The 57,671-nt window shown below is 50.6% G+C and carries 52 protein-coding genes and 1 riboswitch (1 of these 53 cut by a window edge); of the genes, 7 read left to right on the top strand and 45 right to left on the bottom strand.

The features are described from left to right. Nucleotides 1-323, top strand: partial view of a YitT family protein gene (locus DXA36_RS21245; RefSeq protein WP_118681446.1) — the end only. 340 nt of this gene lie to the left of the window's left edge; 323 of the gene's 663 nt are visible here — the last part of the coding sequence; its start codon lies off the left edge, out of view; its stop codon occupies nt 321-323. Here DXA36_RS21245 and DXA36_RS21240 read toward each other — a convergent pair. The 7 genes from DXA36_RS21240 to DXA36_RS21210 all read right to left on the bottom strand — a co-directional run bounded on the left by DXA36_RS21240 (nt 312) and on the right by DXA36_RS21210 (nt 6,625). Beyond that, nucleotides 312-1,127, bottom strand: coding sequence for a hypothetical protein (locus tag DXA36_RS21240; protein ID WP_118681445.1), 816 nt, complete (start codon nt 1,125-1,127; stop codon nt 312-314). The two genes, DXA36_RS21245 and DXA36_RS21240, sit on opposite strands and share 12 nt — an antisense overlap. Further along, nucleotides 1,124-2,221 (bottom strand): hypothetical protein, encoded by a 1,098-nt coding sequence (locus DXA36_RS21235; protein ID WP_118681444.1) that lies wholly within the window; start codon nt 2,219-2,221, stop codon nt 1,124-1,126. Before DXA36_RS21235 ends, DXA36_RS21240 begins: the two co-directional genes overlap by 4 nt. Continuing rightward, on the bottom strand, nt 2,218-3,090 hold the full coding sequence (locus tag DXA36_RS21230) for an ABC transporter ATP-binding protein (RefSeq protein ID WP_118681443.1): 873 nt from the start codon (nt 3,088-3,090) through the stop codon (nt 2,218-2,220). The genes DXA36_RS21235 and DXA36_RS21230 overlap by 4 nt, the downstream gene beginning before the upstream one ends. Further along, nucleotides 3,078-3,896 (bottom strand): hypothetical protein, encoded by an 819-nt coding sequence (locus tag DXA36_RS21225; protein ID WP_118681442.1) that lies wholly within the window; start codon nt 3,894-3,896, stop codon nt 3,078-3,080. The genes DXA36_RS21230 and DXA36_RS21225 overlap by 13 nt, the downstream gene beginning before the upstream one ends. 3 nt (nt 3,897-3,899) lie before the next feature. After that, a complete protein-coding gene (locus DXA36_RS21220) occupies nt 3,900-4,424 on the bottom strand; it encodes an RNA polymerase sigma factor (protein ID WP_118681441.1) in 525 nt (174 codons plus the stop codon). A 164-nt stretch (nt 4,425-4,588) separates the two neighbouring features. Beyond that, nucleotides 4,589-5,236: a thiamine diphosphokinase gene (locus tag DXA36_RS21215; RefSeq protein WP_118681440.1), complete on the bottom strand. Its 648-nt coding sequence runs from the start codon at nt 5,234-5,236 to the stop codon at nt 4,589-4,591. A 30-nt stretch (nt 5,237-5,266) separates the two neighbouring features. Next, nucleotides 5,267-6,625, bottom strand: coding sequence for an MATE family efflux transporter (locus tag DXA36_RS21210; RefSeq protein WP_118681466.1), 1,359 nt, complete (start codon nt 6,623-6,625; stop codon nt 5,267-5,269). A 324-nt stretch (nt 6,626-6,949) separates the two neighbouring features. On the opposite strand from DXA36_RS21210, the gene DXA36_RS21205 reads away from it, so the two are divergent. Then, nucleotides 6,950-7,336: a M48 family metallopeptidase gene (locus tag DXA36_RS21205; protein ID WP_118681439.1), complete on the top strand. Its 387-nt coding sequence runs from the start codon at nt 6,950-6,952 to the stop codon at nt 7,334-7,336. Here DXA36_RS21205 and thiD read toward each other — a convergent pair. The 6 genes from thiD to rhaB all read right to left on the bottom strand — a co-directional run bounded on the left by thiD (nt 7,316) and on the right by rhaB (nt 14,806). Next, entirely contained in the window at nt 7,316-8,119 is an 804-nt protein-coding gene (thiD, locus tag DXA36_RS21200; protein ID WP_118681438.1) for a bifunctional hydroxymethylpyrimidine kinase/phosphomethylpyrimidine kinase, read from the bottom strand. The two genes, DXA36_RS21205 and thiD, sit on opposite strands and share 21 nt — an antisense overlap. Beyond that, nucleotides 8,088-9,392, bottom strand: coding sequence for a thiamine phosphate synthase (gene thiE, locus DXA36_RS34070; RefSeq protein WP_118681437.1), 1,305 nt, complete (start codon nt 9,390-9,392; stop codon nt 8,088-8,090). The genes thiD and thiE overlap by 32 nt, the downstream gene beginning before the upstream one ends. Continuing rightward, nucleotides 9,389-10,255 carry a hydroxyethylthiazole kinase gene (gene thiM / locus DXA36_RS21190; protein WP_118681465.1) on the bottom strand — a complete coding sequence of 289 codons (867 nt, stop codon included), beginning with the start codon at nt 10,253-10,255 and terminating at the stop codon, nt 9,389-9,391. Before thiM ends, thiE begins: the two co-directional genes overlap by 4 nt. A gap of 126 nt (nt 10,256-10,381) precedes the next feature. Next, nucleotides 10,382-11,689, bottom strand: coding sequence for a phosphomethylpyrimidine synthase ThiC (gene thiC / locus DXA36_RS21185; RefSeq protein ID WP_118681464.1), 1,308 nt, complete (start codon nt 11,687-11,689; stop codon nt 10,382-10,384). A 111-nt stretch (nt 11,690-11,800) separates the two neighbouring features. Beyond that, nucleotides 11,801-11,907: riboswitch (TPP riboswitch) on the bottom strand. Nucleotides 11,908-12,028: 121 nt separating this feature from the next. After that, complete coding sequence (locus DXA36_RS21180) at nt 12,029-13,285, bottom strand: L-rhamnose isomerase (RefSeq protein ID WP_118681436.1); 1,257 nt, start codon at nt 13,283-13,285, stop codon at nt 12,029-12,031. A 114-nt stretch (nt 13,286-13,399) separates the two neighbouring features. Next, complete coding sequence (gene rhaB / locus DXA36_RS21175; protein WP_118681435.1) at nt 13,400-14,806, bottom strand: rhamnulokinase; 1,407 nt, start codon at nt 14,804-14,806, stop codon at nt 13,400-13,402. Nucleotides 14,807-15,081: 275 nt separating this feature from the next. On the opposite strand from rhaB, the gene DXA36_RS21170 reads away from it, so the two are divergent. Continuing rightward, the gene (locus tag DXA36_RS21170) at nt 15,082-16,074 is read left to right on the top strand and encodes an AraC family transcriptional regulator (protein ID WP_118681434.1); all 993 of its coding nucleotides are present in this window, start codon (nt 15,082-15,084) and stop codon (nt 16,072-16,074) included. Here the strand turns inward: DXA36_RS21170 and DXA36_RS21165 are convergent. The 17 genes from DXA36_RS21165 to DXA36_RS21085 form a co-directional block, all read right to left on the bottom strand. Next, entirely contained in the window at nt 16,049-16,816 is a 768-nt protein-coding gene (locus DXA36_RS21165; RefSeq protein WP_118681433.1) for a DeoR/GlpR family DNA-binding transcription regulator, read from the bottom strand. The genes DXA36_RS21170 and DXA36_RS21165 overlap by 26 nt on opposite strands. Nucleotides 16,817-16,852: 36 nt before the next feature. Then, nucleotides 16,853-17,401, bottom strand: a complete 549-nt coding sequence (locus tag DXA36_RS21160) for a BMC domain-containing protein (protein ID WP_118681432.1) — start codon at nt 17,399-17,401, stop codon at nt 16,853-16,855. 15 nt (nt 17,402-17,416) lie between these two features. After that, nucleotides 17,417-18,745 (bottom strand): 4Fe-4S dicluster domain-containing protein, encoded by a 1,329-nt coding sequence (locus tag DXA36_RS21155; RefSeq protein ID WP_118681463.1) that lies wholly within the window; start codon nt 18,743-18,745, stop codon nt 17,417-17,419. A 22-nt stretch (nt 18,746-18,767) separates the two neighbouring features. Further along, nucleotides 18,768-19,034 carry a EutN/CcmL family microcompartment protein gene (locus DXA36_RS21150; protein ID WP_118681431.1) on the bottom strand — a complete coding sequence of 89 codons (267 nt, stop codon included), beginning with the start codon at nt 19,032-19,034 and terminating at the stop codon, nt 18,768-18,770. Nucleotides 19,035-19,200: 166 nt separating this feature from the next. Then, nucleotides 19,201-19,821 (bottom strand): phosphate propanoyltransferase, encoded by a 621-nt coding sequence (locus tag DXA36_RS21145; protein WP_412249702.1) that lies wholly within the window; start codon nt 19,819-19,821, stop codon nt 19,201-19,203. 53 nt (nt 19,822-19,874) lie between these two features. Beyond that, a complete protein-coding gene (locus DXA36_RS21140) occupies nt 19,875-20,153 on the bottom strand; it encodes a BMC domain-containing protein (RefSeq protein ID WP_025483876.1) in 279 nt (92 codons plus the stop codon). A 236-nt stretch (nt 20,154-20,389) separates the two neighbouring features. Continuing rightward, nucleotides 20,390-20,749, bottom strand: a complete 360-nt coding sequence (locus DXA36_RS21135; protein WP_118681430.1) for a BMC domain-containing protein — start codon at nt 20,747-20,749, stop codon at nt 20,390-20,392. A 58-nt stretch (nt 20,750-20,807) separates the two neighbouring features. Continuing rightward, complete coding sequence (locus tag DXA36_RS21130) at nt 20,808-21,083, bottom strand: BMC domain-containing protein (protein ID WP_118681429.1); 276 nt, start codon at nt 21,081-21,083, stop codon at nt 20,808-20,810. Nucleotides 21,084-21,133: 50 nt separating this feature from the next. Continuing rightward, nucleotides 21,134-21,448 (bottom strand): BMC domain-containing protein, encoded by a 315-nt coding sequence (locus DXA36_RS21125; RefSeq protein ID WP_118681428.1) that lies wholly within the window; start codon nt 21,446-21,448, stop codon nt 21,134-21,136. Nucleotides 21,449-21,470: 22 nt separating this feature from the next. Further along, complete coding sequence (locus tag DXA36_RS21120) at nt 21,471-22,682, bottom strand: zinc-dependent alcohol dehydrogenase (RefSeq protein WP_118681461.1); 1,212 nt, start codon at nt 22,680-22,682, stop codon at nt 21,471-21,473. A 66-nt stretch (nt 22,683-22,748) separates the two neighbouring features. Further along, a complete protein-coding gene (locus DXA36_RS21115; protein WP_118681427.1) occupies nt 22,749-24,140 on the bottom strand; it encodes an aldehyde dehydrogenase family protein in 1,392 nt (463 codons plus the stop codon). Next, complete coding sequence (locus tag DXA36_RS21110; RefSeq protein WP_118681426.1) at nt 24,131-24,598, bottom strand: GlcG/HbpS family heme-binding protein; 468 nt, start codon at nt 24,596-24,598, stop codon at nt 24,131-24,133. Before DXA36_RS21110 ends, DXA36_RS21115 begins: the two co-directional genes overlap by 10 nt. After that, complete coding sequence (locus tag DXA36_RS21105) at nt 24,598-25,401, bottom strand: class II aldolase/adducin family protein (protein ID WP_118681460.1); 804 nt, start codon at nt 25,399-25,401, stop codon at nt 24,598-24,600. The genes DXA36_RS21110 and DXA36_RS21105 overlap by 1 nt, the downstream gene beginning before the upstream one ends. A 169-nt stretch (nt 25,402-25,570) precedes the next feature. Further along, nucleotides 25,571-26,041: a EutP/PduV family microcompartment system protein gene (locus DXA36_RS21100; protein ID WP_118681425.1), complete on the bottom strand. Its 471-nt coding sequence runs from the start codon at nt 26,039-26,041 to the stop codon at nt 25,571-25,573. Continuing rightward, entirely contained in the window at nt 26,038-26,412 is a 375-nt protein-coding gene (locus DXA36_RS21095; protein ID WP_118681424.1) for a BMC domain-containing protein, read from the bottom strand. Before DXA36_RS21095 ends, DXA36_RS21100 begins: the two co-directional genes overlap by 4 nt. Nucleotides 26,413-26,424: 12 nt before the next feature. Further along, complete coding sequence (locus DXA36_RS21090) at nt 26,425-27,216, bottom strand: glycyl-radical enzyme activating protein (protein WP_118681459.1); 792 nt, start codon at nt 27,214-27,216, stop codon at nt 26,425-26,427. 165 nt (nt 27,217-27,381) lie between these two features. Further along, on the bottom strand, nt 27,382-29,910 hold the full coding sequence (locus tag DXA36_RS21085; RefSeq protein WP_118681423.1) for a glycyl radical protein: 2,529 nt from the start codon (nt 29,908-29,910) through the stop codon (nt 27,382-27,384). Between the two features lie 344 nt (nt 29,911-30,254). On the opposite strand from DXA36_RS21085, the gene DXA36_RS21080 reads away from it, so the two are divergent. After that, on the top strand, nt 30,255-30,839 hold the full coding sequence (locus tag DXA36_RS21080; protein ID WP_118681422.1) for a helix-turn-helix domain-containing protein: 585 nt from the start codon (nt 30,255-30,257) through the stop codon (nt 30,837-30,839). Nucleotides 30,840-30,958: 119 nt separating this feature from the next. Here the strand turns inward: DXA36_RS21080 and DXA36_RS21075 are convergent, their stop codons facing one another. Both DXA36_RS21075 and DXA36_RS21070 read right to left on the bottom strand, forming a co-directional pair. Next, entirely contained in the window at nt 30,959-33,403 is a 2,445-nt protein-coding gene (locus tag DXA36_RS21075; protein WP_118681421.1) for a hypothetical protein, read from the bottom strand. A 12-nt stretch (nt 33,404-33,415) separates the two neighbouring features. After that, entirely contained in the window at nt 33,416-35,512 is a 2,097-nt protein-coding gene (locus DXA36_RS21070; RefSeq protein ID WP_118681420.1) for an efflux RND transporter permease subunit, read from the bottom strand. A 186-nt stretch (nt 35,513-35,698) separates the two neighbouring features. On the opposite strand from DXA36_RS21070, the gene DXA36_RS21065 reads away from it, so the two are divergent. After that, a complete protein-coding gene (locus DXA36_RS21065; protein WP_118681419.1) occupies nt 35,699-36,271 on the top strand; it encodes a TetR/AcrR family transcriptional regulator in 573 nt (190 codons plus the stop codon). A gap of 111 nt (nt 36,272-36,382) precedes the next feature. On the opposite strand, the gene DXA36_RS21060 is transcribed toward DXA36_RS21065, so the two are convergent. The 5 genes from DXA36_RS21060 to DXA36_RS21040 form a co-directional block, all read right to left on the bottom strand. Further along, nucleotides 36,383-36,640 carry an HPr family phosphocarrier protein gene (locus DXA36_RS21060; RefSeq protein WP_118681418.1) on the bottom strand — a complete coding sequence of 86 codons (258 nt, stop codon included), beginning with the start codon at nt 36,638-36,640 and terminating at the stop codon, nt 36,383-36,385. Nucleotides 36,641-36,803: 163 nt separating this feature from the next. Next, nucleotides 36,804-37,988: a serine hydrolase domain-containing protein gene (locus DXA36_RS21055; RefSeq protein WP_118681417.1), complete on the bottom strand. Its 1,185-nt coding sequence runs from the start codon at nt 37,986-37,988 to the stop codon at nt 36,804-36,806. Nucleotides 37,989-38,086: 98 nt separating this feature from the next. Continuing rightward, the gene (locus tag DXA36_RS21050) at nt 38,087-39,130 is read right to left on the bottom strand and encodes an alcohol dehydrogenase (RefSeq protein WP_118681416.1); all 1,044 of its coding nucleotides are present in this window, start codon (nt 39,128-39,130) and stop codon (nt 38,087-38,089) included. Nucleotides 39,131-39,309: 179 nt separating this feature from the next. Next, nucleotides 39,310-39,771, bottom strand: a complete 462-nt coding sequence (locus DXA36_RS21045) for a transcriptional repressor (RefSeq protein ID WP_118681415.1) — start codon at nt 39,769-39,771, stop codon at nt 39,310-39,312. A gap of 20 nt (nt 39,772-39,791) precedes the next feature. Continuing rightward, nucleotides 39,792-39,980, bottom strand: a complete 189-nt coding sequence (locus DXA36_RS21040) for a FeoB-associated Cys-rich membrane protein (protein WP_118681414.1) — start codon at nt 39,978-39,980, stop codon at nt 39,792-39,794. Between the two features lie 152 nt (nt 39,981-40,132). On the opposite strand from DXA36_RS21040, the gene DXA36_RS21035 reads away from it, so the two are divergent. Continuing rightward, nucleotides 40,133-41,428, top strand: a complete 1,296-nt coding sequence (locus tag DXA36_RS21035) for a DNA polymerase Y family protein (RefSeq protein ID WP_118681413.1) — start codon at nt 40,133-40,135, stop codon at nt 41,426-41,428. 38 nt (nt 41,429-41,466) lie between these two features. Next, entirely contained in the window at nt 41,467-41,787 is a 321-nt protein-coding gene (locus DXA36_RS21030) for a hypothetical protein (RefSeq protein ID WP_118681412.1), read from the top strand. 1 nt (nt 41,788) lies between these two features. On the opposite strand, the gene DXA36_RS21025 is transcribed toward DXA36_RS21030, so the two are convergent. The 8 genes from DXA36_RS21025 to DXA36_RS33065 form a co-directional block, all read right to left on the bottom strand. Continuing rightward, complete coding sequence (locus tag DXA36_RS21025) at nt 41,789-42,397, bottom strand: SOS response-associated peptidase (protein WP_118681411.1); 609 nt, start codon at nt 42,395-42,397, stop codon at nt 41,789-41,791. A gap of 3 nt (nt 42,398-42,400) precedes the next feature. After that, nucleotides 42,401-45,790: an EAL domain-containing protein gene (locus DXA36_RS21020; RefSeq protein WP_118681410.1), complete on the bottom strand. Its 3,390-nt coding sequence runs from the start codon at nt 45,788-45,790 to the stop codon at nt 42,401-42,403. 137 nt (nt 45,791-45,927) lie between these two features. Beyond that, the gene (locus DXA36_RS21015; protein ID WP_118681409.1) at nt 45,928-48,018 is read right to left on the bottom strand and encodes an ATP-dependent helicase; all 2,091 of its coding nucleotides are present in this window, start codon (nt 48,016-48,018) and stop codon (nt 45,928-45,930) included. Beyond that, the gene (locus DXA36_RS21010) at nt 48,011-50,704 is read right to left on the bottom strand and encodes a DEAD/DEAH box helicase (RefSeq protein ID WP_118681408.1); all 2,694 of its coding nucleotides are present in this window, start codon (nt 50,702-50,704) and stop codon (nt 48,011-48,013) included. Before DXA36_RS21010 ends, DXA36_RS21015 begins: the two co-directional genes overlap by 8 nt. A 12-nt stretch (nt 50,705-50,716) precedes the next feature. Then, nucleotides 50,717-55,849 (bottom strand): DUF4132 domain-containing protein, encoded by a 5,133-nt coding sequence (locus DXA36_RS21005; protein ID WP_118681407.1) that lies wholly within the window; start codon nt 55,847-55,849, stop codon nt 50,717-50,719. A 60-nt stretch (nt 55,850-55,909) separates the two neighbouring features. Beyond that, a complete protein-coding gene (locus tag DXA36_RS21000) occupies nt 55,910-56,329 on the bottom strand; it encodes a hypothetical protein (protein ID WP_118681406.1) in 420 nt (139 codons plus the stop codon). Nucleotides 56,330-56,641: 312 nt separating this feature from the next. After that, the gene (locus DXA36_RS20995) at nt 56,642-57,019 is read right to left on the bottom strand and encodes a MerR family transcriptional regulator (RefSeq protein WP_118681405.1); all 378 of its coding nucleotides are present in this window, start codon (nt 57,017-57,019) and stop codon (nt 56,642-56,644) included. A 419-nt stretch (nt 57,020-57,438) separates the two neighbouring features. Then, nucleotides 57,439-57,671 (bottom strand): hypothetical protein (locus DXA36_RS33065; RefSeq protein WP_243114702.1); only part of this gene is annotated, 233 nt, incomplete at its 5' end.

Genomic DNA, 57,671 nt, shown 5'->3' with positions numbered 1-57,671 from the left:
CGGCGGCGGTTGCAGGAGCCTTTTTCGTCGGAATCGGCGTTGGTCTTGTGGTCAGGCAGAAAGCTTCCAGCGGAGGGGACGACGCCCTGGCAATGGTTATCTCGAAGCTCACCCGGTGTAAAATCGCCCGTGCCTATCTGGCAACGGATATTACGGTGCTCCTTCTTTCCCTGACCTATATCCCCCTTGGCCGTATTGCCTATTCCTTTGTCACTGTAACCATTTCCTCACTGCTCATCGACTTTATCCAGGATTTCAGCCTGGAAACATGGAAACAGCGCGTGCGCAAGCACATCCGTTTGGCACGTTGTTCACAGGAATAACCCTCTGCAGAACCTCCGGCCGCCGGCGGCAAACAAAAGCAGGCACACCGATGCCGTAACCACAGGTACAAGCAGTATATAACCTCCCCCAAACCATTGCTCCTCCCAGGGTCCTTTGTACATCTGGAAACCGGAGAGAACCGCAGGGCTAAAGGAAAAAATCCTTGCCGCCAGAGGGACTCCCGCCCTGACGCCCCAGTCAAACAGAATACCTCCCGCAAAATAGGAAATCCCCAAGATGCTGACCGCTTTAAACGGAGTCTCCGAACAAGCGGAAATACAGTAAGCGCACCCGGCAATGAGCAATATCGCACAGCTTCCCGTTAAAACAGCCACAGCCGTTGCCGTTCCCAGCGAAACGGTAAGTGTGGTATCCAGCCATGCATATGACGGCTGTCCCAGGCCGCCGCTCCAGTCTGACGCTCCCCAGACGCAGAAAACGAATAGAAAATCAGCCGCCAGGAAACCCATATAAACCATCAGCGACAGGGTAACGGCGGCGGCCGCCTTGCTCCAGGCCGTTTCCTTTCTACCTTTCATTGATGTCCACAGCAGTCCCTGCATATTACGGCTGTATTCTTCTGCAAATAACGGGGCTGTGAACAGCATAGACAGCAGGGACGCAAACAGACCGTGAACTCCCAGAAGCAGCAGGAGCGCTGCCGCGCCTTCCCCCACACTATAGTCCGCCTGTTCGGCATACATCCACCATATAGCAAATGTAAACACGGCACAACCGGAAACCGCAGCTAAATGCAGCGGTTTTTTCCATATTTTCTCCAGTTCAAACAAATATAATCTCATCTTCCGTGCTCCTTTCTGTTACGGCACCAACCGTCATACACCATCCACAGTCCCGCTAGGCAGAACAGGATAGCTGCCACAGCCTGCAAAATACGGTAAGGGCTTCTGCCTGCATTATAAAGGGGTATCATCATATAAAATGGCATCCCATATACCAGAAGAGAAAAAAGCGGAGTGAGAAAGGTAAATACCATCAGCATATTTCTCACAACGGGAAACGCAAACACGAAGGCGGAGATACATACGGAGGACAGGGTCCTTTCACAGCAGGCGGAAATACCGGAAACCAAGAGCACAAGCACCGTAACGCCCAATACCGCCCGGGGCAGATAGATCCCAAACAAAAAGCCTCCTACCGTTACAGACTTGGGCCACATATAGGGAGCAGCGTCCAGACAGAGGATATTTGCCTTCAGCCCTTCAAAACCATACAGAAAGCCGCATGCAAGAAACAAAACCGATGCCAGCAGGAAGAAGCCGCCTGCAGCGACAAGCCAGGAGGAGGCGAGCCGGGCAAGAACCATTTTCCGTCTTCCCTCGGCACTCGCTCTTATCACCGGAGCCGTGCGGAGTATTTTATCCGAGGAATATACAGGCGCCAGCAAAATTACTACGGTGATCCCCCAGACTATGGCCAATCCCATAAAAATTTCCCACAGTTCATCCCATCCTTGTGTACAGGCAAAATAAATACTGTCTCTGTAGCTGCAGGCTCCCAAACGGCTTTCCTGATCTGTTAACGGAATAATCCGTGAGGCTTTCCGTCCTTCTCCGCTGTAATCTGACATTTTTTCTGTAACAAAGCGGTTCAGAAAGTTACCGTACACACATCTCCCGTCCTCATCATAGCGTGCAAAACCAAACCTTGCGATTATCGCTTCGGCTTTCTCGTCTGTCAGATACCCCTCATATTCCGCCGTAAGGCGCCGGTTGTATTCTGCGGCTTTCCGGCCTGTAAGCGTCTCTTCTCCGGTAACTACAGTGGGCAGCATGGACCAGGTAAGATAGCTTCCAACCAGCAGGGAAACGGCAAACCCGATCCACAGGACAGGCCGTTTCCACAATTTCTCCAGTTCTGTCCGCAGCAGCATCATTGCGCCTCCTCCCTGAAATAATACAAATAGACATCCTCCAGCACCGGCGCCGCACACACTGCCTCCGGTGCCGGACATTCCTCCGCAAGGATACGCATGGCTACCTTATCTCCCTGGTTCTTCAGGTTGCTCACCGCATACATACCGCTCATCCGCTGTGCGCCTTCGGGATCCGTCACAATCTCCCACACCCGGCCCTGAACCTGCTTTGTGATATTTTCCACACTTCCCTGCTGCAGGAATTTTCCTTTTTTCATGAGCAGGATTTCATCTGCGATGTATTCCACATCCGAAACAATATGGGTGGAAAGGATCACGATCCTGTCTTTGGAAAAGGAACTGATAATATTCCGGAACCGGATGCGCTCCCTGGGATCCAGTCCGGCTGTAGGTTCATCCAGTATAAGAATTTCCGGGTCATTGAGCATTGCCTGCGCAATCCCCAGGCGGCGTACCATCCCTCCGGAAAAGGTCTTGATTTTTTTCCTTTTACTGTCCTCCAGGCCTACCATAGCCAGCAGTTCTCCGGTTTTCTGTTTTGCTTCCAAAGCGGGAACCGCTTTCAGTGCCGCCATATACAAAAGGAATCTTTCTGCGGTGAAATCCGGATAAAATCCGAAATCCTGGGGCAGATAACCCAGTAAGCGTCTGTAGGAGGCCCCCAGCCTGCCGATTGGATTCTGATCCAGCATAACGGCTCCCTCGTCCGGCCTGAGAATATCGCACATAAGACGGAGCAGCGTGGTCTTGCCGGCGCCGTTTGCGCCCAGCAGACCGTAAACGCCATGGGTAAAGACGGCATCTACATGATCTACCGCACAGGTATCCTTATATTTTTTTGTAACCTGATTCAGTGTCAGTTCCAGCATATTTTTTCTCCTCTTTCCAGTTCTTTGGTCAGGTAAACAATCTCTGCGGCCATAAGCGCGGCAGCTCCGAAAAGGGCGGCTATCCACAAGCCAAGAGCGGATATTTCATAAAGGCCCGGAAGCAGTACCGGCAAAAAGGAAAGACAGCCGGCAGCCAAAAGAATGCTTATCTGCAGCAGCTTCCCTCTCCCCCGTCCAAAGGTAAAAGCGGTAAAATACAACAGCATATTGCATACATACGGTGTCAGCAGATAGAGGCTCACCCGAAGCAGTCCCGCCTGCAGCCTTCCCTGGGACACGCCGATAAAGCATGCCAGAAACAAAAGATTCAGCAATCCGGTTATTGCCATCCTCACTGCCAGCAGCTGGCGCAGATTCAAATAGCAGCTCTGCTCCAGTTCCGCCATACGGCAGGCAAAGCTTTTGGCAAGTTCCCCAAATCCGGTTATCCCTATCAGTGCCAGCAAAGCAGACAGTGTCGGCAGCAGCAACAGTTCCCGGCTGTTTGCTGCGCCTGTCTGCAGGCTTACCGGCAGATACAGGACATCCGCCCTGCCGGCGATCCAGATTCCCAGACACAGCAGCGCTGCCTGTAAATACCAGTAATCAGCGGATATCATTGAAAGCACGGTCCGGAATATTTCCGCGGCGGACGGCGTATAGCTTGTTTTCTTTCTGTCAATTTCCAGACGGACGGCTTCCATTGCCGCTGCCCTTCGGTTTGGATCCACTTCCGGCCCTTTTCCGAAGAGCGCCCTGCCCTCCTTCCTGGACCAGCCGTTCTGTTTCTTTTTACCGAAATCCATTTCTCAGGCCTCCTCCAATAGCTTCTTCAGCTTGATCTTTCCCTGATGCAGCCTGGATTTAACCGTAGCCGCATTCGTTTCCGTAATCCGGGCGATTTCCCGTATTTTCAGTTCATCATAATAATACAGGATCAAAGCTTCCCTCTGCAGCGCAGGAAGAAGTCCAAGGGCCTTTAACAGCGTATCATGGTAATATGGTTCCTCTGTCCATGACACCCCTTTTTCTTCTGCCACCTGATCCATCTGTCCATTTATGAATTCCTGTTCCCTTGCTGCACACTTAAAATAGTCCCGGCAGACATTTCTGGCGATAGTGAGCAGATACCCTTTCAGGTTGTTATCCCGGTAGCTGTCCGCATAGCGGATAAAGCGGATAAACGTTTCCTGGGCGCAGTCATAGGCATCCTCCCGGCTCCCCGTCTGATAACAGCAGAACCGGTAGATATCGTCATAGTATTTTTCCGCCACCTGTTCCAGCAGTGATGTGTTTCCCTTATGTATTTCCCTGATCAATTTTGTATCGTCCACGAAAGAGGCCCCTTTAGTGTATTCAATGGCAACGTGCAGTCTTGTTACGTAACGGTTAAGACAGGTCGGTACTGTAACACCGTTACACCTTATATAACTTCTTTTTAGAAAAAAAGGTTTTAAAAAAGCAGAAGATTTTTTCTCCTGCCTTTTTCCATGCCTGTTCAGTTCCAGTCTATCATTATCAGCAGCATGCCGTTTTCCACGGTAATACTGCTTTCCTTACCGATAAATTCATTGCTTACCCCAACCGGGAAATCATTGGTGACAACCGCTTTATCGAGAAGATATTTCATATTACGGATGGTAACTCCTTCCGCCTTCTCCCCAAGGGAAAACAAGGACAGAAAGCCCTCCAGGTTCTTTTTAAAGCTAACGGTTTCATTTCTGGCTACCAGTATCATACCGTTTCCGTCCATCAGATATCCTTTTGCCCCTTTCTCCTTTAAATAGGCCAGGCATTGGATATTTGCCATGGTATGGGAAAGCCTGCCTCCCTGCCCCCCGTAAATGACGAATTCCGTAAATCCCCTCTGCAGCCCTTCTTTAATGGCCGCCAGCATATCCGTATCATCCTTTTGCGCAGGAAGCACCTTCACCTTTTCGGGATGGAGGGCGCGCATTTCCATAATGGATTCCAGATTGCGCTCATCAATGGAATCAAAATCTCCCATGATCATATCCGGTTCTATTTCCAGATATCTGCAATAGCCAAAACCGCCGTCCGCCGCAATTATAAAATCCCCTTCATGAAGAGGAATTTCCGAAACGGTCAGATCCCCTGCCCCGATAATCACACATCTACCTGCCATAGCTGTTCTCCTTTTCTTTTATAATCCGATTTAACCGACCAGATTTTTTTTACTCCATTTTCCGGTAAGATACCTGCCTAAGGATATAAGGTAATTCACCGTCCATCCCGCCGGCACCGCATACCATACCGCCGCCACTCCGATCACAGGCGCAAGGAGGAATGCCCCGGATACCCGGATTCCCAGATTCACCAGGTTCGCCAGCGTAAATACCACCACGTCCCCGGCTCCCCGGAGGACTCCGTCCGTAACCGCCTTCAGGCCGATACAGATAAAGAAAAACTTAATAAAAGATAAATATCCCGTACCCGTTTCAAATGCCACCGTACCGCTTTGGCTGTCCATAAATGCACCGATAATCTGCTTATCAAAGAAAAACAGAAGCAGGCCGATTAAAAGCGCAAAACCGCCGGTGATGGCATAGGCGGCCCGGTATCCTCTGCGGACGCGTTCCGGCTTTCCAGCTCCCATATTCTGGGCCGTAAAGGTAGACATCGCGTTTCCCGTGGATATCATGGGAACAATACAAATGGACTCTATCCTGGTACCGGCCGCATAACCGGCAAGAACCGAAGAGCCGAATCCATTTACCACAGACTGTACCAGCAGCATGCCGATGGAAACGATGGACTGCTGCAAAATGGACGGAAGCGCTATCCTTACCATGGAACCGAGAATTCCCGCATCATATACCGGCACAGTCCCTTTGGCCTCAAAGCTGCGCAGGCGGTGCATCAGCAGCAGAAAGGATATGACAGCCGCCGTTCCCTGCGCAATTACCGTTGCTATCGCCACACCTGCCACTCCCATCCCGAACTGCGTTACAAACCACAGATCCAGGAAAATATTTAATACGGAGGAAAAAATGAGCAGGCACAAAGGCGTTCTGGAATCTCCCATCGCATTGAACATAGAGGAAAGGATATTATACATAAACAAAAAAGGCATTCCCAGAAAATAAATTCCCAGGTAGATCCCCGCCGCTACCAGAATATCGTCCGGTGTATTCAGCCATACCAATATCTGCCGGTTCATCAAAAAACCAAATACCCCCAGCAGGCCTCCCACAGCAAGGAAGGTCAGGAGCGCCGTGTAAACGGAGGTTTTCATTTTTCCGGTATCGCCGGCTCCCAGATATTGGGAGGTTATGACGGAAGCGCCGATCCCCCCGCCGATCGCAATCATTACAAATACATTTGTAAGCGCATAAGAAGCGCCTACGGCAGCCAGAGCCTTCTCCCCCACAAACTGCCCCACAATCATGGAATCCACCATATTATAAAACTGCTGGAACAGATTGCCCAGGATCATCGGAAGGGCAAACAGGAACAGGGTAATTCCGGGAGAATCCTCCAGCATATTCCATTTTCGTGCTCTCTTCTTCACCATTCTTTCTTTCCCGCCCCTTGTGCTCCATCCGGCCGGTAACAATAGCGGGCAGCACCAGTTCGGGCACATTTCCTTTCTGTTTCCTTTTCTCACAGCATGTCCCGTACTCATTACATAATACATGATACTGTTCACTCCGTAATCTGTAACGAATACATTCTTTTCTATTGTAGCAACTTTTTCCCCTGTTGAAAAGATTTTATGTTAAAATCTATTTTGGCATTGTATGATTATCACTGATTACGGTTCCGTGTCCCGCCCTGCGTTTTTAGCCGGGCAGAAGGAACCGCATAAGATATACTCCGGACAGAAAATGAGGTTGCTATGTTTACTTTCCCTGCAGACATGACCGTTTCCCAGAAACAGGCATTTGAAAAAAGATACCGTCAGGCGGCGGCATCGTATTTTCCTATGAGAGCGGCATATTATCAACAATTTACGGGCGGTACCTATAAACGCATTACCATACGGGGCCAGCGGACACGCTGGGGCAGCTGTTCAGGCCGCGGTACCCTCTCCTTTAACTGGCGGCTTATGATGGCCCCTCCCAAAGTGTTGGATTATGTGGTGGTCCATGAGCTTTGTCATCTGAAGCATATGGATCATTCCCGGAATTTCTGGAATGCGGTGGCGGATGTCATGCCGGATTATAACGATCATAAAAAATGGCTGAAGGAGCACGGATCGGAACTATTTATTCTGGATACCTGAACCTCTTATGGCGTACATATGATTCAGGGGTCCATTCCCTTTCCCCAGATCAAGCATTGCCTCAAGCGCTCCGTTCAGGTATTCTTTTGCTTTTCGTATGCTCTCCTCTATATCGTTCCCTTCCGCCATATGGCAGGCGATGGAGGAAGAAAGGGTGCAGCCGGTACCATGTGTATTGGGATTCTCTATACGCGGAGATACAAAACGGGATACCTTTCCGCCGCAAAACAGAATATCCGCCGCTTCCCCTTCCCGGTGCCCGCCTTTTATCAGTACGGCATTTCCGGTGCGCAGGGCAAGCCTTTCCGCCGCTTCCTCCATATCCGCTTCTGTTTGGACAGACAGGCCGGTCAGAGTCTGTGCTTCGGGGATATTCGGTGTAATGAGCGTTCCCATAGGCAGCAATTCCTCCTCCATAAGCTTCCGCGCCCGGTAAGAAAGCAGCTCACGGCCGCTGGTGGATACCATAACCGGATCAATTATGATATGGGACGGCCGGTACTGCCTCAGCTTATTCAGAATCACTTCCAGGATTCCTTTCCCGGATACCATTCCTATCTTAACCGCATCGGGATAAATATCCGAAAAGACACTATCCAACTGAGCCGCCACAAAATCCGGTTCCACGTCCCGTATCCCATATACGCCTCTGGTATTCTGTGCAGTCAGGGAGGTTATCACGGCGCAGGCGTACAGGCCGTGCACCGTGATGGTTTTTATGTCCGCCTGTATCCCGGCTCCGCCGCTGGGATCAGAGCCTGCAATCGTAAGTATTTTTTTCATCAAATATAGTTATCCTTTCGTCAAAAGATCGGATGTAATAATCCGACAGCTTCCGAAGGTTTTCTTCCTCATCGGCCGCAGAAGGGTCATAAACCGCCGCTACCAAAAAGCCGTCCTTTTTTGCCGTCCGCACCGCATAAAGAGCATCTTCAAATACCACCGTATCTTCTTTTGCCGTTCCGAGAATGCGCAGGGCTTCCCGGAAGATGGCAGGTTCATCCTTTCCGGCACCGACCTCCGCACAGGTGAGAACTTCCTCAAAACAATCCAGAATCCCGTTTCTTCGCAGCGCTTCCTCTATAAGGTTCTTATCCGTTGCGGTAGCCACACACATCTTTATATCTTCCTTCCGCAGCATTTCCAGCATATCCTTCACGCCTTTCTTCAGCTGTACCTTACTGCAATAAAAAGAGGCGATCATGCCATTGATATCCTCTATGATCGTTTCCTGCGAATCCGTTATTCCATAAGCCGATTGAAAATAAGAAGCCGCCTGGTGAAGGCTCCTGTTTTTTAACTGCTCCTCCAGATCCTTCCGGGGAGAAAGCCCCTTTGTGCGCAGATAATCCGCACCCAATGTATCCCAGACGGACATGGAATCCAGCAGGGTTCCGTCCGCATCAAAAACAGCGCCTCTTTGTTTCAGGGTCTTTGCCAGTCCCAGCAGTTCTCTGCAATCCTTCTGTATAGAAGGGCTGGCGAAAACAGCGGAAACCAGAGCCACTCCGTCAATCCCTGTGTTTCTTAGTTCATGCATGTTCCCCTTATGGATCCCGCCGATAGCGCAGACCGGAATGGAAACCGCACGGCAGATTTCCCGGAGTGTATCCAGTGTAACCTCCTGCGCATCCGCTTTGGTGGAGGTGGCAAACACCGCGCCGACTCCCAGATAGTCGGCTCCGTTTTTTTCCGCTTCCACCGCCTGTTCCACTGTCTGGGCCGATACTCCCAGCAGCATAGCATCCCCAATCCTTCTGCGTACCTCTCCGGCCTGCATATCCCGCTGTCCCACATGGATGCCGTCCGCTTTGCAGCGGACAGCCAAAGTCACATTATCATTGATCAGAAAAGGGACACCATAGCTGCGGCAAAGCACTTTTATTTCCTCTGCTTCCTTCAGGAAATCCTCCTCCGGCATATCCTTTTCCCGGAGCTGGACACAGGTAACCCCGCCCTTCAAAGCCTCTTCCACCTGCCAGCGAAGCGTTTTATCCCCAACCCATGACCGGTCGGTTACCGCATACAGAAGCAGGGTTCTTTTCTCACATTTCATGGCTGTTCTCCTTTTGAAAGCGCCATAGTACCGTCTGCCTCCAGCCTATATTTCCGGAATTCTGCCCCTTTTTCCAATGTTTTCCCATCCATATGATATACGGCATCAATGATATAATTTCTGTATGCGGCATTCCCCTCTTCCGGAGTCAGCCTGCTGAAGGCCCGTTCTCCGCAGATTCCCATCGCACATACCGCGGCGGCAACGGCATCCAGGGGGCAGCCGGGATTTGCAGCAAGATAAGCGGTTATCATGGCGGAGAGCATACAGCCCGTTCCTGTCACTTTACGCATCATAGGATGGCCGTTTCTTATGACATACATGTCACTCCCGTCCGTTACCATATCCACAGCCCCGGTCACCGCCACCACAGCCCCGGTTTTCCGGGCAAATGCACCGGTAAACGCCGCTGCCGCATCCAGAGTGTCATCCGTAACCGCATCCATACCGTCCGCGTCCACCCCTCTGGTCGTCCCCATCCCCAGGGCAAGCGCTTTGATCTCGGAAATATTTCCCCGTATCGCCGTAAAACGCACCTCCTTCAACAGCTTCTCCGCCGTTTCCGTACGCAGCCGGCTGGCGCCCGCTCCAACCGGATCCAGAAGCACCGGATGCCCGCAGGCATTTGCTTTTTTTCCCGCAGCCAACATGGCGGGTATCGTACGCTGATTCAACGTCCCTATATTGATATTCAGCCCGGCGCAAAGGGAGGTGATTTCCTCCGCTTCCTGCAAATCATCGGCCATAATAGGAGAACCCCCGCAGGCCAGCAAAATGTTGGCACAATCGTTTACAGTAACATAGTTCGTGATATTATGGATAAGGGGTGCCTGGTTTTTTACCCGTTCCGGAAAAGCCGCCATAGTGTTTTGTTCCATGGAATTTTTTTGTTCCATGGAATGCTTCTGTTCCATGGAATGCTTTGTCTCTGTCTGCATATTTATCCCTCTTTTCTCATCTTGCTCGTAACGGTTTTATCCCTGTTACTCTTATTCTTCAAAAATGGACACAATCTCTCCGTCCAGAATCCGGTTCATGTTTTTCACCGCGCAGAAGTTTCCGCACATGCTGCAGGTATCCTCTTTTTCCGGCCTGGAGGCTTCCCGGTAGTTTACGGCTTTTTCCGGATCCATGGCGAGGCGGAACATTTCGTTCCAATCCAGCCTCTTGCGTGCTTCACTCATGGAATTATCCCAGGACATCGCTTCCGGTACCCCTTTGGCAATATCTGCCGCATGGGCGGCAATCCTGGCAGCAATAATCCCTTCCTTCACGTCCGCCAAATCCGGGAGGCGCAGATGCTCCGCCGGGGTCACATAGCACAGAAAAGCAGCCCCGGCTGCGGCTGCGGCCGCGCCGCCGATAGCGGCGGTAATATGGTCATAACCCGGAGCCACATCGGTCACTATCGGCCCCAGCACATAAAAGGGGGCGCCGTGGCAAAGTGTTTTCTGGATTTCCATATTGGCGGCAATCTGGTTCAGCGGCATATGTCCCGGCCCTTCCACCATAACCTGCACCGCCTTTTCCCAGGCCCTTTTTGTCAGTTCTCCCAGAGTAATCAGTTCCTCAATCTGGGACGCATCTGAAGCATCCGCCAGACAGCCGGGCCGGCAGGCGTCTCCCAGGCTCAGCGTAACATCATATTCCCGGCAGATATCCAGGATTTCATCAAAATAGGCATAAAAAGGATTTTCTTCCCCTGTCATTTCCATCCAGGCGAAAAGAATGGAGCCTCCTCTGGAAACGATATTGGTCAGCCTTTTGTTTTTCTTGAATTTATGGGCGGTTTCCCGGTTAATGCCGCAGTGGATCGTCATAAAATCCACACCGTCCTCCGCATGCATGCGCACGATATCCATCCATTCCCGTGAGGTTATCTTCATCAGCGGTTTGTGATAAGAAACCACCGCATCATAGATAGGCACCGTTCCGATCATCGCCGGGCAATTCTGCGTAAGATACCTTCTGAATTTCCGGGTATCACCGAAGGAGCTCAGATCCATAATGGCCTCCGCACCCATATTCACGGCGCTGCGCACTTTTTCATATTCCATCTCCAAATCCGTCATATCCCTGGAGGTCCCCAGATTCACATTGACTTTCGTTTTCAGCATCGAGCCAAGCCCGTTAGGCACCAGGGACTTATGAAGCTTATTACAGGGAATGATGATTTTTCCCTCTGCCATAAGCCGCATAAGAAGTTCTTCTGAAAGCTTTTCTTTTCCGGCAACAATTCTCATCTCTTCTGTAAGGATTCCCTTACGTGCCGCCTCCATCTGTGTAGCATAATCCATCCTGCTTCCCTCTTTCCTGTTCAGGAGGGCCTGATTCGGAGGAGAAATGTCTGTATCCGGAGGAAAGTCCAAAAAAACGGAGCATACCCCTATAGGTATACTCCGCTGATAAACTGATCTCTCACTTCTTCCTACGTTGGCATTACCCAAATCAGGTTTAAGGGTCGAAGTTGGATTACTTCCTCTCAGCCTGCTCACAAGCTCCCCTGAACATATGTATTTTGCAATACCGGTACCGGTATTGTTCTGTCGGTTATCATATCATGACTGCCGTTTTTTGTCAAATGTGCGTCTGACGGGCCTGTGATTACCGTTCGTACTTGTCTGAACGGTCACCGCTCATGCTCTCTTGGAAAGCACTTCCTCTTCATACTTCTTCACTTCCTTGAACCAGTCACCCTTTACAGGCACATTGTTCTTTTCGCAGAAATAATCCCAGACATCACCGAAAGGATAGGTCTTCATTTCCTCCTGCATTGCCATCAGTTCGGTAAACTGGTTGGTATCCTGCAGCTCCTTGAATTGCTTGTTGGGAGAAACAAGGGCGTATAACAGGGCCTTCTGCATATTTCTCATGCCTACTGTCCACGCGGACACACGGTTAATGCTGGCATCAAAGAAATCCAGGGCGAGAAGAACGCGGTCAATGGCGTCATTTCTAACGATTTCTTTGGCAATTTCTTTGGTTTCATCATCAAACAGCACTACATGGTCACTGTCCCAGCGGACCGGCCGTGTCACATGGAGGGCAATCTTCTCATTAAACAGAAGCATGGAAGATATTTTATCGGATACCAGCTCCGTCGGATGATAATGCCCGTTATCCATCAGGCTGATGATACCGTTCTTAGCCGCATAGTTTATGGTGAATTCACTGGAACCTACGGTATAGGATTCCAGGCCGATGCCGAACACCTTGGATTCCAGGCATACGAGAACCTTTGCTTTGTCATAAGGGATAGAAAGTATCTGATCCAGGGAATCCTTAAATCTGGCTCTGGGGCCTATTCTGTCGGCAGGAATATCCTTGTAGCCGTCCGGGATCCATATATTCATTGCACAGGGAACGCCCAGTTCTTCCGCAAAATACTGGGAAATGCGGACACACGCTTTTCCGTGTTCAATCCAGAAATTACGCACCTCATCAATAGGGCTGGACAGGGTAAGTCCGTCCACTACCTTACTGTGCGAGAAAAAGGTGGGGTTAAAATCCAGGCCGATTCCTCTTTCCTTAGCGAAATCCACCCATTTCTGAAAATGTTTGGGCTCCAGCTTATCTCTGTCCGCAAATTCGCCCTCTTCAAACACAGCATAGCTGGCATGCAGGTTCAGCTTATGCCTGCCGGGTACCAGGCTGAATACCTTATCGATATCCGCCATCAGTTCTTCCGGTGTTCCGGCCTTTCCGGGATAATTTCCGGTAGCCTGGATTCCCCCTGTAAGAGGCCCCTTCTGATCAAAACCGGTTACATCATCCCCCTGCCAGCAGTGCATAGAAATTGCAATTTTTTCAAGGGTTTCCACTGCCTTGTCCGTATCCACACCCATCGCCGCATACATTTCCTTCGCAGAATCGTATCTTTCTTTTACGTTCATAAATCTTCCTTTCCGTCCTCCAGGGACACCGTGTCTCTTAACACTTTTTTTATAATAGGATTACTGCCTTCCGGCATTGGCCCCTCTCCGTTTCCGGAGGAAACCAGCTGTCATTCAGCTGGGATCATACTTTTTCACGCCGAAGGACTCATAGATGCAGGCGCGTACCTGGGCAAGCCCTGCGAATTTACCATCCTTGAGCATCTGTACCGCCAGGTTTCCGATTGCGGTAGCTTCACCGGGACCGGCATAGACACAGCAGCCGGATTTATCTGCGGTAAGCTGGTTCAAATAGGCCGCATGGGAACCGCCGCCCACGATATTGATGGAATCAAAATGTCTTCCCGTCAACGATTCGATTTCCCGCACGGTTTCCGCGTAGCTTTCCGCCAGGCTCTGGTAAATAACCGTCGCGATCTGTCCGGTGGTTTCCGGCTCTTTCCATCCATTTTTTCTGCAGCAGGCTTTGATCGCCTCCGTCATATTTTCAGGCGCCAGAAAAGCGTCGTCATTTACATCCACACGGGATGGGAAATCACTTTCCTGTGCCGCCATCTCACAAAGCCCGGCAAAGGAGTACTTATCTTCCAGCTCATGACGTACGGACTGTATCATCCATAGCCCCATGATATTTTTCAGATAACGGAAACGGTATTCATAGCCGCCCTCATTTGTAAAATTCCGTTTTCTGCTCTCCGGCGTACAAATAGCCCTGTCATTTTCGATTCCCATCAAAGACCATGTCCCGGAGCTTATGTACAGACAATCCTCCGTGAGGGCCGGCACCGAAATAACCGCCGATGCCGTATCATGGGTGGCAGGCATAACCACTTCGCAGGAAAAGCCCACTTCTTCCTCCACCTCTTTGGAAAAAGGTCCCACCACGGTTCCCGGCATATGCAGGGGGTGGAAAACAGCAAGGTTATATCCCAATCTTTCTATCAGTTCATAATCCCACTGCTTGGTTTCGGGGCTGACAAGCTGGGTCGATGTGGCGTTGGTATATTCGGACATTTTATTCCCTGTAAGCAGAAAATGAAAATAATCCGGCAGCATCAGCAGCCAGTCGGCTTTCTCCATATTCTCCGGCTCCTGTTTTGAAACCGCCATAAGCTGGTAAATGGTATTAAAAATCTGTTTCTGGATCCCGGTTCTGGCATACAGCGCATCCTCCGGAATGACCCGGTAAACCTCTTTATCCATTCCTTTTGTCCTGCCGTCCCGGTAACCATAGGTATTGCCCAGAATCCGATCTTGCTTATCAAGCAGCACATAATCCACCGCCCAGGTATCGATTCCCATGGACTTCGGTACCTTTCCCGCCGCCTTACAGGCCTTCAGCCCTTCTTTGATCTCACGAAACAGCGCAGGGATATTCCAGCACAGATGACCGTCCTTTTTCTCCATACCGTTTTCAAACCGGTATACCTCTTCCAGTTCCATTCTGCCGTTTTCCAGATGCCCCAGAATATGACGGCCGCTGGAAGCCCCGATATCTACCGCAAGATAATATTCAGCCATAATCCACTCATTCCTTCCCGTGACTTACCGCCACACTTTTGTAATCCTGACATCACTCTATTTATTATACTACCGGCATCCTCCTTTTTTTAGGACGGGGATTGCAAATTTACCGTCCTTATTTGCACTTTTTTTATCTGCCCCCTCTGGCTCTTTGACTTATAAAAAGCAAAATGGTATGATAACCTTACTCAGTCTTTCCCCGCCAGACGGGGAAAGTCCTCCGGACAGACCGCCGGTCTTCCTCACTATATGGAAAGCAGGAAAGGACACACATGAACCAGGAACTTTTAAACAAACTGAAGGTGATCTCCCCCGAGGAAAAGCAGATCCTTGCCGGGGCGACGAAGGTACAGAAAAGCATTTATACCGCCGAAGACGATTTCATCGTGGACAGCCGCCAGATGCTGGATGCGGGAAAGCTGATTGATATCAGGCCCCATACCCGGTTTGTACGGTTTCCCAGCCACAGACATAATTATATAGAAATCATATACATGTGCAGCGGAACCACTACCCACATCATAAATAAGACGACAAAGGTCACACTGGACACGGGTGATCTCTTGTTCCTGAACCAGAACGCCACGCAGGAAATCCTTCCTGCCAAAGAAGAGGATATTGCGGTTAATTTTATCGTCCTTCCCGAATTTTTTGACAAAACCTTTCTGATGATGGACGAACGGAGTGCGCTGCGGGAATTCCTGGTGGGTTCGCTGAAAAAAAACCGCAGCTTTACCGACTATCTTCATTTTCATGTCAGCCAGGTCCTGCCCATACAGAATTTAGTGGAAAACCTGATATGGTCTCTGGTATACCGCCAGCCGAACCGCAGGAATATCAATCAGACCACCATGGGACTGTTGTTTCTCCAGCTTTTGAACCATACGGATAAAATCAATCAGGACGATCCGGGGCAGCATGAACAGAATATAGTCTTTACGGCAATGAAATATGTGGAAGAAAATTATAAGACAGCCACGCTGGATGAGCTTTCCGCGCAGCTGAAGGAACCGGCCTATTATTTAAGCAGGCTGATCAGCCGGATGACGGGAAAAACCTTTAAGAACTTACTGCAGACAAAAAGGCTGAACCAGTCAGCCTTTCTGCTTACCACAACCACGCTTCCCGTGGAGGAAATCATCGCGTCTGTGGGGTATGACAACACAAGTTATTTTCACCGGATTTTCAGGGAGCAGTTCGGCATGACGCCGCGCACCTACCGTCTTTCCCATGAGCCGGTCAGTTCTCCGGATACAGACAGGTGATACCGGAGCGTTCGAACAGCTCCAGCCAGGTATCGGACGGCTTTTCATCGGTAACCACCACCTGGATATGATTGATGTCACAGATTTTGGAAAATGCCACTTTTCCGAATTTTGTGTGATCTACCGCCAGAATACACTGCTTGGCGGATTTCAGCATCGTCTGCTTAGCCTGGGAAAAAAGTTCGTTCCCGTCCGTAATTCCTTTTTCCATATCAAGCCCTTTACAGGAAAGGACCACCTTTTCCACATTGAAGGCTCCCAGGCCTTCGATAGCCCTTGGCCCCACCAGCGCCAGATATCCTTCTTTCAGGCTTCCGCCTGAAGAAATAATATTCCAGTCCGCCACATCGGAAAGCTCCAGAATCACTTCAATGGAATTGGTGATTACCGTCAGACGTTCCTTTTGCTTCAGTGCCTTGGCGATGAATACGGCTGTCGTGCTGGGATCCAGGATAATATGATCCCCGTCCTCGATGAGTGTTTCCACGATTTTGGCTATCCGCTGTTTGCCTGCAGGATTATTTTTTTTTCGGATATTAAAGGGCATATCCAGGCTGGTATTTTCATTTAATACCGCTCCGCCGTAGCTTTTTACCGCCAGTCCGTCCTTATCCAGCTTATCCAAATCTCTTCGGATGGTTTCCTCGGATACCTGGAATTCCTGGCTCAGTTCGCTGACGATAACCTTTTTATCCTCCTGCAGCTTTTCAAGAATCAGATTTCTTCTCTCTACTGCTAACATAAGCAACCCTTCCCTTATATGCCTTATCGATATGCGTTACAAAATGGAACGGCAGATCTGTTCATCCGGGTGGGCAATCACGGACGAATCCAGATACATTCCGTTACCCGCGACGGACTGTTTTGCTTTTTCTATGGCCGCTTCCACCGCCGCAACCTCCCCGGTCAGTATCAGATAGGATTTTCCGCACATCCCTTTGGCGATACGAAGCTCAATCAGATCTACGATTGCCGTTTTAGCCGCCACATCCGCTGCCACGATAATAGACGCCGCGTCATAGGTTTCCAGAATGCCGAAGGCACTGATTTTATCAATTTGCGTAGCTCCGTAAATAGCCGGAAAAATACTTTCATGGGGATTTCCAAGAACAAAGCTGTCAATCAGCTCTTCTTCCCTCACCTTTCCCGCCGCTTCCACCGCTGCATTCACTGCGCTTAATTGTCCGCTGACTAAAGCAATGTACTTTCCCGGACAGACCGTCTGCGCTTCCAGCAGCTCCACATCCGCCGTCTTTACCATCACATCCGCAGCGGTAATTCCTGCGGAAACCGTTTTAAATTCAATCATGCCTATAGCCTTGCTCATATATTCTTACCTCTCTTACGACACAGTCAGAGTAATCACACCGCCGCCTACGCCTGTTACCCTGCCGCTGACAGAGGCATGGATCGGCACACTCAAGCCTTTGGCTGCGGCAGCTATTACCTGCCCTCTTTCCACCGCATCCCCCACGGATACCACCGGCTCCGCCGGCGCCCCGATATGCTGGCTTAGAGGGATGGCAACCACGTTCACTTTCTTCACTTCATCTTCAATAGGCGCTTCCCTGTCATAAGCGGACAGTCCCAGTCTGGCCTCCAGCCGTTCCTCCGGCGCTTTGCGGTATTCCCTGGATTCCCTTACGGGAGCGGGGAGAATATCCGCCGGAGGTTTCACTCCCGCTTTCCGAAGCCCAGCCTTATATTCCGCCATCAGGCTTCTTGGCGCCAGCCCCTGGGGACAGGAATACAGCTCACACAAACCGCAGGAGCTGCAGAAAAACGTATTAACAAAAGGATTGGCATCCCTGAAATCCCGGTTTGCTGCAGCCCGCATGAATTTATGAGGTTCAATTTGGTGTCCCAGCGCATGTCTGGGGCACAGATCCGTACACGCCTGGCACTGGCAGCACGCGGACGCCGCACGCTTTAATCCGATGGCCGGATTCTGGTTTTTCTTCTGAATCAGGGAATGCTCCTTTGGCAGCACCAGAACCGCATTGGTGGTTTTAGTCACCGGGGCCGACGCACTTTTTATATTCCCCATCATAGGACCGCCAACCAAATAAACCGGATCCTTCACGACAGCTCCCCCCGCAAATGCCACACAGGTTTCCAGCGGGGTTCCCAGAGGCACCCTGACCGTAACCGGCTCCGCCACTTCCCCTACTATGGTTACCAGTTTATCCGTCACAGGCTGGTTTTTATGCAGGGCTCTGTAAATATTATACATGGTTTCTACATTGAAGACAGCAATGCCTTCTTCTATGGGAAGACCTCCGGGCCTGACAACTCTTCCGGTTGCTTCATAAATGAGCACCACCTCGTCCCCCATAGGATACACACTGTCAAGAAGCTGCAGTGAAACCTTGGGAAACCGGTGGATGCATCCCTTTAATGCCGCCACGGTGTCCTTATATTCGCCTTTAATTCCAACAATAGCACGTTCCGCGCCCACAGTGTCTGCCACCAGCTGGAACGTTTCCAGTATTTCTTCCGCATATTTTTCAAGAAGCTGCCTGTGCAGCTTCAAAAGCGGTTCACATTCCGCGCAGTTTAATACGATGATCTGCGCCCGTTCATCAATTTTCATATAGGTGGGAAAGCCTGCTCCGCCGGCACCTACCACACCATTCTCTTTTATGATATTACTTAAGTCTTTACACTCCATAGCCTGCTCCACTTTCCCGGAATCACACCAGCCTGCTGGCATCATCGATGATTCCCACAATTGCGGCATCCACAGGGGCATCCTGCATATCGCAGCCAATTCTGGCCGCACTCCCCTGGGCTACAAGCACGTATTCTCCGATCCCCGCACCGATATTATCGATAGCCACCAGTCTGTCCGCATGACTTTTCATGGATTCCAAAGGCTCCACAATCATCAATTTATTTCCTACCAGCTTCTCACTTTTTCTTGTGGAAACAATGCTTCCTGTTACTTTACCGACTATCATATTTATACCCCCTGCATATCGCGGGTTTACCTGCGATACTGCTTTGATTAGTAGTTTAGCCTGTATTACAAAAATCTCCCGGTATTCAGACCTGAAAGAACAAGAATACCGGGAGAACGGAGTATATAACAATCCGGACAGGTCCGGGCCGTTATATACACTTCCATCAGCGGATAATTTTTACGGTGTCTCCGGTAGCGATTCTGCTTGCGTTGGCCTCATCCGTATCAATATGCATTTCCAGCGTAAAGCTGTCATCCACACGGATTTTCACATGGTCAAAAACAGTTCCCCGCTCGTTCTCTGCTTTCACAGAAACGTAATCGCCGTCTTTTACCCCTGCAGCCTGTGCATCCCGGGGAGACATATGTATATGTCTCATGGCCACGATGCAGCCCTCTTTCAGGTAAACCGCTCCCTGGGGACCTACCACAGCGATAGCCGCGCTTCCTGCCACATCTCCCGATTCCCGAACCGGGGCCTTAATTCCCAGCCTCATGGCATCCGTAGCGGAAATTTCCACCTGGGAGGCTTTCCTTACCGGCCCTAAAACCCTCACATTTTCAATTGCACGCAGCTTTAAGCCGACTATGGTAACCTGTTCGTTGGCAGCGAACTGCCCGCCCATGAGATCCTTCTTTTTCGTAAGCCGGTACCCCGGTCCGAACAGGATTTCCACATGCTCCTGGGTAAGATGTATATGTCTGGCGGATACGCCTACGGGAACCATAAACCCGTTTCCTGCGGGTTCTTTATCCATGGCTTCCATTACCAGTCTGGTAATCATTTCTATTTGATTCGTCTCCACAACCACACCCACTTTTCTTCAGATTCTCAGAATTATTTAACCTTGGGCAAAATCATTTCCACGTCTGTGTGAGGTCTGGGGATTACATGGGTAGCCACTAATTCGCCCAGTCTGCCTGCGCTGCTGGCTCCTGCTTCCACTGCGGATTTAACGGCTCCCACATCGCCGCGTACCATAACGGTTACCAGGCCGGAACCGATCTTCTCTGTTCCTACCAGAGCTACATTTGCAGCTTTGCACATAGCATCCGCTGCTTCAATTGCTGCAACAAGTCCTCTTGTTTCCACCATTCCCAATGCTTCCTGTGACATTCTTTTTTCCTCCTTTTTAACAACTGGCTCTTCTTTTACCTGTGCCTTTTCGGCTTTCTGTGCTGTTGCGGACGTCGTTTTGCGTGCGGTCTTGATAGCACCGCTTTTTGAAGCGGCAGCACTCTGTCCGGCTTCGTTCTGTGCTGTCTTATCTTTATGATTATTGTCTGCCATGATCTCTCCTCATTGTCCAAGCTGCTGCTACGGCAGCCGGGCGGGTGCACAACACCCTGTGCCTATACCTCCTGAAGATAGCTTTCCTCAGAAAGCATTCCCTCTGCCGGATTCTCCTCCCCGGCTTCTTTGGAAGCGGCCATAAAACGGCTTGAACTTTGCTTCACCAATCTGACAATTTCTTCATGGGGGTTGGCTATCACCCCGGAAGCTGCCAGCGGCTTAATCGCCTGTGCTGCCGCGGCTTCCACCGCAGCCGTTACAGCCGCCACATCTCCTTCCACAATAATGGTTACAAGCCTTCCGCCCAGTTTTCTTTCCCAGGTTGACAGAGTGACTTCCGCCGCTTTGCACATAATGTCAAGGGCATCCATTGCCGCTACTACCCCTGTTATTTCTATCAGGCCATATGATTTCCCCATGAACGTTTTCTCCTAAAATAGCAGCGGTTCAGACAGGTCCGAACCGTTACTTAACTTATCAGATAGAAGGCAGAATTTTCTCTACATCCGAATGCGGCCTCGGAATTACGTGTGCTGCCACCAGCTCGCCGAGCTTGCTCGCAGCTGCGGTGCCGCTCTCTACTGCAGCCTTAACGGCTCCCACATCACCGCGGACCATAACCGTTACCAGACCGGAACCGATTTTTTCCGTCCCCACCAGCGTTACTTCTGCTGATTTGGTCATTGCATCCGCCGCTTCAATTGCTGCGGTAAGACCTCTTGTTTCTACCATTCCCAATGCTTCCTGTGCCATTTTAATTTCCTCCACATAATTTCGTTGTATGTTTATTTTACTGAATAAGTTTATGACTTGTCAAATGCGCAGAGCTTCAACATTTTTTCCGTATCCTCTGTGGGCCTGGGAATGATATGTTTCTGCACGACTCCGGTAAGGCTTTTTGCCACCCGCTCTCCCGCTTCCATGGCAGCTTCCACATCGGAAACACTGCCTCTGAATTTGATGGTCACCAGCAGGGGGACCGGAAGGCTGTCTGCATTGGCCGGCTTATTTTTATCAAAAGGCTCCAGCCGCACATTGCCTGCCTTACATCCGGCATCCGCCGCCATAAAAGCACATACCAGACCAAATACTTCCAAAATTCCTACGGCTTCTCCCATGGGCTTCGCCTCCTAATACTGCTTATTGATTGATGATTGCAATCTTCAAACCGCTCATTGCCAGATTGGTTTTGTGCGCCTCATTGATTTCATCCAGCGGGAAAGTGTGGGTAATGAGCTTCTCAATAGGAATCCCTGCCTTCTTCGCGCTCTTTAAGAATTCAAAGGTGGTGGCATAATCCCTCAGGGTATATACCCAGGATCCCACAATGGTGATTTCCTTGGAACAGATATCAAAGTGCGGATTGATGGTGGCGTCACCGCCGTTAATGAAGAATCCCAGTTCACAAAGGCCTCCGCCGTTGCGGATGAATTTGTAAATGTTTGCATGGGCGAAGGGAGAACCGGTGCACTGGAATGCAAAATCTGCCAGATGTCCGTCAAACTTGGCTTCCACAGCGCCTGCAAGGGCTTCAATTCCCTTGTGCTCCTTGAAATTCACCGTATCGGATGCTCCCATCTCTTTGGCAAATTCCAGACGTTTTTCTTCCCCGTCCACGGCTACGATATGATTGATTCCCATCGTGCGCAGAATCGCAATACAGATCAGCCCGATAGGACCGCAGCCCTGTACCACCACCCTGCTGTTAAACCGGAGGATTCCTGTGGTCTTGGCTCTTTCCACCGCATGAATCAATACGGCGCACGGCTCAATCAGGATTCTGGAATACAAATCCAGGTCGCTCACCTTAAATACGGTAGAGCCTCCGCGGATAAAAAGATAATCGGAAAACCAGCCGTTAAGATGGATATCGTCATCCGGAAGCAGACCGTAAACATCCGCGCCCCCCACGTTCTGTTTATTCAGGTCGAACATGGTAATGTCCGGGTTATCTTTAAAGATCATGCAGGTAACTACCTTATCCCCGATTTTTAATTCATTTCCTGCACTGTCTTTCTTTACATTTTTCCCCATCTTTACGATTTCACCGGTTCCTTCATGGCCGAGAGCCACGGGAATCAGTCCGAAGGGATCTTTTTTAAATTCGTGGGCGTCGGTTCCGCAGATACCGCAGCCTTCCACCTTAACGAGGATATCGTCATCCCCTACCTCAGGGATAGGGAATTCCTTAATGTCATAATGCTCCAGGCTGGTAAGCATGGCAACACGGGCTGTTTTGGGGATTTCTCCTGCCGTATTTGAAGAAACGCTTTTTTCCGTGCCGGTACGTCCTTCCATGCTGTTTAGGACCTGTCTTACAATCTCTTCTATATTTGTTGCATTAACGTCCATTTTCTTTTCCTTTCCTGCCTTCCGCCGTCCATGCCTCTTTTCCGGCATGCCTGCACGTTCTGCTCTTTAACGGATGCAAAGACTGTCCGACATGACACATCTTCTTCTCTTGGTGAAGGTGCTTGCACTTGTCAGGCCTTCACCGGTCCTGCTGGCAATGGTGAAGGTACAGAAGCCTTCTCCACCGAAACCCAAAGCCGCATAGGAAGGTGCATTCTTAACCAGGATAGCCGTGTCAATTGCCCTGGCATACTTGGTGATGTTATCCACATTCTTGGAATGGATATGGGCGGAATGCCGGTTGCCGTGCTCCAGCCAGACAGCCTTCTCCACCGCATCGTCAAAATCCTTTGCTCTTACCAGCCCCAGAATAGGCATCATCAGTTCTTCCGCAATCAGCGGGTGTTCTTTTTCCCCTTCAAATACGATACAGCGGATATTTTCCTGTGCCTGAATGCCGATCATGGAAAGAAGTGTCCTCGCGTCCCTTCCCACGCATTTCCGGTTCAGGCCCTTAGGGGTCAACACCGTGGCGGTGAGCTTCTCCTGTTCCTCTTTGGAAATCAGGTAACAGCCCTGCTCGCTGATCATGTAATCCATCAGTTCATCGGCCACGCTGTCCACAGCAACGATTTCCTTCTCGGCAATACAGGGGAGATTATTATCAAAGGTACAGCCGTTTACAATGTCTGCCGCCGCTTTTCTCACATCTGCAGTCTCATCCACCAATGCGGGAGGATTTCCCGCTCCGGCGCCGATTCCCCTTTTCCCGGAGGAAAGGACGGCGGTAACCACGCCCGGCCCTCCTGTCGCGGCAATCAGCGGAATATCCTTATGCTTCATCATAATATTGCTGGTTTCCAGTGTGGGCCTGCTGACCGTACAGGCCACATTGTCCGGCCCGCCCGCCTCTATCGAGGCTTCATTCACCATATTAATGGCGAATATGGAGGTTTTGATAGCCTGAGGGTGGGGGTTGAATACCACCGTATTTCCCGCAGCTATCATCCCCATGCAGTTGCACAGGACGGTTTCACTGGGATTGGTGCAGGGTGTGATGGCGCCGATAACACCGAAAGGCCCCATTTCAATCAGGGTAAGCCCTCTGTCTCCCGACCAGGCTGTCGTTGTAATATCTTCCGTTCCGGGCGTTTTGTCCGCCAGGAGATGATGCTTTAAAATCTTGTCGCCCACGTTTCCCATGCCGGTTTCTTCCACACCCATACGGGCAAGGATTTCCGCGTTCTCGTGGGTCTTTCTGCGGATATTGGAAACAATCTGCTCACGCTGGTCCATGGTCATGTGGCGAACCTTCGTTTCCGCTTCCTTCGCCGCTTCAATGGCCTGGTTCATATCCGTGAACACGCCGTGCTGCGCTGTCCCGGCATTACCGGAAAGCTGCATCCTGGCAACCACTTCCTTTACAATATCCTGTACCATGCTCTCACTTACAGGCACGAGATTACCTCCTTTAACAAGGACGCTCCGTAAGCCGCAAGGGCGGTGTCCTGTTCGGCTGTTCCGCCGCTGACGCCCAGAGCTCCTATTATTTTACCTTCATAGATAAGCGGTTCCCCGCCGCCGAAAATCACAATCCTGCCGCCGTTGGTATACTGGATGCCGTACAGCGATTCTCCCGGCCGGGCGAGTTCCCCCAGAGCGGCCGTGGACATCTGAAAGGCCACACAGGTATAGGCCTTATTCACCGCCACATCCAGGCTTCCTATGTAGGCGCCGTCCATACTGCGCACCAGCTTCGGATGTCCGGCTTCATCTGCGAGGGCGGTAACTACCCGCATTCCCCATTCCTTTGCCTTTTCCTCCACTTTAGCAGCCAACGCTTCCGCCAGCTTAAGAGACATGCCCGTCTCCTGCAGGACTCTGCGGACAGTTCTTGCAATCAGCTCTTCGTTCATTATTTTATCTGCTCCATGACCTTTTTAACGATTTCAGCAACCATATCTTCGCTTACCTCTTTGGAAGCGGGTGAGGATACAGAACCGCAGCCGTTTCCGCAGTTATGGCAGTTTTTCTTCCCCTTATTCTGGCACAGATCCGCGGGATGCTTTCCGGGCAGGCCCATTTTTCTTCTGATTTCATACAGCTTCTCAATGGTTGCCTGATCGAATTCCTTCGGTCCGCCCAGCATTCTGGACTTGTACAGAAGCTCTGCATAGAACTCAACGGATTCCATCTTCATGTAAGCGGCCGTCAGGTCGGTGCTCCAGGTGAGGGCGCCGTGGCTTTCCAGCAGAACTGCATCGTAGTAAGGAAGGTATTTTTCCACATTATCGGGAATCTCCATGGTGGAAGGGGTGCCGTACTCAGCGATGGGAACACATCCCAGAGCGATAACCGCTTCCGGCATGATAGGCTGTGTCAGCGGGATGCCGGCAATAGCAAAGGAGGTTGCAAAGGTAGGATGGGCATGTACCACCGCTCCCACATCAGGACGTTTCTGATATACACGCATGTGCATTTTAATCTCAGAGGAAGGACGGAACCCCTTGTTTGCCTGGATTACATTTCCCTGTCCATCTACCTTGCAGATAAATTCAGGTGTCATAAAACCTTTGGAAACACCGGTAGGGGTGCAAAGGAATTCATTGTCATTGAGTTTAACGGAAATGTTGCCGTCATTGGCCGCCACCATATTACGGTCATAGATTCTCTTTCCGATGTCGCACATCAATTTCTTAAGTTCATACTCGTTCTGCATTGTTTCCTCCATTCTGCCGTCTTCCTGCGGCGTAAAAAATATGTTTGCATCCTTGTGCAGATTCTTTATACTCTTTCTGACTGTTTTTCCTGTTGACTCGTGTTCATTATAGTCCTAAATACAACACATGTCAACATTTCTTATGTGGTTTTTATTTGTTTTCATGCTTTTATTGTTTTTTATTTTTGTTGTCTGCCGCTCTTCCTTCCGGCGCTTCTTCCCTCAGATAGGCGAGGATGTCCGGAACGCCTGTCCCTTCCGCTGAATCCACGAAAAAAATCTTTTTACAGCCGGAAAGCCGGAGCCATCTGGCGGAGCGTTCCGGATCCGCTTTCGGCGCATTGATCTGGGTGACTATCCCCACCACTTCCCGGTTCACCATGCAGGTAATATTGGGCGGATACAAAGAATAAGGCTCCGTAGCGGAAAGAAGAAGTCCCACCACATCCGCTTCATAGGAATACAGGGCCAGGGCATATCCCAGCTCATGGGTCTGGGCATATTCTCCCGGGGTATCTATAATGCACTCAAAGTAGTTCACATACTGGGTTTTGTGATATTTGATTTCTTCCCCCTTCAGCGCCTGTGTCAGGGTCGTTTTCCCCGCACCGCTCCTGCCGATAAGAATTATCTTTTTCATGTTCTTGTTATGCCGCAGACTTCATACCCCAGTTTGCCCGCCGTATACTCCAGGACGGCCAGCGTCCCGGCCTCCACCTGTGACACTGTCCCCGTTACAATCAAGGAGCCGCTGAAGCGGTCCACAAACCCCAGGGACACGCCGGCGGACTTGATGGCGATATCAGCCATGATAATCGCTGTTTCTGCAGGAGTTACGGTCATGATTCCGATCGCCGCCCGGTTCAGCTCCACCCTCGGATCCAGTCCCAGCTTCTCATACAGTTCCCCGTCGGGGCTGGCAATTATATGGGCCAGAGTAATCTGTTTACCGGGCACAAGCTCCTGGACAATTCTTTGTTTTTTTTCCGGATTATAGTTTTCCAATTCCATTCTTCCTGCCTTTCAGCCGCCGATGCGGCAGTCCAGACTGCTCACACGTTCCACAGCCCGTTTCAGGTTTTCCATATGTTCGGCCGTGGGCGGCAGGATATCTTTCATCCGGTATTCCCGGCCCAATCCGTCATATTTATCCTGCCCCAGCCGGTGATAAGGAAGCAGGTGAATACGTTTCACTCCCGGAAGGGCATCCGAAAACCTTGCGATATCTTCGATTTCTTTTTCCGTGTCATTAAATGTTGGGATAACCGGCACCCGGATAATCAGCTCCGTTTTCCCGCCCTGTGCAATTTTGCGGGCATTTTCCAGCATCAGTTCATTTCCTTTTCCGGTAAATTCCTTATGCTTGCCGCTGTCCGTATGCTTGATGTCCATCAGGTACTGATCCAGCCAGGGAAGAAGCTTGTCAATGGTTTCCATAGGCGCACAGGCCATACTCTCCATTGCAGTGTTGATTCCTTCTTCCTTTGCCGCCCGCAGCAGCGCCGCCGCGAAGTCCGCCTGGCACAGGCTTTCTCCTCCGGAAAGAGTAAGTCCGCCCCCGGAACGTCTGTAATAAGGGCGATCCTTTACCACTGTTTCCATCACCCTGCGGACCGTAACGTCCTCACCGATTATTTTGGGTTTGCCCTGTACCAGCATTGTCTGTATCCCGTATTCCTGGGATTCCGGATTGCAGCACCAGCGGCACCGCAGAACACAGCCCTTCAGGAATACAATCGTGCGGATCCCTCTGCCGTCGTGGATGGAATAACGTTGTATGTCAAAAATACGGCCTGTTGTATCAAGGTAATCCATTTTTTCTTTCCTCTCTTCCTGCTGCTGTATGCAGCCTGCAGGCCGCATACAGCAGTGCGTTTGAACATAAGGATGCGCAGAGCGCGGCATCGTGGGTTACTGTTCACTCAGTACTGTGCATTTACCGGGCACGGAGTGAACAGTAACATCCGTTGTTTCCCGTCATCAGAAGCCCTGCTGTGTCCTGCGGATGATATCATCCTGCAGGGACCGGGACAAGGTGGTAAAGAGGGCGCTGTAGCCGGCCACACGGACTACCAGGTGCTGGTATTTTTCCGGATATTTCTGGGCATCCAGCAGCGTATTCCTGTCCACCACATTGAACTGCATATGGCTTCCCTTCTGATCAAAATAGGAACGGATTAAAGCCACAAAATTATTCAGCCCCTCATCCCCGCTCAACGCCGAAGGATGGAACTTCTGGTTCAGCAGGGTTCCATTGGAGGCGATGCCGTGATCCAGCTTGGAAACGGAGTTGGCCGTCGCCGTGGGACCGTTTATATCCCTGCCTGCCGTAGGGGAAACCCCGTCCGCAACAGGCGTATGGGCAAGACGTCCGTCCGGCGTTGCGCCAGTCTGCGCTCCCAGAGGAACATTGGCGGATACCGGGTACAGGCCGGCCTGGAAAATTCCGCCTCTGGGGTTTCTGTAGTTCTGGAGAGGTTTTGTATAGGTATAAGCCACCTCTCTGGCGAACATATCCACCTCTTCGATATCATTGCCGTATTTGGGAACCTCTTCTATCATGGCGAGCAGCCTTTCACAAAGCTCCTTGTCCTTATCCGGGATTTCCGTATCCATAATTCCTTTGACAATACCGGCAATCTGGGCCTGGCTGGGCTGCTGCCCTGCCTTTACAAGCTCTTTTATGATTTCCTTCGTCATTTCCTGGACCGTGATAGCATCAAAACCCTTTCCGAAATTCAGGGCGAGAGCCTTCTTGTATTCCGAAAGGGTCACTTTCTTTTCTTCAAATACCAGCTTCCGGATGGCGTACAGGGAATCCGCCACATTGGCAATTCCGAAGCCCTGAGGCCCGGTAAAGTTATAGACGGCGCCGCCCTCCTGGACGGTTTTCCCTCTCTTCATACAATCGTCCACCATGCTGGAAAGGAAAGGCAGCGGACAGCGGTCCGCATGGGCGGTGTCGATGGCATTGTCCGCATTTACCAGCAGGCTGATGCAATATTCCATCTGTTTCTTATAGGCTTCATAAAATTCTTCAAAGGTGCCCATCTGTTCCACGGTTCCCGTGGCAGGCCCTATCTGTTCTCCCTTATCCTTTCCGTTGGAGAAAACGAGCTCCAGCGGACGGCACATATTGAAAAACGCCGCGTCATGCCAGCCTTCGGTCTTGCCGGCCTTCTGGGGTTCCACACAGCCGATGATATTATAGGTCCTTGCATCCTCCAGAGTCAGCCCGCGGTTCATCAGGGAAGGGATAATCACCTCATCATTGTAATAGGCGGGAAGCCCGATTCCGGTTCTGGTCAGCCTGGCCGCCTCTACCATAAGCTCATGAGGGGTACCGTTCCATACCCGGACAGACAGAGAGGGCTGCGGAAGGAATACATGGGCGGATGCCCAGATGCACAGGAAAGACAGGTCGTTGGTGACATCTTCCCCATTCTCATTCTGTCCGCCTACAATCAGATTCTGGAACAGGCTGTAGCCGGCAAACCCTTCCGCACTGGCCGCATCCCTTGCTTTGTTCAGATCATTCAGTTTCACCCAGATACAGTCAACCAGTTCCTGCGCTTCGTCCCTTGTTATCTTTCCCGCTTCCATGTCCTTTTGGTAAAAAGGATACATATACTGGTCAAAACGTCCCGGAGAAATGGAATGTCCGCTGGATTCCATCTGCAGCAGCTGCTGGATGAACCAAAAGCTCTGGCAGGCCTCGTGGAAGCTGCGTGCCCCTTTGGCAGGAACCCTTTCACAGTTGGAGGCGATCTGCAGAAGTTCTTCTTTCCTGGCTCTGTCCGTACAGGAAACGGCTTCCTGCCTGGCAAGGGCGGCATAACGTCCCGCGTAACCGATTACGGCGGCACAACTCATGATTACGGCCTCCAGGAAACAGTGCTTCCTGGCATAGTCCCCATCTCCCACATTACAGCCTGCCAGCTCCTGCGCCGCTTCTTTTATGATGCCTTCCAGCCCGATTTCCAGCACCTTTTCATATTGGACGGTTACATGTCCCACACCGTTATAGAAATAGTTGCCCGGCGTAAAGATATTATGTTCAATTGCCGCGGCGGCTTCCGGCGCCATATAGGAGAGGGCGAGTTCACTTGTTGTCTTCCCCTTCCAGTATTTATGTACTTCCCGCAGTTTTTTCCTGGTATCCTCGGAAATGGAAAAAGGATCCGCGCTTCTCTTTTCAATCGTATCGAATTCCGCTTCCAGCCATTCATAAGAAAATTCAGGAAAGGTCTGGCAGCCTCTGGGCGCTTTGGTAGAGCTTCCTACAATAAGCTCCTCTTCACGGATAGTGATGGGGATATGGGCAAGAATATGGGCAAAGGCCCTGGCCCTTCGCATAATAATGGGTTCGCCCTCTGTTTCCCTGTAGCTTTCTGTCAGCAGTACCGCCCTGTCCGGTTCGATTTCCGGCATGTTACGGTACAGGTTTTCAACCAGCCTGGTGATACGTTCCGATTTGGCTGTGGGATCGGTGTTGAATTTACTGCTCATCCTGCGTTTTCCTCCATAGTTCTCTTCCGGTAAGACGTCCTGTAAAAAGACACGGTTTTCCCGGAAGGCATGATATCTGCTGCGTATCGTTATTTATGTGGTTTTGCAAAATCAGGCGTCAATTTATGTGGTTTTCCATAATTAGTATAGTTGCTCCGGGCAAAAATGTCAACAAATACCGCATATATTATATTTGTTTTTTGTTGTTTTCAACAGCCGTTCAGACGGCCCTTTGTGCCCTGCGGCATCCTCTCCACGAAGCGTAGGTTGCATTCCTCTTTCTTCTCCTTTATCCTTGAAGGAAGGAAAGACAGCTGCCTTATGCAGCGGAAAGGACACAAGAAATGAATCATTATATTACCGGAAATACCATCCGGGAACTCAGGGAAAAGAAACAGATTACCCAGAAAGAACTGGCTCAGATATTGGGTGTAAGTGACAAAACCATATCCAAATGGGAAACGGCAAAGGGCTATCCCGATATCAGCCTGCTGGAACCGCTGGCTGCGGCTCTGGATATTTCCGTTGCGGAGCTTCTCAGCGGAGATTATGTCACGAACCAGAATAAGATGGGAAACATGCTGCGCAGCGTCTTTTATATCTGCCCGGTATGCGGGAATATTATCCATACTATGGGGAAATGTGTGGTAAGCTGCTGCGGAATCACATTGCCGCCCGAAGAGGCGGAGGAAACGGACGGCGCCCATTCTCTTATTGTAGAACAGGTGGAGGATGAGTCCTATGTCACGATAGCGCATGAAATGAGCAAGACCCATCATATTTCGTTTATCGCCTGGATGACCTCCGGCAGGCTGGAGCTTTTAAAGCTTTATCCGGAACAGAACGCAGAAGGGCGGTTCCGGCTCAGAGGGCATGGCTATCTGTATGTTTATTGTAATAAGCATGGATTGATGAAGCAGAAAATTTAGAAATTTGCTCAGGTTTTTAAGAGCCGTTTAGTGAGGCAGACGCGCGGGCACACCCTTTGGCCCGTTGCCTGCCGGAATAAAAGCCACGGGAGAATAGTGATTCCCGCGGCTTTCCTCATTTACCGAAACAAATTCAATAATCTCTGCCAGAAAGTAAGCGGTTCTTCTGCATTTTCAGGCATTACCTCCTCCGGCATCTTAATCCCATCTGTCTTCATGACGAACTGTACCAGGTTGACATTGGTATTTTTATCTGAGACAAAAGAAAGGGGAGTGAAATCGCTTCCTGAAAAATTGTTTATCACCTTATCCACTTCCTCATCAATCTGCGTATCAATATCGGAACTCTTATCCTTGAATTCGTCGGTTCCATCCTTCAATTCTCCCACTCCGTCCACTAAATCCTGCGTGCCGTCCAGTAAATCACCGGTGCCATCCGCAAGCTGGCCGGATCCGTCCTTCAAATCATCGGAGGCATCTGTAAGTTCTTTCACGCCGTCCGCCAAATCCGATACCCCGGACTGCAAATCTTTGGTACCGTCCGCCAGTTCCCAGCCGCCGTCATTCAGTTCGGAAACGCCGGACTGTAACTGGTTGGTGCCGTCCGCAAGCTGGCCGATTCCGTCGGCCAGGGATCCTGCGCCGTCCGCAAGAGAGGCCACGCCGTCTTTCAGGGCGGAGGCGCCTTCGGTGAGTTGTTTGAGTTGGGATTGAGTGGAAGCACTTCCTAATTCCTGACGAGTCTGGTAACTACCAAGAAGTTGATCTACGCCTTCCTTAGCTTCTATCAATCCGGCTAATGCCACACTCTGATTTGTACCCGTATTTACTATCTGTATTACTTTTACATCTCTTTGCGAATTTGTTTTTTTGTCTCTATAATCAAGTGACGCAAATGTATATGAACCATATTTTTTCTTATATCCACTATTAATTATAGTTTCGCCACTCTGCATCTCCTCGTTTCTAGTAGTCTCCTCAACCTTTTTTAATTCTGTACTTTCTTTTTCTTCTATTGATTCTTTTCCTTTATCCTCACCCTGCTCTTCTGTCTCCCCCGTTATATCTGTACTTTCCTTTTCTTCTACCGTACCTTCTGTTGCTTCCGTTTCTTCGGTCACTTCTGTTGTTTTCGTTTCCTCGGCTTCTTGCTCATTTTCCTGTTCTGTACTCTTCTCTTCACCTTCCCTTTCAACCGAATTTCCAGAAACAGAAGAATAGAAAGAATCCTTATTTTCTACGATGGAATTAGTTCCAGTCGATGGTGGCATTCCTCCTGCAAGACTATTAATTGTCTGACCCAAAAAGCCAGATAAATTTTTCAACTGTTCAACCGCTGTATTTCCTGTCAACGTATAGGTAATGCCATTGCTTCTCAAAAGGACAATAATATTATCTATTATTTCTTTATCTTCTTGACTTAGCTGCTCCACATTACCCATTTTCTGCATCATCCCCACCAACGCACTAATCCCATCACTCAGCTGCCCGGCCCCGCTTTTCAGTTTGTCGGCGCCTTCCGCCAGCTTCCTCGCGCCGGCTGCTGCGCCTTCCTCTCCGTTATAACCTCCGGCCAGTTGATCCACACCTTCCTTCAGGGAGGAAATTCCATCCGCCAGCTCCGTTGCCCCGTCGGCGAGATCGTCCGTTCCGTCCTTCAGCGTATCCACGCCGTCTCCCAGAGACTGCGCACCGTCCGCATAGCTTTCAATCCCTTCCTTCAGGCTGTCGGCCCCATCCTTCAAATCGGCAGCGCCGTCCTTCAGCGCGCCTGCGCCATCGGACAGTTCCGCCGCACCGTCGGAAAATTCATCCGCCGCATCCTTGATCTCACCGGTTTTGTCATACAGGGCATCCATGGATAACGTATCCCTGTCCAGATCAAAGGACATGGGGACTCCCTGGAAGCTTATGGGATCCATTTCAAAATCCAGGATATCCGCCGTAATAACGATATCCTTTTCCTGCCCTGCCATAATATTGTATACCAGCTGCTTGGAGGTCCCTACGTTGCCTACAGCGGCCCCTGCCGCCTTCAGATTGCTGCAAGTATCCATATTCATGGTTACGGTGGCCTGAAGCAGGTAATTTTCGAAAAAAGCTTCGTCCACACTGTCATTTTTCCCTACATGTATGGTTATTTTCAGGCTTCCGTTCTTCCCGGCCAGTTCCTCCGCCTGCACTTCTTTTCCGTCCAGATAATAACGGATGGTGAGTTCCCAGGGCATCTCTTTGGTTTTCAGGTTTCCCTGGTAGAAAAAGTTTCCTGCGGGGGCCGCTGCGGTAATGGTATCCCCCTTTTTTTCCAGTTCCGCATCTGTTGTCAGATTTTTTACGGAATCGTATTTTCCGTAATCCACAATATCCGTTTCCGTTTCCAGCCGGAAGGAATTGACCACATAGATGCTGTGCACGCTTCCGTCCTGTTTCAGATTCACATATACATTTTCATCCTTTTGTGTATTGGCACCTGCCGCGGCTGCGGAAAAACCGCTGCCCAGAAACATCACTGCCGACAGGATACATGCGGTACCCTTTACTGCCAGGTTCTTATTTTTTTTCATCTTCTCTCCTCCTTAATCCGCTGCTTTCCCGGACTCCGCGCTCTCTTTTTCTTTCCTGTAAAAATCACAGTGCAGAGTCGTACGCCTTATCACTCCGTCAAAAAGGAGCAGAAGGGTGGGCAGGACAAATATAACCAAAACAAAGGACAGCGCCGCGCCCCGTCCAATTAATATTCCCAGCTGGCTCAGTACGCCGTTGGTGGATACCTTTCCCAATATCACGCCTGCCAGAGTGAGTACGGACGCAGAAGTGAGAATGGATATGGTACAGGTCTTCAGTGTCATAAACGCCGCTTCTTTTTTGGAAAGCTTTTTCCTGAAATCCATATACCGGTCGGAAAACAGAATGGCGTAATCAATCGTCGCTCCCAGCTGTACGGTGCTGATTATCAGATACCCGATGTAAAACAATGTCTGTCCCTGGAAATAGGGGAGCCCCAGGTTAATCCAGATGGAGGATTCGATAACCAGCGTCAGAATCACCGGCAGGGACAGGGATTTAAAGGTCACCAGCAGAATGCAGAACACAAAAGCAATCGCCAGAAAGTTCACCTTGGCATTATCCTGGGTAATGGTAGTTTTCAAATCCTCCGTGCTCACCAGCTCTCCTGCATATTGGATTTTATCCCCGTAATATTTTTCCCCGATGTTGCGGATATCGTTCACCTTTTCGTACCAGTCCGGATCCTTTTCCTCCGTCTCCAGCGTGATAACAAACCGGCTGTAATGGGCGGAATAAAGCTGGGACACGGTTTCGGAAGGCAGGAAAGAGGAAGGGATGGCATTCCCAACAGAGTTCACATAAGAAACCACGCTTGTTACGCAGTCCAGCTTTTTCAGTTCCTCATTCATGGCAATTTCCTTTTCCATGTTTCTCTTGGGAACCATGAGTACGACCGGATTGGAGGAGCCAAACATGCTGTCGATCGCTTCCATATCGCGTCCCATCTGTGTGGCCCTGGTGCTGTATACCTGACTTCCTCCGTAGAAGAAAGCATTCTTCTGCTGGCCCAGGAAAGAAACCGGGAGAATCAGAGCCACCAGGACAAGCATGGGAATCCGCAGCTTCATGACCAGTCCGGCAAATTTATCAAACGTAGGGATAAAGCTGCGATGCTGTGTTTTATCTATCAGGCGGTATGTAGAAATAGCCAGGGCAGGCAGGAAACAAAGCACGCTCACAAGGCTGAATACAATAGCCTTTGACATAACCCAGCCCATATCAGGCCCTATTTTAAAGCGCATGAGCACCAGGGCCAGGAAACCGGTAACCGTTGTCAGCCCGCTGGAAAGGATGCTCCCCACAGACTGCTGTACCGCCTGTGTCATCGCTTTTTCCACTGGAAGGCCCTCATCCCTGTTTTCCGCGAAGCGGTGGAGAAGGAAAATGGAGTAGTCCATGGATACCGCCAGCTGCAGCACACTCCCGGCCGCATTGGTCACAAAGGAAATGGTGCCGAACATCAGGTTCGTTCCCCGGTTAATCAGGATAGCCACCCCGATGGTTATCATAAACAGTACGGGTTCAAACCAGGATTTGGTAGTCAGGATCAGAATCAGGAAGATAATCGGCACAGCCAGAAACATGATCTGCTGCACCTCCGCCGACGTATTTACCGGAGCCAGCACGGAGGTCACCGCAGCGCCCGACATGCAGTTTTCTTCCCCGATAATTTCCCTTACCGCCGGTATCACGCTTTCCTGCTTTTTTTCGTCTACGGTCACGCTGAACAACGCGTTTCCGTCCTGATACCAGTCATCCACGGTTTTCTGCTCCGCCAGCTCCAGCGGCTCGTAAATGTCTACCGCATCATCCAGCCAGTTAATTTCCTCCACACCGTCCACCGCGGCTATTTGTTCCTTATAAGCCAATGCCCGGGGAATGGAAACCTCATATACCAGCACCCTCATATTCGGTACGGACTGGCTGTACTCCTCATCCATCACCTCCAGCGCTTTCGTGGAGGCGGACGTATCGGGCAGATAGTCGGCAAAATCATAATTTACCCCTACCAGGCCGGAAAGAACGGCGCACAGGACGGCAGCTAAAACGAATACACCGATAATCAGTTTCTTATGTCTCAGCAAAAATTGGGTATATCGTTCCATTTTTTTCACTCCTCAATTACTCAACTGTATTTTATTACTCAACAGCTGTTCATTTTCTTGCTTTTCTAAATTATATTAATTATAATTATCTAATACAATAATCAGTGTTTATATTTGTGTTTGTTACTGAACACATTCCGGCTTTGTGTTTAGTTTTTTATAGTTTTTTAAGAAAGAGAGGATCGTATGGAACCTGCAAAAACCGACCGGCGGGTCCGGAAAACAAAAACACGTCTTCTGAATTGTCTGACGGAATTGATGAAAGAAAAAGAGGTCAAAGACATTTCAGTCAAAGAGCTCTCCGACCTTGCCGATATCAACCGGGGTACCTTTTACCTGCATTACAGAGATGTATATGACATGCTGAATAAGGTGGAGGATGAGCTTTTCTCGGAATTTAACGAGATACTCGACCGGGACTTTACCATAGTGCCGGACGATACCTTATATACCATACTGGAAGATGTGTTTACCTTTCTGTATGCTAATGTACAGACCGCCCAGGCCCTGATGGGCCCTCACGGGGATCTCACCTTCATAAACCGGATGAAAGAGGTGGTAAAACAGCGCATCCTCCAGGTCTGGCGCAAAAACCAGCAGCCCTCCGAAACCTTCGACTACTATTATTCCTTTCTGGTATCCGGCTGTATAGGTATGATCGAAGCCTGGCTTAACAAAGAAACGCCGGAGCCGCCCAGGCAGATTGCAGCCCTGGCAGGCGATTTAATCAAGCGGGGGTTTATAACACCGGTTTTTTAGCTTCCGTACAAAAAAAGCTTCCTGCCGCACAGACAACCGGAATTGTTGTCTGTCTGCGGCAGGAAGCTTTTTTACCAACGGCAGCCGCTGTCTTTTAAAGAAAACGTGCTGTCATAAATTCTGTGCCATAAATGCCTGCAATTCCTGGTAGGCTACCTCCTCGTCCTTTCCTGAAATCTGCAGGTGCAGTCTGTCCCCCTGCTGGATGTTCATATGCAGAATCCCCAGCAGTTTGCTCAGATTGCCGCTTTTCTCCCCATCCGTAAGAATGACGTCACTTTCAAAATCCTTTACAAGATGCATCATTACCCCTGCTACCCGGGGATGCAGCCCGACAACCGAACGTACCGTATGTTCAAACTCTCTCATAAAAATCCCTCCATAATGCCCCTTGTTACACAAACATTATATCATATGCATACACATTGTACAAGTATTCGCGCCGTCTGTCGTCATTTTTTTGTATGCTTTTACATTGTTTTTGCATTTATGAGAGGTTTTTGTGCATTATTGTCATATTATGGCGTTTCTATCAATTTTCTGTTTCACTTATGAAAAGATTTCTCATTCTGCGGACCACGGATGTAAGGCCGGAGTCTGTTTTCTGCATCATAAAAAGCATGGTCATCCGGGCCGCCGGATCATTGGCAAAGTAACAGCCAAGCCAGCCGTCCCAGCCGTATTCTCCCACATGATTCAGGGTTGCCGACTGGCCCGGATCCTTCATTACCCGCATCAGATTCCCATAACTAAAGCCCGGCATATTGGAAAAATTGCGGACAAATGCGAGCTGCTGCGCCTGATTCAGCTGGCCTGCCGTCATAAAGCGTACCGTAGCCGGACGGAGAATCCGTCTGCCGTCCAGTTCTCCTTCATTCAAAAGCATCTGGGCAAACCGGGCATAGTCATCAATGGTGGAAACCAGCCCGGCTCCGCCGGACTCAAACGCAGGCTGCCTGTCCATGGCATTGATAATCCCCAGATGGTTTTCTTCATATCGCACCAGTTCCCCGTTGTCATCCATACGATAGGCCGCCGCCAGGCGTTCCCGTTTCTCCTCCGGCACATAAAAGCCGGTATCCTTCATTTCAAGAGGGGAAAAGATATATTTTTCCAGAAAAGTGCCGAAGGTCATCCCGGATGCCGCTTCCACTACCGCTCCCAGCACATCCGCGGAGGTTCCGTAAAGCCAGGAGGAGCCCGGATGGAATTTCAAAGGCCCTCTGCCCAGCGCTTCTGCTATTTCCGCCGTTGTCATTGCCTGATCCGTCAGCAGTTTTTCATCCACCCGGCGGAACACCTGTGTGGCATATTCTCCTGCCAGACCCGGATTTCCGTTATACAGCAGTCCCGAAGTCATGCCCAGCAGATCCTTAACCGTGACTTCCCTCTCCGCCGGCACCAGACTTCCGTTTTCTTCCACCTGCTGTCCCTTAAAAGCCGGCAGATAGGTGGAAACAGGCTCCGCCAGATCCAGTTTTCCCTGCTCAAACAGAACCATCGCAGCCGCCCCTGTTATGGGTTTGCTCATGGAATAAAGGCGGTAAATCTGATCTCTGCGGATGGCCTTCCCCCGTTCCCTGTCCGCCATACCGCTTTCCAGATAACAGATTTCTTCTCCATCCTGTCTGATGAGCAGGCTTCCCCCCGCCAGTTCTTTATGGGCAACTGCGGTATCCAGCATTTCCTGCATTTTTTCTCTGATTTCTGCTTTCATTTCTGTTTCTTCCCCTTTTCTTTCTCTCTTTATACCGGGTCTGCATTATGCATCTTTGTCAGACCTTCCGGTATCTGTCTTTCTCACAGCATCCTCTCTTAAAAAGGCGCCACCGCTATTTTTAACACATGATCCCGTTTGTTTTCAAAAATATCATAGGCCTCCATGATACGTTCCAGCGGAAACCTGTGGGTTATCATACAAGTGGTATCTATGCGGCCTTCCGCAATCAGGGCCAGGATTTCATCACAGGAGCAGGCATCCACGCCGCCGGTTTTAAAGGTCAGGTTTTTCCCGTACATAGCGGGCAGCGGAAGGCTCTGTGCTTCCTCATACAATGCCACGATGTATACGATGCCGTTGGGACGGGCCGCCTGCCATGCCAGCTGAAAGGTATCCGGCCCGCCTGCTGCCTCAATAACCACATCGGCACCTCTTCCGTCTGTCATTTCCCTCAGCACCTCTTGTACCTTTTCTTTTTCGGGATTGACCACCCGGTCCGCAAGTCCCCTGCTTCTGACCAGCTCCAGGCGTTCTTCGCTGATATCCGCACAGACAATAGCACCCGGCTCATACAGCGCTGCACACATAAGGGTACATAACCCGGCAGGCCCGGCGCCCAGCACCAGCACCGTATCCCCTTTGCGGATTTCACTGTTTTGGGCGGCCCAATAACCCGTGGACAGGATATCCCCCGTAAAAAGAGCCTGTTCATCACTCACACCTTCCGGGATCCGGTTCAGGCCGTTATCGGCAAACGGCACCCTCACATATTCCGCCTGCCCGCCGTCAATCCGGCAGCCCAGCGCCCATCCGCCATGGGCATCCGTACAATTATTCACAAATCCCTTCCTGCAGTAAAAGCATTCCCCGCAAAAGGTCTCCACATTGACGCTCACCCGGTCGCCGGGCCTGAATTTCTTCACTCCGGAACCGGCCTCCACCACTTCCCCCACCATCTCATGTCCTACAATCGTCCCCGGAACCGCCCGGGGAACACTGCCATGCCTGATATGGAGGTCGCTGGAACAAATGGAGCATAATGTCACTTTAACGATGGCGTCTCCAGGCTCCTGAAGTACGGGGACAGGCCTTTCCTCCAGGCTGAAAACACCTTTTTCCTTATACACTACCGCTTTCATAGCATCCCTCGCTTTTCCCTTTTATCCTGACGGCGTCCTCCTCAGGGACACTGCCGCGACACAGCAAAGTATACCACCAGTGCGTTACCTCTGCAAGCCCGGCCTTACCGTCAAAAAACGGACAGGCGCAACGCTTCAGACAAATCTGAACCGTTGCGCCTGTCCGTTATTCCCGTTTTTCATACACCTTCCACAAGACTGCCGTCCTTCCATATGACCGCTTCCACATCATTTTCTTCCCGATAGCCTTTTCTGCGCAGGACTTCGTTTACCGCCTCCCGGAAGTCTTCCATGGAAAGCGTTACCTTCTCCTTATTCTTCAGGACGAGGATACAGCCCTCCTGGAATTCGCAGTTTTCCTCACAGGAAATCCGGTACAGGTTCTTTCTGTCTATGGCCCCGATTTCTTCCAGCGTCTTTACCATACGGTATACGGTTGCAATCCCGATAGAAGGGTCTTCACGCACCGCCTTGTAATAGATTTCCTTACAGCAGGAACATTCATCCGAAAGAATAATATCCACGAGCAGTCTTCTCTGGCTGGTAATGCGGAAGCCGTTCCTTTTCAGTTCTGTCAGAATCCGTTCCCGGCGTCCGGTATTTTTCATAAACTGTCTGTTATCCTGTTTTTCTTTTATCATCCAATCCACTCCTGTCCGTCTTATTCCGCCTTGTGTTCCCTCATGCTCCCGTGGCAGGCACATGTATGGGAACAGCCGCCGCAGGATCCTCCGCATCCGCCTTTTCCCGCCTTCTTATCCCGTATCATGGTACGCAGCACCAGGACCACAACCGCAAGGAGGACAATACCTGTCAATAGGGTTCCTATATTATTTATAAGAAAGGTCATATGCTCCATCTCCTTTTTCTTTTGAGAATGGCTCTCATTTACTTTATCTTAGGTTAGTATAAACTAACTTTTATTTTTTGTCAATAGCTTCTTTCCATGATTACCGTTTATTTCCTGTTTACAGAACATATGTTCTGTCATATACTTTTCTCATGAAACCAATTATTTTTCATGTGGATGTAAATAACGCCTTCCTGTCCTGGGAAGCGGTATACCGCCTGAAGCATCTGGGCGGAAGGACAGATCTGCGTGAACAGGTCTGTGTGGTAGGCGGGGATGCCCAGAAAAGACATGGCATTGTTCTTGCCAAATCCCTTCCGGCGAAGGCCTGTGGGATCCAGACCGGGGAAAGCCTGATGGAAGCACGGCAGAAATGCCCCGGCCTGTTTGTCGTTCCGCCTCATTACCGTCTCTACAGCCGCTGCTCCCATGCTTTTATGGATATTCTCCGGGAATATACGCCCGGTGTGGAGCAGTACAGCATTGATGAAGCTTTTATGGATATGAGCGGGACACAGGATCTTTGGGGTGATCCTATTCTGACAGCGGATACCCTGCGCCGGCGGATTTACCAGGAACTGGGATTTACGGTGAATATCGGCATTTCCGAAAATAAACTTCTGGCAAAAATGGCCTCGGATTTTCAAAAGCCCGACCGGACCCACACCCTTTTCCCGGAGGAAATTCCCCGCAAAATGTGGCCGCTCCCGGTTACTGATCTTTTTTTCGTGGGACGCGCTTCCTTTTCCCGGCTCCGCAGGCTGGGGATTTGCACCATTGGGGAGCTGGCTCACGCGGACAGGGAACTGCTGCTGGCCCATTTCAAATCCTATGGGGAGGTGATCTGGAATTATGCCAACGGCAGGGACAGTGCCCAGGTAGAAACCATGGTACCCCCTAACAAGGGGTACGGCAATTCCACCACCATTGCTTTTGATATCTGTGATACGGTTTCGGCGGGCCTCGTGCTGCTCTCTCTCGCTGAGACCATCGGCACCCGCCTGCGCCGGGATCAGGTGCGGATCCAGGTAATCGCGGTCAGTATCAAATATGCGGACTTTACCTGCGTTTCCCACCAGAAAACGCTGCCCGCTTCCACCAATATCACCAATGAAATTCATCATGCCGCCATGGAGCTTTTTCAGGAAGCCTGGGACGGCTGTACGCCAATCCGGCATCTGGGAATCCACACGAACCATGTCCGGGACAACACCGACTGCCGCCAGCTGCATTTACTGGACATGGAACCGTCCCCCCTTTACAGGGAAGAGGTACCCTGCTATGAGAAGCTGGCCCAGGCGGATACCATGGCGGACCAGATCCGGGGCCGTTTCGGCATTGATTCTCTCAAAAGAGCCGTATTTGTAAAACAAAATGCCATGGATCACATGGCCGGCGGTATCACCCGTGAAAAAATGGATGTGGATTATGACAAAGAAAGGCTATAGGAAACAGAGAAAAACCCGCAGGGAAAGGGGGCATAGGCTTGCTCATTCATACGGACAACGACATCAATTACCATTCTGAAGCCGAGGAAAGGCCGAAAAAAAACCGGAAAGAAATCGCCTGCTGCAGCTGGACGACCGCTTCCGGTCAGATAATCCCTATTCTTTTTAAAATGCAGGATGAGGAAGGCATGATCCGTACCTTCAATAAAATTCATGTAAACCACTCCGCCAAAAAGCTCTATGCCGGAATCCCTTCCTATGAATTTGACTGTGATATCCTGGTAAACGGCCTCGTAGTAAATGTCCTGCTCCAATACTATCCGGAGGACAGCCGATGGACTCTGAGTGAACATCCCTGATTCATGGCTTGGGCGGCGTTTCCCCTGATTCAAAAAGGGAAAGCTGCCCCTTCATTTCCTTTTCCAGAGGCCCCGGCCTTTTATGGAGGAGAATGTCCGTGGCCTCCGGATCAAACATCCATGTATCCACTTCTCCCGGCTCCAGTATCAGCGGCATCCGGTGATGGATCCCTTCCAGAGAGGCATTGGCCTGCGTCGTCAGTATCACAAACCTGTCCGTTCCTTCATATTGTCTGTAAAAACCGGCAAACAGCAACACCCTGTGATCCGGGGAACGGAAAAAATATTTATCCTTTTTTTCCGACCATTCATAAAAACCTGTCGCCGGGACAATACAGCGCCGTTCTTTCACACTGTCCCGAAAGGTTCTCTTTTCCAGTGCGGTTTCACTGCGGGCGTTAAAGATAACGCGCTTTTTGTCAAAGCCCGGGAAACCCCACATGAATTCCTCCGCATACAGCCGGTCGTTCCTTCCGGTAATGACCGGCGCTTTCCCGGAAGGATATACATCCCTTTCCCTGCATGCCGTCAGAAGGCTGTCATTGATCTGCCGGATAAGCCGCTCTATTTCTTTTGCCGTTTCATCATTGATATAATATCTTCCACACATTACCTATTCTCCGGAATTCTTTCTGTCCGCCAGTTCATACCGGATTTCCTTCATGGAGGGAGCGTATTTCCTGAAAGAGCTTTTTCCTTCCATTTTGGCTGCGAAAAGGGCAATATCCGCCTTTCGGTAAAGCTCATCAAATCCGGTACCCTGATCCGGGATCATGGCATAACCCGCTGAAATGGAAAACTGGATATCCCGGTTCCCGTTTTTGCAGCAGACCACCATGGTTTCCACCACGCGGGACAGTTTGTTTATTAAATCCTCTTCCTTTATATTCTTGCACAAAATCAGGAATTCATCCCCTCCGATTCTGCAAATAATATCCTCCCGCCGGAAAAACTGTTTTAATTTCCGGGCATTATCCGATATCATGGTATCTCCGTAGGCATGTCCGAATACATCATTAGCCAGTTTGAAATTATCCAGATCAAACATGATCAGCGCCGCCGTCTCTCCCTTCATGCCGCCCAGGTATGAGTTGATCCGGGGAACCGCTGTCTGCCGGTTAAAGAGTCCTGTCAGGGAATCGGTGCTCACCACGCCGGCGAGGGCTTCATTCAATCCCTGCTGTTTCAGATCCGAAACATCTCCGTAGGTAAATAAAAAGACAAAACTTCCATCCTCTTCCCCGATATATGCGGCATTCAGGCTGATCCACTGCTCCCCTTTTTCCGGAAGGAAAATAGGGAAAATATGGCTGAAATCCCCTTTATTCCGGATGGCATCCATCAGCTTGCCGCGGATACGTTCCTTATCCCTGTCCGTAAGCATTTGCTCATACCGTTTCTCCTTAAGGTGTTTTTCATATTCCTGCCAGGTGTAACCCAGATCACGGTACATGCCGTTGGCGATGATTTCATAGCTTATTGTGTCATCTTTATATCTGGCAAGGACGATATTCTCCGATATATGATCGATAAGCAGGCGCATGTTATTACGGAGCGCCACTTCCTTCGTCACATCGCTGAGAGAGGCATAATACATCCGATGCCCGTCCTGTTCCTTTATGAAAAACACATGCAGCTGCACCCACAGGGTACGGCCCTTGCCGGAAAGCCGGCGTACCGCCCCTTTTCCTCCGTTCACGCGGCTGCGGAAGGCTTCCTCAAAAATATCAAGAAGCTTCTGCCTGTCATCCGCATAGACATACCGCATGCCTTCCTTCCGATGCTCCTCCAAATCCACGGAATTGGAACCGGTTACCCGGTAGTACTGCTCATTGACACAGAGGATTTCCACCTGTCCCTCATAGACATCATAAAAAGCAATGCCGCCCAGAATGTTATTCACCACCGCTTCACTGAACATATCCCCGCCCAGAAGCTCCCTCACGTTCAGGCTTTCCATCTGTCTTGCCTTAATTCCCCGGAAGTCAATATTCTCTTCTCTTTCCAGCAGGGATTCCAGCGTTTCCACCGGCATAGGGCGGTAAAAATAATACCCCTGTCCATACAGACAGCCTGCATCCAGAAGAAAATCCATCTGTTCCCTGGTTTCCACCCCTTCCGCAATGAGCCGCAGGCCCATAAGGCGAGCCATACTGATAATGGCTTCCAGAATCCCCAAACCTTTTCCTGCGCTCTCCACCTTCATTTCCAGGAATTTCATATCGATCTTCAGGACATCCACATTGACATCCTTGAGCATGTTCAGAGAAGAATAGCCGCTTCCGAAATCATCCATCAATACGGTAAAACCGGCCTTTCTCAACTCCTCCACCACGCCCGTGATTATCTGCGAGTCCTCGGCATAAGCACTTTCCGTAATTTCAATTTCCAGAAACCTTGGCTCCAGTCCGTATTTACGGATCAAATCCCGGAAGGTCTGCACCACATCCAGCGTATAAATGTCCACACGGGACACATTTACGGACACGGGGACCGCATTTTTCCCCTGCCGTATCCACTCCTGCACCTTGCGGCAGACCGCTTCCCAGATGTACAGATCCAGATTGGTAATAAATCCGTTATTTTCAAGCAGGGGGATAAAATCTTTGGGAGGGATGATTCCTTTTTCCGGGTGGACCCACCGCACCAGGGATTCCATGCCCACAATTCTTCCTGTGGCCATATTGCATTTCGGCTGGGTATAAAAGGTGAATTCCCCGTTGTCCAACCCCTTCTGCACCTCGGAGAGCATCACCAGGTTTTCCTCCATCTCCTGTTTCATCCGCACATCGTACCAGCGTGCCCTCTGTCCATAATTTCCCTTCACCGTCGCCAGCGCAATGGATGCCCTGTCATACATACGGCTTACGGAATCCTCCTTATCATCTATAGCGTACAGGCCGAAAGCCGGAAAAAAGCCGGCATTGTTCCCATACTGCTTCACATATTCCAGAATTCCCTCCTGAAGCTCCTTCAGAATGGCCTCATCTCCGGGAAGGATTACGCAAAAATCATCCTCACCGATGTAGCCGGCGATTCCCAGTCCGCTCTCCTGCACCTTCTGCAGATGGCGGCCGATATCCGCAAGCAGCCTATCCCCCTCCGCTTCCCCGTACCAGGAGTTAAACAGTTTAAAGTGTTCGATGTCAATGGTCATCAGGCAATAGCCGCTTCTCCTCACGCCCGCAAGAAACTGCTGTGCTTCCCGGAAAAAAACATTTCTTTTATACAGGCCGGTAAGTGTGTCCAGAGTATCCTCCTGCCTGCCGTCCTTTCTCCGCCCCCATTGATCCTTCGTGATCTGGGCGTCAATATCCTGGATAAAACACATAACGATCTTATCGCCGCTGTCCCCCTGAAGCAGGGGCACAACAATCTGCGCCACCCAGCAGTATTCCCCGTCCGTCTTTCTTTTGCGGAACTCTCCTCTTAGGACATTGTTCCCTTCATTCTCCCCCAGACGGGGAAGCAGGTTATCCAGGTTCCAGAATTCCAGGAATGCTTCCCTGTCACCGGGATGGATCATCTCCCTGTCCGTCACCTGTCTGAGCATAAAGGACAGCTCTCCCTCTTCGTCGGGTATCACATATTTCCCCTTCAGATGGTACAGGATTTTATAGGTGTTACGGGTTATATTCAGTTCAAACAGTTCATCATAGACCGACAGGCTGGTCAGATTATAGAACAGGTTCTTATTCCCTTCATCAATACGCCTGGTGAAAACAAAGTTGCAGTCCCCTTTTCCGGGCCACTCCCCAACAGCAGTACTGCATTCCAGCCACCTTTGCAGCAGCTTATTATATATGATCGTGCTGCGGTTCCCCTCCTTGGATAAGGGACACTCCCGGCAAGGGGCATATTCCCCGCAGAATACACGATAACACAGATCTCCGCATACAATCTCCGGGAAGCTGCTCTTAACCAACTGATTAAAATGGACAATCCGGTATTCCTTATCAATTATATAAAGGCCATTGTCCCCGCACTCCGCTCCTGGTCTCATCCCTGGTCCGCTCCCCTCTGTGCGCCGTACCGCGCGACTAAAGAAAGGACAGGCAAACGTTTCTTCCTTTACCTGTTTCTTCCAACACTGTCAATTCACCGTAATGCTATTATTATAATAGCATTAGCGTCAAAGAGTCAATTGTCATATTCCATACCGCCGAAGGCCTTCAGGAATTCCCTGACCCCATATCCCGGAAACTCTGCGGTCAATACGGTTTCATCCTCTAAGATCACCCTGCCTCTGCCATATTTCCGGTGGGTAATATATCTCTCCGGTACCGCTTCCTCTTTCTGTTCCGCCGGCTCCGGTTCTTCCTGCGGCTTCCCGGCCGCCCGTTCCTCAAGTATCATCTTTTTCAGCGTCTGCAGATCATTTTCCGTCCCGGCGGGCGTCCCCTTCTCCACCAAATCAGGAGGCAGCATTTTAAGGAACCTGCTTTCCCCAGGTCTAACTCTGCTGTCCGGGTTGGTATAAAAAGAAAGCTCCAGATAATCCCTGGCCCGTGTCATTCCCACAAAAAACAGCCGCCGCTCTTCGTCCTCTTCTTCGAAATCCCTGGTCCGCAAAGGGATCAGGCCATAATTAGCCCCGATAATAAACACATGGGAAAATTCCAGGCCCTTGGATGCATGCAGCGTCATCAGCTTCACGCAGTCCCCGCCCTCTTTTTCTTTCCTGTCAGGAAGGCCGTATAATACGGAGGTATTCAAAAACCCTTTCCATGCGGCCTCCAAAGCTGTCCGCCTTTCGTGTTCCCCTTCCTCCGCCGGATAAGGAAGCACGGAAAAAACAGCGTCAAACAATTGAAACAGCGCCGTCCTGTCCTCCTGCCAGGTCCGGGAGGAGGGATGGATATGGCGGTCCAAATCAAAATAGGAATACAGGGCCCCGGGGCTGTCTATTCCCGGACAGGCCTCTAAAAAGCCCCGCATCCGTCTATACAGGGGGTACTCCTCCGTCTTTTCTTCCCGGAGGATACCAGAGGCCGCTTTTTCGGAAAGTGCCTTACCTGCCTTACGTTCCCCGTATTCTCCGTGGCTCAGGGCATAAATACCGGCTCCCCTGTCCAGCGGATTCAAAGAAAAGCGCAGCACCTGCAGCATCCAATACAGGACGGGAACCTCCCGCAGCGTTTTTTTTACCGATACCAGGCAGGGGATCCCGTTTCTGGCAAATACCTCCTCCAGTACCTGCGACTGGCTCTGCAGCCTGTAAAAAATGGCGATTTGCCCGCAGGGGATCCCCTCCTGTAAAAGCTTTTGAATCCGTTCCGCCAGATAACAGGCCTCCTGGAACGGATCATAATGGTTTTTTACCACTATCTTGCTTCCGCCCTTCCTGCTGCCGGTAAAACCGCCGCCGTTTTGTGCAAAGGCCCCTGCCGCCTCAAGGATGGGGGCGCTGGAACGGTAATTGACGGGAAGGGACAGCTCTGTGGCATGGCAGGCGGCCCGCAGGGTATAGAATACATTACAGGCACTGCCCCGCCAGGAATAAATCACCTGATTGGGATCCCCTACCGCAAACAGGGCGCATCCTTTGTCAACAAGCTTCCGGATCATGCGCAGCTGCAGTTCGTCACAATCCTGCACTTCATCAACTATGACCCAGGCCGGCTTCCAATCCGCAGCCTCCAGCAGCTGATCCGTATGGAGGATTAAATCGGAAAACGTCATCTTGTCCCGTCGTTTTTTTTCTTCCTCAAGCGCTTCCAGAAGGAGAGGCATATCGTCCTGTATGCGGGAAGTATTTGTACCCGCAGGACCTGTACTGTTTTGTTCCAGCCTTTTTTTCAGCCGGTTTTTATATTTAATCTGCAGTTTTTTCTCCCGGATCAACTCCAGGGCCAGATCCATTTCCTCTTCCGGATCCATGACCTGAAAATCAGGGGTATAACCCAGCGCTCCTACCGGCAGGACTTCCCGCAGAAGCTGCAGCGCCACACTGTGAAAGGTGCCGAAATACCGCATATCCGGCAGAAGAGAAGCTTCTTCGGAGGCCGCCAGCCTATCCCGGATCTCCTTTGCCGCTTTGTTCGTGAAGGTAAGAACCACCATATCCCGGTAGCTTATATGCGCAGTTTCATGAAGATATCTTATTTTCACTGTCAGCACCGTGGTTTTCCCGCTTCCCACATTGGCATTGACAAGGCAGGCGCTGCTGTCATCCAGCACCGCCTTTTTCTGATATTCGTTGAGAAACGCCGGCATTACAAATTCACCCATGGAGCACTCCTTTTTCCAGCTTTTTCTGAATGGTTCTGCGTTTTTCCCCGTCTTCTCTTTCTTCCAGACGTATCTCCAGCTTCAGGTTTCCGGGAGCCTGGGTATAATAACGGAAAATATTCAAAAGGCTGCGGTAATTATTTTCTTCCATAATCCACTCCCGGTAAAAGGGAAGGACGGTGCCAAGGCACAGGGTATTTCCTTCCAGAACAACTCCGGGCACCGTATACAGAAAGGCGGAAAAGGGATCTCCTTTATCCTTCAGATAAAGACAGAATTCCTTCCATTTTTCAGGCTTTTCCAATTCCTTCAGCACAAAAGGCTTTTGGAAAGCGGGCATTTCCCGTGGCCGGTTCCAAAGAATGCCCGCAGGCGGATCCGACTCCTCCAGAAGGTTTTTAAGTCCCCACAGGACCAGCTTTTTATCCAGCCAATGGTCGCCGATACAGGCGGCACAGCCGTCCTCACAGGGACAGCCGGATACCAGGGCGGCCGCATTTTCCACAATTTGCGTAATAAAATCCGCAATTTTATCCGCATAGCCAAGCCCTCCTGCATACTGGTCATAGAAAAAAAGGGCCGTTTCCTCTCCAGGCGGCAGATCCCCGTCCTGCCAGAGGGCAGGATCCCACTCCCCGCCGCCCAAATGGCCGGACATAGCCGTCCCTATATCCTCCCTTTCCGTCATGGTTACCATCATGGCTGCGTTTTTAAGAGCATAGGCAAGACCTTCAAAATGATTGTTCCTGACAATTTTGCCATCCTCCTTCACCTGCATCAGCCTCCGGTAGACTGCCGCCACATTGTCGGGAATGGCAATCCAGGCGCCTTCCGTATCAAAATCTTTGGAAAGAGGTGCCGGCAGCTGTTCAAATCCCAGATTCTGATGGTTATGGAACTGCAGCTTCCGGTACATGGAAACCATGGTATGCACATTGACATCCCCGAAGGATATACGTGTCCGCCGGTATTCCTTTTCCCGGCTGCTGCGTATGACGGAAATTTCCGTCCCTCCGCCCGGGACGGTATAGTAATTCCCAAAGAAAGGTTCTGCCGACGCGGTTCTGGTTTCCAGGTTCAATCCGCTCACCTGGTACTGCACACCGTCGTGCATATATACCGCGCCTTCATGGATTTCCCGGAAGGCCTGCATCTCGTCCATTTCGGTAATGACTCTGCCGTTTTCCCGGTTGATCAGCTTGTATCTGGCCTTATCAATATTACGCAGGCTGAAATCCCCTGCCGGAAACGCTCCCCCCGACCAGGCAAACCTTCCGTCCCGGCCGTCCACCTCCTTCACCTTCAGCAGTACCGGTATGGCCTCCCCCAAATCCGGGAACAGGGCGATATCATCCAGTGTCAGCGGTATTTCCGCAGCTGCCGCCCGGATATGGGCCAGCTCAATGAGAAGATTGTTCTTATCCACGATGGCGGTTTCACTTCCGCCGCCGAACAGCCAGTCGGGATTCACAGCAATATACTGGTCAAAAGGAAGATTTTCCAGGATCAGATAGTTCAGACAGCCTTTCCCGCTTCTTCCGGCCCGCCCTGTCTGCTGCCAGAAGGAGGCTCTGGTGCCGGGATATCCCACCAGCACCGCGGACTCTATCTTGCCGATATCGATCCCCAGCTCCAGTGCATTGGTGGAAATCAGGCCCGTCAGTGCTCCCGACACCATCTTATTTTCAATTTCCTTACGCTCCGCAGACGTATAGCCTCCCCGGTAACCGGATATTTTATCTGCCCTGCCCGATCCTCCTTCCGATTCCAGGATATCGGAAGCCTCCTTCAAAACCACCTCCACATTTCTTCTGGATTTGGTAAAAGCAATAAAGCTTCTTTCCGCTTCCGCCAGCTGCACAAGCAAATGGGAGGCTACCTCCGTGGAAGAAACCTGTCCGTAATTTTTCCCATCCTTCCCTTTGATTACGGGCGGCTGCAGAAACACATATGTCCGCGGCCCCGCAGGCGAACCGTCCCTGGATATCCGGGTAAAATCCTGTCCGCATATCTCCCCCGCAAGCTCCGCAGGGTTGGCTATGGTGGCAGAACTGCACAGGAACCTGGGTGAGGATCGGTAATATCTGCACACCCGTTCCAGGCGCCGGAACACATTGGCAAGGTGGGAGCCGAAAGCCCCCCGGTAGGTATGCAGCTCATCTATCACCACAAATTTCAGATTGCTGAAAATGAAATCAAATCCGTATCTGCTGTGGTTGGGAAGAAACGCGCTGTTGAGCATTTCCGGGTTTGTCAGAATCAAATTCGCGTGCTTGCGGATTCTGCTCCTTTCGCCCGCCGTCGTATCCCCGTCATACACTCCGGCGGCTATCCGGTTTTCCCCAAAATATTCCACCACCGGCAGAACCGCCCGGTACTGATCCGCTGCCAGCGCTTTTGTAGGATAAATGAAAATGGCTCTGGCCTGGGGATTTTTCAGGATTTCCTGAATCACCGGCAGCAGGAAGCTCAGTGTCTTTCCGCTGGCTGTGGAGGTGGTGATCACAAGGTTTTTCCCCTCCTGCGCTTTTTCAAACATTTCCGCCTGATGGCAGTACAGCCTGCGGATCCCCCGGCTCTCCAGATATGCGGCAAGCTCCGGGAGCATATTCTCCGGGAAGTCCGAATAGACAGCCTCTCTTGCCGGATATTCTTTGGTATATATTATCAGATCCTTAGTTTCCATGAATAACTCCTGTTATGCCTGTATCTGATCCAGTATATAAGGATCCTTTATCCTGGCATCCTGTGCAAACAATATAATTTTGGACATAATTTCCGCTGTCTTGGGGTCCTCGTCCAGAAAGGGAAGGAACAGCCTTCCCCTGCTCTGGGAATGGACGGGCAGTACCTGAATCTGATGCCCTCCCTTACGGTGGATCACACCGCTTCCCAAATGAATGCTGTAGGCAGCCCTGCTGCCCTTTATAAGGGCATGGCTTCCCTCCAGGGTAACATTGGATATACCGAAAAGAGGCAGATTATATTCCACAATCGCTTTCCTCATTTCCACGGTGGAATGGCTGGTCTCCGGATCCACACCGCCCGCATGGGCCACACTTACCGCCAAATCCACATCCCGCATAACCTCGGAATAGACAATGGCAGGAATATCCCTGATTGGAATGCCCTCAAAGGTTTTCCTTTGGGTAAACTCCACCCATTCCAATGCGGGCGCTTCCACTTCACTGGGCGAAAACCAGTCTGCCTGGGCATAAATATGGGCGATAATATTCTCTTTATAATAGATTTTCTGAAGCCCTTCCTCATAATCCGCCACCCAGCGCCTGGATTTCAGGCAGGCAGCCGTTTTGGCAGGTTGGATCTGATTCCCGGCAAACATAAGGGAATGGGTTCTGTCCAGTTCCTCCGGAAGTTTTACGTACAGCTCGCGGAATACCTGCTTAAAGGGCTGCCTGAGCCCTTCCGCAAACAAAAGCTTCTGGTATTCTTCCCAGCAGCCCAGCTCATAGAGGTCAAACGGGTGGGCCACACGCAGCATATCTTCTCCCCGGAGGAGCACACGTTCCTTTTCCCAGCCGGTCATGCCATCCTCTCTTATAAAACCGGATACCGGACAATCGGCGGGGCCTGCCGGGCTATCGCCGATAAATACGAGACTCCGCACCACCGGCGCTATTACCGGATTACACAGAAGCGCCTGCAGTTCCTCATATCGGTAAGCCTCCCGCTCTTCCATAGCCTGTTCAAACATTTTGACGCATCTGGCATACTGTTCTTTCAGTTTCATGTGGATTTCCTTCAACTGCAGATAGTACGCATTCTTTTTCAGCCTGGCCGGTACGGTTTTCAGGGGCTTGCCATCTTTTTCAGCCATAATGGACGGTCTACCGTTTTCATCCACATAAAGACACAGGAAAACACCGTCCTCTTCTTTTTTCTCAAAGAAAACACGATACTCCTTTACCAGTTCCGTTTCCATGGCAAGGGTCAAACGGGTCACATCCGCATAGCCCGCCTTGGTAGCCATATTTTTCATAGCCACCGACACGGCGAGGGACTCGCTGGCCCGGCGCTGCGCTCCGAACTGCCTGCTTTCCTTCAGGAACCGCTGCAGAAATTCATACCGGCGGGGCAGCTCGCGTTTCCCCTGCACAGGCACCAGGCCATAGCTCATCAGCAGATCCTTATTCCTTTTTTCCCGGATTGCCTGTTCCAGCGCCTGCGCAGTTACCCGTCCCAGAGCCGCGTCTGCGTATTTCCTCGCCCGGGCATGCTTGCTTCCGTCGGAGATATATTTGGCGGCATCATACAGTCTGCCGAACCGCTCTTCCCCCAGCAGGGAATAGGCTTCCTCAAACCAGTTCACATCAAAAGCGCCGTTATTGAGTTCTTCCGGCGTAAGCGGGGTATACCGGGCTATCATTGCTTTCTTTTTATCGTCGAATCGCTCGTTCATATGGGCCATGAAATAATAGCATCCGCTTTTCAGCCCGGGCCAGCCCAGATATTCCTCTATGATATCCAGCCACTGCGGCGCATACATGGCTGTTTCGATCATTTTCTGTTCTTTTATTTTCGTCCCCTTCAGCAGTTCCTTCAGCTTTCCGGCATCCTCTCCCTCCAGAGGATAGCATATCTGAAGCAGATAGCTCAAGCATTCCTTTTTCCCCGTCCTGCTTCCCGACCAGTAATAGTAGGCAGTCCGATCCAGCTTGTCATTTCCCAGGGCTTTCAGGATCTCTATCATGCGATCCATACCGTAAATCCGCTTGATAGAAGATATGCTGGAGGAAAACACCGTGGGAAGATCCCCGCGCTTTACTTCCACATCCAGAATCGTATCGGTAATACGGAAGAAAAACGCCCTTCCCTGTTTTATAAAAGGATTCTCCGGATTCCCTTTTTCTTCCGCCAGTTCCTCCTTTGACAGGTAAGCGGAAAGTCTGTTTCTATCGTAAGGCTGTAAATGATCGGAAACCAGACGGGACAGATCTTCCAGGCTGGCACGCAGGCCAATCGTTTCAAATGCGGCCTCGTAAACCGTATCCGCAGGGATAAGGCCCAGCCGGAACGCCAACACATACTCATAAATGGTCAGCAGCGTACGGGAATTCCGGTTATACGAATAGGCACTTCCGCTGCCATTGTGGGCATTGTAGTCAAAAAGCTGATCCAGACGGTAAAGGGCAGAGAATCCTTCTTTAAATTCCTGCTCTGTCCTCCATCCCGACAGAGGACGGATCAGGCCGTTCACGGCAGGAATATCCGTCAGGGCAAATTCCCCGGGATCCGAAACATAATAATAGCGGGTATCTTTCCCTTTTTCATACCACAAATCCCTGGCAGGGATCTCTTCCGCAAGCAGGGCGGCCAGTTCCAGGGCGGCCGGTCTCCACTGTGTATCCTCATATATGCTGTTCAGAATGGTAAGAACCGTATAGGCACTGCTTCCATATCCCGGCCGTACCCCCTGCTTCTGGGGGATCCGGAATTCCCCGATATTTCCCAAAAGCTTTTTCTGATAGCCCAGCAGGATTTCCTGATTTTTCACATTTACGCCGCTTCCCGTCCCGTTGTTCCATGCCAGCAGCAGAAGCTTTACCAGATGGGGATCCCCGATATGTTCCTCATAAAAACGGATCCACAGTTCTTTAAACGGATAACGATCCGCAAAAGGCAGGGAGGTATCGCTGCTGCTCACGACCAGATGATTCCCCAAAAGCATCTCATAACCGTTGGCGGCTTTATACTCCAGTCCTGCATTTTCATCCAGAAACGCATACAGGCTGCGTACGATCTCTTCCAGCTTTCGGATATCCGTCCGGAAAAAGGCCCGCAGGTTCTCACGGCCTGCCGCCGGATCCAACAATGCAGGAACCGCATCTTTACGGTACAGGCCATACCCTTCTGTTTCCAATATCCGGCTTGAGGCGGATTCTCCTGTGATTTCCTCTAAAAGGATCTGTTCCTTATCCGATTTTCCCTCCAGCTTTCCGGCTTCCTCCGCCAGGCTTTTCTGCACAGCTTCCGGCCTTCCGCTGATCCGGGCCTCTCTCACCAAAGTCAGGCCGCCCTCGCGCATCTCCTCCGAGGAAGAAGAAAGCAGGCGCCTCACCGATTCCTCCAGCCCCTTATCGCTCTGTTTTTCCAGAAGCTTCAGGACATTTTGTCTGATATCCCCTTTCTTATATTTCAAGAACGCTTCTATCTGCCGGTAATCCCCGTCGGACAGCTCCAGTCCCTCCGCCAGCCGGAATGCCGTCTTTCTGGTCATCGTTTCCTTATCTGCCAGAAAAGAAAGCAGAAGTTCCTTCTGGTGTTCATTTTCCGGGCTGTGAAGCAGCAGTTCCACCCATTTCGCCCTGCTTTCATAAGAACCGCTGATATCGATCTCCATCACGTTTCCGGCCGCCTCTTCTATGAGGCCGGAATCCCCAAGGGAATAAGCAATTACACACATTCGCTTAATAAGCTGTCCCCTGGTGAGTTCCACCCGGTACCAGGGAAACACACAGGGTGCAAATTCCAGCACTTTTTTCTTCATGCTCTCCAAGATATCTTTCAGCACCCCATAGTGGGCAATGGCTTCCCCGCGGCTGTCAAACAGCCAGCCGATGGGAATAGGACGATACTGCCTTTCCTCTCCGTTACCGGACTGACTGCCGCCCAGCGCATAACTGACATACCGTTCCGCGCTGCTCAGATAGGTGGGCATAAAAGCCGCGATCATTTCCGGATCCGATGAGAACTGCATGACTGCCTTTTTGGCCGTGACTCCGGTAAACGCATCCCATTCCAGTGTGCGGTTAAAATAGGACATGGTAAGGATCTGGTTCCTGGTTCCGTGCTCCAGGAATTCTCCCATCACTCCGATGGCATCCTGCAGTTCATAAAAAGCCAGTGTCCACAGGCCCACGGCAATCCGGATGCTGTCATTGGAAGCGATATATGCCTGCACTGCCTCCGGATCGCTAAGAGAAGCCTCCATGAGGGTTATCATCTTTTCCGATATCCGATCCGCATTTTCCACATCGCAGATACCGGTCCAGGTTGCCACTGCCCTTTTAACGGAGGCAAAACGGATCAGATTATTATCACATACCGCGGCAAAAATTGTCCGGAAAGCCTCCACTGTCCCGCAGTCCGCATTTTCACAGACCGCCTGTCTGACCCCTTCCTGAAGCCTGGCGGCAAGCAGGAAATCCGAAAGGAGACGGTGAAGGGGCGCACAAGAGCTTTTTACGATCCCCCTTATCCAGTCCACCGTGATTACGGCGGTATTGTTATCGCTTAGCAGCACATTTTCAGCCGCCGCTTTTACCGCCTCATCTCCTCTGTCTATCCTGGCCGCGATCATATCATCCAGACACTGCAGGGTAAAGCCGTAAGCCGGATTCCTTTTGAAGTCCAGCTTTTCTTCCGGCAGCCGGTCCAGGAGATAATCCTCCAGGCTGCATTCATAAAACTGCAGCACCTTGTAGGCATACAGCAGACGGAATACATGCTTAAGGCTTGGAAAATAAGCTTTGGTACGAACGGTTCTGCGGTAAATGCTGTGGGAATAGGGAAACTGGTTCAGCTTATCGATAATATAATAAAAATCCCCGGCAAACTCCTTTCCTGCATAAAGCTCCGTCAGTTTTTTATAATTTTTCCGCATGAAAGAAGAAAGCGTCAGATATGTCCCCTCACGCAGTTTTTCTTCCGCTTTCTCCAGAAACGGGCCGAATTCCTGTCTGTACTGCCCGAATTTTTCTATTTCCTCCACCGCTTCTTTCGTTTCGCCGGAAGCAAGAAACAACTTTTTTTTCCATTTTTCCCTGTAGGCTTCCGACAGCTTCTGCCTGCTTTGATAACTGTATTCCATCCCTTTTTCTCTCCTTATGCGCTGTAACTGTCCGGACCCGTCCCAACTGATATTACGCGCTTACCACATTCTTCCGGCAAGCATTGTCATTCTCACAAAAACAAGCTCACTGTTCTCCCGGAGTTCCATTTTTTCCTCCAGCCGCTCCAGCTTTTTCCCGTCCAGGAATACCACCACTATCCCGTCTTCAAAGCATTGCCAGGCATTTTCCACGGCCTCCCTGAATTCCGGCACCTTGTCCTTGCGGGAAAGGCCGAAGGTTACCTTACCGCCGCGTGCCTGTTCTTCGATATTTTCCCCGGAAAGGACGGCTTCCACCTCCGTATGCTTCCGCCGTTCTCCGTATGCTTTCCGATTTATGCGCACCGTTTCTTCCAGAAGCTTTCGGACGGTGTCTGCTGTTTCCGGATATTCATAAATAACCGGTACGATGCTACCGCGGTTTTTCCCTATTTTTTTCACTTGGATTCTTACCTTCATATCCTGCCCACCTGCTCCGGCACCGGGTTTGTGCTCTCCCTGCTGCCTGTTTTCTCTATTATACAACGGGCTGCCACAGACCAGCAACAAAAAGAAAAGAACTGGCCGGATGCGTTTTCTCTCTGAATGGTTATATCCTCCCGGAAAATATTATATTGCGGGCTTTTATGTTTTTCTTTGCATGATCACGATCTTTCGAAAGGAAAATCCCTGATAAAAAACAGGAAGAGCCGTCATATAACCGTCTCTTCCTGTTATTAAGCGTGTTTGTGGCCTGCTTTCTATCCGATGCGCGCCAAACGGTACACCAGCCTACTGACGCAGTTTTTTCTCCGTCTGCATGAGTCCCTGCTCATAATGATCTATTTTCTGATTCAGCCTATCCAGGGATTTCTGCATTTCCTCCATTCTTGCCAGTAATTGATCCCGTTGCTCGATGAGCAGCGTTTTCCTGGCATTAATGGTGGAATCTCCCTGCTGGAACAGGGAAACATATTCTATCAGCGCCTCAATCTGCACGCCCGCCCCGCGCATACACTTCATTAATTCGATCCAACGGCAGGAATTGTCATCATAATCCCTGATCCCGCTTTTATTCCTGGGCACCTGCGGAATCAGGCCGATGCGTTCATAATACCGCAATGTATCCGCCGTCATCTCATATTTTCTGCTCACTTCTGCAATTGTCATGGCTTGCCGCCTGCCTTTCTCTCAGAGAACGTATTTTTCACCTTTTCTTTTATCATACCATTGTGACCTAACTCCAAGTCAACAGGTTTTTTTGGACTTTTACGGACTGCACATATTTCACAAACCTTTGGAAGCAGGTAAAGGTATGTCAAAGGTTGTGTAAATCCAGGCCAAATGAACGCCGCGCAGGAAACTACGTTTAGCAGATTCAGCCCGGATATACAGAGAGTGGTGCTTTGGCCGACACGGATATACAGACGGCGACGGGGATTCGTTAACCAGATCTGGCTTACCTGCCAATCAGCTCTTAGTTATCTGCACAGGAGGGTTTTTCCGGACATAGCGGTTTTAGCGGACCACCGCATGAACTATTCCTGCAGCAGGACGGTTTGGGGCAGCATGGTTCCGGCGGACACGGCTTAGTTGTACATATGGGCCTTGGTTTGCGGGTACGTTTCGGCGAACATGGCGGTTCCGGCGGGCACGGCGGCTTCGGCGGACACGGCGGCTTCGGCGGACATGGCGGTTCCGGCGGATATGGTGGGTATGGCGGTTCCGGCGGATACGGCGGCCTGGGCGGATATGGCGGATATGGCGGTTCCGGCGGATACGGCGGCCTGGGCGGGTATGGCGGGTATGGCGGTTCCGGCGG

Origin of the sequence: Eisenbergiella sp. OF01-20 (genome assembly GCF_003478085.1) — a bacterium.
GTDB lineage: Bacteria > Bacillota > Clostridia > Lachnospirales > Lachnospiraceae > Eisenbergiella.
The sequence above is the reverse complement of the archived record's forward strand: the minus strand, read 5'-3'. Positions and strand labels throughout refer to the sequence as shown.

Coding starts and splice junctions, on each gene's coding strand:
- DXA36_RS21240 (WP_118681445.1), bottom strand. CDS start 1,127: ATGAGATTATATTTGTTTGAACTGGAGAAAATATGGAAAAAACCGCTG.
- DXA36_RS21235 (WP_118681444.1), bottom strand. CDS start 2,221: ATGATGCTGCTGCGGACAGAACTGGAGAAATTGTGGAAACGGCCTGTC.
- DXA36_RS21230 (WP_118681443.1), bottom strand. CDS start 3,090: ATGCTGGAACTGACACTGAATCAGGTTACAAAAAAATATAAGGATACC.
- DXA36_RS21225 (WP_118681442.1), bottom strand. CDS start 3,896: ATGGATTTCGGTAAAAAGAAACAGAACGGCTGGTCCAGGAAGGAGGGC.
- DXA36_RS21215 (WP_118681440.1), bottom strand. CDS start 5,236: ATGGCAGGTAGATGTGTGATTATCGGGGCAGGGGATCTGACCGTTTCG.
- DXA36_RS21210 (WP_118681466.1), bottom strand. CDS start 6,625: ATGGTGAAGAAGAGAGCACGAAAATGGAATATGCTGGAGGATTCTCCC.
- DXA36_RS21205 (WP_118681439.1), top strand. CDS start 6,950: ATGTTTACTTTCCCTGCAGACATGACCGTTTCCCAGAAACAGGCATTT.
- thiD (WP_118681438.1), bottom strand. CDS start 8,119: ATGAAAAAAATACTTACGATTGCAGGCTCTGATCCCAGCGGCGGAGCC.
- thiE (WP_118681437.1), bottom strand. CDS start 9,392: ATGAAATGTGAGAAAAGAACCCTGCTTCTGTATGCGGTAACCGACCGG.
- thiM (WP_118681465.1), bottom strand. CDS start 10,255: ATGGCGGCTTTTCCGGAACGGGTAAAAAACCAGGCACCCCTTATCCAT.
- thiC (WP_118681464.1), bottom strand. CDS start 11,689: ATGGATTATGCTACACAGATGGAGGCGGCACGTAAGGGAATCCTTACA.
- DXA36_RS21180 (WP_118681436.1), bottom strand. CDS start 13,285: ATGAACGTAAAAGAAAGATACGATTCTGCGAAGGAAATGTATGCGGCG.
- rhaB (WP_118681435.1), bottom strand. CDS start 14,806: ATGGCTGAATATTATCTTGCGGTAGATATCGGGGCTTCCAGCGGCCGT.
- DXA36_RS21170 (WP_118681434.1), top strand. CDS start 15,082: ATGAACCAGGAACTTTTAAACAAACTGAAGGTGATCTCCCCCGAGGAA.
- DXA36_RS21165 (WP_118681433.1), bottom strand. CDS start 16,816: ATGTTAGCAGTAGAGAGAAGAAATCTGATTCTTGAAAAGCTGCAGGAG.
- DXA36_RS21160 (WP_118681432.1), bottom strand. CDS start 17,401: ATGAGCAAGGCTATAGGCATGATTGAATTTAAAACGGTTTCCGCAGGA.
- DXA36_RS21155 (WP_118681463.1), bottom strand. CDS start 18,745: ATGGAGTGTAAAGACTTAAGTAATATCATAAAAGAGAATGGTGTGGTA.
- DXA36_RS21150 (WP_118681431.1), bottom strand. CDS start 19,034: ATGATAGTCGGTAAAGTAACAGGAAGCATTGTTTCCACAAGAAAAAGT.
- DXA36_RS21145 (WP_412249702.1), bottom strand. CDS start 19,821: ATGATTACCAGACTGGTAATGGAAGCCATGGATAAAGAACCCGCAGGA.
- DXA36_RS21140 (WP_025483876.1), bottom strand. CDS start 20,153: ATGTCACAGGAAGCATTGGGAATGGTGGAAACAAGAGGACTTGTTGCA.
- DXA36_RS21135 (WP_118681430.1), bottom strand. CDS start 20,749: ATGGGGAAATCATATGGCCTGATAGAAATAACAGGGGTAGTAGCGGCA.
- DXA36_RS21130 (WP_118681429.1), bottom strand. CDS start 21,083: ATGGCACAGGAAGCATTGGGAATGGTAGAAACAAGAGGTCTTACCGCA.
- DXA36_RS21125 (WP_118681428.1), bottom strand. CDS start 21,448: ATGGGAGAAGCCGTAGGAATTTTGGAAGTATTTGGTCTGGTATGTGCT.
- DXA36_RS21120 (WP_118681461.1), bottom strand. CDS start 22,682: ATGGACGTTAATGCAACAAATATAGAAGAGATTGTAAGACAGGTCCTA.
- DXA36_RS21110 (WP_118681426.1), bottom strand. CDS start 24,598: ATGAACGAAGAGCTGATTGCAAGAACTGTCCGCAGAGTCCTGCAGGAG.
- DXA36_RS21105 (WP_118681460.1), bottom strand. CDS start 25,401: ATGCAGAACGAGTATGAACTTAAGAAATTGATGTGCGACATCGGAAAG.
- DXA36_RS21100 (WP_118681425.1), bottom strand. CDS start 26,041: ATGAAAAAGATAATTCTTATCGGCAGGAGCGGTGCGGGGAAAACGACC.
- DXA36_RS21095 (WP_118681424.1), bottom strand. CDS start 26,412: ATGGAATTGGAAAACTATAATCCGGAAAAAAAACAAAGAATTGTCCAG.
- DXA36_RS21090 (WP_118681459.1), bottom strand. CDS start 27,216: ATGGATTACCTTGATACAACAGGCCGTATTTTTGACATACAACGTTAT.
- DXA36_RS21085 (WP_118681423.1), bottom strand. CDS start 29,910: ATGAGCAGTAAATTCAACACCGATCCCACAGCCAAATCGGAACGTATC.
- DXA36_RS21080 (WP_118681422.1), top strand. CDS start 30,255: ATGAATCATTATATTACCGGAAATACCATCCGGGAACTCAGGGAAAAG.
- DXA36_RS21075 (WP_118681421.1), bottom strand. CDS start 33,403: ATGAAAAAAAATAAGAACCTGGCAGTAAAGGGTACCGCATGTATCCTG.
- DXA36_RS21070 (WP_118681420.1), bottom strand. CDS start 35,512: ATGGAACGATATACCCAATTTTTGCTGAGACATAAGAAACTGATTATC.
- DXA36_RS21065 (WP_118681419.1), top strand. CDS start 35,699: ATGGAACCTGCAAAAACCGACCGGCGGGTCCGGAAAACAAAAACACGT.
- DXA36_RS21060 (WP_118681418.1), bottom strand. CDS start 36,640: ATGAGAGAGTTTGAACATACGGTACGTTCGGTTGTCGGGCTGCATCCC.
- DXA36_RS21055 (WP_118681417.1), bottom strand. CDS start 37,988: ATGAAAGCAGAAATCAGAGAAAAAATGCAGGAAATGCTGGATACCGCA.
- DXA36_RS21050 (WP_118681416.1), bottom strand. CDS start 39,130: ATGAAAGCGGTAGTGTATAAGGAAAAAGGTGTTTTCAGCCTGGAGGAA.
- DXA36_RS21045 (WP_118681415.1), bottom strand. CDS start 39,771: ATGATAAAAGAAAAACAGGATAACAGACAGTTTATGAAAAATACCGGA.
- DXA36_RS21040 (WP_118681414.1), bottom strand. CDS start 39,980: ATGACCTTTCTTATAAATAATATAGGAACCCTATTGACAGGTATTGTC.
- DXA36_RS21035 (WP_118681413.1), top strand. CDS start 40,133: ATGAAACCAATTATTTTTCATGTGGATGTAAATAACGCCTTCCTGTCC.
- DXA36_RS21025 (WP_118681411.1), bottom strand. CDS start 42,397: ATGTGTGGAAGATATTATATCAATGATGAAACGGCAAAAGAAATAGAG.
- DXA36_RS21020 (WP_118681410.1), bottom strand. CDS start 45,790: ATGAGACCAGGAGCGGAGTGCGGGGACAATGGCCTTTATATAATTGAT.
- DXA36_RS21015 (WP_118681409.1), bottom strand. CDS start 48,018: ATGGGTGAATTTGTAATGCCGGCGTTTCTCAACGAATATCAGAAAAAG.
- DXA36_RS21010 (WP_118681408.1), bottom strand. CDS start 50,704: ATGGAAACTAAGGATCTGATAATATATACCAAAGAATATCCGGCAAGA.
- DXA36_RS21005 (WP_118681407.1), bottom strand. CDS start 55,849: ATGGAATACAGTTATCAAAGCAGGCAGAAGCTGTCGGAAGCCTACAGG.
- DXA36_RS21000 (WP_118681406.1), bottom strand. CDS start 56,329: ATGAAGGTAAGAATCCAAGTGAAAAAAATAGGGAAAAACCGCGGTAGC.
- DXA36_RS20995 (WP_118681405.1), bottom strand. CDS start 57,019: ATGACAATTGCAGAAGTGAGCAGAAAATATGAGATGACGGCGGATACA.